Source organism: Kitasatospora sp. NPDC093806, assembly GCF_040683335.1.
In the GTDB taxonomy this organism is placed as follows: domain Bacteria; phylum Actinomycetota; class Actinomycetes; order Streptomycetales; family Streptomycetaceae; genus Kitasatospora.
Genome location: NZ_JBFBDO010000033.1, coordinates 1 through 55856, shown reverse-complemented (window position 1 = coordinate 55856; position 55856 = coordinate 1). Strand labels below are relative to the sequence as shown.

At 74.9% G+C, this 55856-nt stretch carries 50 protein-coding genes (1 of these 50 running past the window's edge); 27 read left to right on the top strand and 23 right to left on the bottom strand.

The window, feature by feature from the left end:
• Together AB0N76_RS18255 and AB0N76_RS18250 are read right to left on the bottom strand one after the other, a co-directional pair.
• Window positions 1–983 carry the 5' portion of an iron ABC transporter permease gene (locus tag AB0N76_RS18255; RefSeq protein WP_363558266.1) on the bottom strand. 88 nt of this gene lie to the left of the window's left edge, so the window shows 983 of its 1071 coding nt (coding positions 1–983); its start codon is at window positions 981–983; its stop codon lies beyond the left edge, outside the window.
• Window positions 980–1951: an iron ABC transporter permease gene (locus tag AB0N76_RS18250; RefSeq protein ID WP_363558294.1), complete on the bottom strand. Its 972-nt coding sequence runs from the start codon at window positions 1949–1951 to the stop codon at window positions 980–982. The genes AB0N76_RS18255 and AB0N76_RS18250 overlap by 4 nt, the downstream gene beginning before the upstream one ends.
• Before the next feature lie 230 nt (window positions 1952–2181).
• On the opposite strand from AB0N76_RS18250, the gene AB0N76_RS18245 reads away from it, so the two are divergent.
• Together AB0N76_RS18245 and AB0N76_RS18240 are read left to right on the top strand one after the other, a co-directional pair.
• Window positions 2182–3210: a (2Fe-2S)-binding protein gene (locus AB0N76_RS18245; RefSeq protein WP_363558264.1), complete on the top strand. Its 1029-nt coding sequence runs from the start codon at window positions 2182–2184 to the stop codon at window positions 3208–3210.
• A 91-nt stretch (window positions 3211–3301) separates the two neighbouring features.
• A complete protein-coding gene (locus AB0N76_RS18240) occupies window positions 3302–3703 on the top strand; it encodes a VOC family protein (RefSeq protein ID WP_363558262.1) in 402 nt (133 codons plus the stop codon).
• 63 nt (window positions 3704–3766) lie between these two features.
• Here the strand turns inward: AB0N76_RS18240 and AB0N76_RS18235 are convergent, their stop codons facing one another.
• Entirely contained in the window at window positions 3767–4486 is a 720-nt protein-coding gene (locus AB0N76_RS18235) for a VOC family protein (RefSeq protein ID WP_363558260.1), read from the bottom strand.
• Window positions 4487–4532: 46 nt separating this feature from the next.
• Entirely contained in the window at window positions 4533–5153 is a 621-nt protein-coding gene (locus AB0N76_RS18230) for a maleylpyruvate isomerase family mycothiol-dependent enzyme (RefSeq protein WP_363558258.1), read from the bottom strand.
• Between the two features lie 72 nt (window positions 5154–5225).
• On the opposite strand from AB0N76_RS18230, the gene AB0N76_RS18225 reads away from it, so the two are divergent.
• Complete coding sequence (locus tag AB0N76_RS18225) at window positions 5226–6155, top strand: LysR substrate-binding domain-containing protein (protein WP_363558256.1); 930 nt, start codon at window positions 5226–5228, stop codon at window positions 6153–6155.
• A gap of 52 nt (window positions 6156–6207) precedes the next feature.
• Here AB0N76_RS18225 and AB0N76_RS18220 read toward each other — a convergent pair whose 3' ends face one another.
• The 5 genes from AB0N76_RS18220 to AB0N76_RS18200 form a co-directional block, all read right to left on the bottom strand.
• On the bottom strand, window positions 6208–6798 hold the full coding sequence (locus AB0N76_RS18220; protein WP_363558254.1) for a GNAT family N-acetyltransferase: 591 nt from the start codon (window positions 6796–6798) through the stop codon (window positions 6208–6210).
• A gap of 532 nt (window positions 6799–7330) precedes the next feature.
• Window positions 7331–9586, bottom strand: a complete 2256-nt coding sequence (locus AB0N76_RS18215) for a serine/threonine-protein kinase (protein ID WP_363558292.1) — start codon at window positions 9584–9586, stop codon at window positions 7331–7333.
• A 150-nt stretch (window positions 9587–9736) separates the two neighbouring features.
• Entirely contained in the window at window positions 9737–10318 is a 582-nt protein-coding gene (locus AB0N76_RS18210) for a GNAT family protein (RefSeq protein ID WP_363558252.1), read from the bottom strand.
• Window positions 10319–10368: 50 nt separating this feature from the next.
• On the bottom strand, window positions 10369–11376 hold the full coding sequence (locus AB0N76_RS18205) for an iron-siderophore ABC transporter substrate-binding protein (protein WP_363558250.1): 1008 nt from the start codon (window positions 11374–11376) through the stop codon (window positions 10369–10371).
• Between the two features lie 143 nt (window positions 11377–11519).
• Window positions 11520–12302, bottom strand: a complete 783-nt coding sequence (locus AB0N76_RS18200; protein WP_363558248.1) for a MerR family transcriptional regulator — start codon at window positions 12300–12302, stop codon at window positions 11520–11522.
• 181 nt (window positions 12303–12483) lie between these two features.
• Here AB0N76_RS18200 and AB0N76_RS18195 point away from each other — a divergent pair, with 181 nt between their 5' ends.
• From AB0N76_RS18195 to AB0N76_RS18185, 3 genes are read left to right on the top strand one after another with little or no spacing between them, the layout of a single operon-like run.
• Window positions 12484–14142 carry an NAD(P)/FAD-dependent oxidoreductase gene (locus tag AB0N76_RS18195; RefSeq protein WP_363558246.1) on the top strand — a complete coding sequence of 553 codons (1659 nt, stop codon included), beginning with the start codon at window positions 12484–12486 and terminating at the stop codon, window positions 14140–14142.
• Entirely contained in the window at window positions 14139–15128 is a 990-nt protein-coding gene (locus tag AB0N76_RS18190; protein ID WP_363558244.1) for an alpha/beta hydrolase, read from the top strand. The genes AB0N76_RS18195 and AB0N76_RS18190 overlap by 4 nt, the downstream gene beginning before the upstream one ends.
• Window positions 15125–16033 (top strand): SDR family oxidoreductase, encoded by a 909-nt coding sequence (locus AB0N76_RS18185; protein WP_363558242.1) that lies wholly within the window; start codon window positions 15125–15127, stop codon window positions 16031–16033. Before AB0N76_RS18190 ends, AB0N76_RS18185 begins: the two co-directional genes overlap by 4 nt.
• Window positions 16034–16153: 120 nt before the next feature.
• On the opposite strand, the gene AB0N76_RS18180 is transcribed toward AB0N76_RS18185, so the two are convergent.
• The 4 genes from AB0N76_RS18180 to AB0N76_RS18165 all read right to left on the bottom strand — a co-directional run bounded on the left by AB0N76_RS18180 (window position 16154) and on the right by AB0N76_RS18165 (window position 19369).
• The gene (locus AB0N76_RS18180; RefSeq protein ID WP_363558240.1) at window positions 16154–17278 is read right to left on the bottom strand and encodes a serine hydrolase domain-containing protein; all 1125 of its coding nucleotides are present in this window, start codon (window positions 17276–17278) and stop codon (window positions 16154–16156) included.
• A 4-nt stretch (window positions 17279–17282) separates the two neighbouring features.
• The gene (locus tag AB0N76_RS18175) at window positions 17283–18221 is read right to left on the bottom strand and encodes a hypothetical protein (protein WP_363558238.1); all 939 of its coding nucleotides are present in this window, start codon (window positions 18219–18221) and stop codon (window positions 17283–17285) included.
• A complete protein-coding gene (locus tag AB0N76_RS18170; protein ID WP_363558236.1) occupies window positions 18218–19027 on the bottom strand; it encodes a hypothetical protein in 810 nt (269 codons plus the stop codon). The genes AB0N76_RS18175 and AB0N76_RS18170 overlap by 4 nt, the downstream gene beginning before the upstream one ends.
• A 144-nt stretch (window positions 19028–19171) precedes the next feature.
• Window positions 19172–19369, bottom strand: coding sequence for a hypothetical protein (locus AB0N76_RS18165; protein ID WP_363558234.1), 198 nt, complete (start codon window positions 19367–19369; stop codon window positions 19172–19174).
• A gap of 177 nt (window positions 19370–19546) precedes the next feature.
• Here AB0N76_RS18165 and AB0N76_RS18160 point away from each other — a divergent pair, with 177 nt between their 5' ends.
• Window positions 19547–20320 carry an SDR family oxidoreductase gene (locus AB0N76_RS18160; RefSeq protein ID WP_363558232.1) on the top strand — a complete coding sequence of 258 codons (774 nt, stop codon included), beginning with the start codon at window positions 19547–19549 and terminating at the stop codon, window positions 20318–20320.
• 175 nt (window positions 20321–20495) lie between these two features.
• Entirely contained in the window at window positions 20496–22319 is a 1824-nt protein-coding gene (locus AB0N76_RS18155; protein ID WP_363558290.1) for an ABC transporter ATP-binding protein, read from the top strand.
• A 78-nt stretch (window positions 22320–22397) separates the two neighbouring features.
• Here AB0N76_RS18155 and AB0N76_RS18150 read toward each other — a convergent pair whose 3' ends face one another.
• Window positions 22398–23066 carry a lysophospholipid acyltransferase family protein gene (locus tag AB0N76_RS18150; RefSeq protein ID WP_363558230.1) on the bottom strand — a complete coding sequence of 223 codons (669 nt, stop codon included), beginning with the start codon at window positions 23064–23066 and terminating at the stop codon, window positions 22398–22400.
• Between the two features lie 215 nt (window positions 23067–23281).
• Between AB0N76_RS18150 and AB0N76_RS18145 the strand changes: the two genes are divergently transcribed.
• On the top strand, window positions 23282–23494 hold the full coding sequence (locus AB0N76_RS18145) for an EF-hand domain-containing protein (RefSeq protein ID WP_363558228.1): 213 nt from the start codon (window positions 23282–23284) through the stop codon (window positions 23492–23494).
• Between the two features lie 143 nt (window positions 23495–23637).
• Here the strand turns inward: AB0N76_RS18145 and AB0N76_RS18140 are convergent, their stop codons facing one another.
• Complete coding sequence (locus AB0N76_RS18140) at window positions 23638–25893, bottom strand: CDP-glycerol glycerophosphotransferase family protein (protein WP_363558226.1); 2256 nt, start codon at window positions 25891–25893, stop codon at window positions 23638–23640.
• A 668-nt stretch (window positions 25894–26561) separates the two neighbouring features.
• Here AB0N76_RS18140 and AB0N76_RS18135 point away from each other — a divergent pair.
• A complete protein-coding gene (locus AB0N76_RS18135; RefSeq protein ID WP_363558224.1) occupies window positions 26562–26831 on the top strand; it encodes a hypothetical protein in 270 nt (89 codons plus the stop codon).
• 251 nt (window positions 26832–27082) lie between these two features.
• A complete protein-coding gene (locus tag AB0N76_RS18130; protein ID WP_363558222.1) occupies window positions 27083–27547 on the top strand; it encodes a secondary thiamine-phosphate synthase enzyme YjbQ in 465 nt (154 codons plus the stop codon).
• A gap of 87 nt (window positions 27548–27634) precedes the next feature.
• Here the strand turns inward: AB0N76_RS18130 and AB0N76_RS18125 are convergent, their stop codons facing one another.
• Entirely contained in the window at window positions 27635–28324 is a 690-nt protein-coding gene (locus tag AB0N76_RS18125; protein ID WP_363558220.1) for a DUF1990 domain-containing protein, read from the bottom strand.
• 85 nt (window positions 28325–28409) lie between these two features.
• Here AB0N76_RS18125 and AB0N76_RS18120 point away from each other — a divergent pair, with 85 nt between their 5' ends.
• Complete coding sequence (locus AB0N76_RS18120) at window positions 28410–28628, top strand: hypothetical protein (protein ID WP_363558218.1); 219 nt, start codon at window positions 28410–28412, stop codon at window positions 28626–28628.
• A 36-nt stretch (window positions 28629–28664) separates the two neighbouring features.
• Here the strand turns inward: AB0N76_RS18120 and AB0N76_RS18115 are convergent, their stop codons facing one another.
• A complete protein-coding gene (locus AB0N76_RS18115; RefSeq protein WP_363558216.1) occupies window positions 28665–31838 on the bottom strand; it encodes an SMC family ATPase in 3174 nt (1057 codons plus the stop codon).
• Window positions 31835–33004, bottom strand: coding sequence for an exonuclease SbcCD subunit D (locus AB0N76_RS18110; RefSeq protein ID WP_363558214.1), 1170 nt, complete (start codon window positions 33002–33004; stop codon window positions 31835–31837). Before AB0N76_RS18110 ends, AB0N76_RS18115 begins: the two co-directional genes overlap by 4 nt.
• Before the next feature lie 183 nt (window positions 33005–33187).
• On the opposite strand from AB0N76_RS18110, the gene AB0N76_RS18105 reads away from it, so the two are divergent.
• The 4 genes from AB0N76_RS18105 (at window position 33188) to AB0N76_RS18090 (ending at window position 36719) form a co-directional block, all read left to right on the top strand.
• Window positions 33188–34390 (top strand): hypothetical protein, encoded by a 1203-nt coding sequence (locus AB0N76_RS18105; protein WP_363558212.1) that lies wholly within the window; start codon window positions 33188–33190, stop codon window positions 34388–34390.
• Between the two features lie 206 nt (window positions 34391–34596).
• The gene (locus AB0N76_RS18100) at window positions 34597–35325 is read left to right on the top strand and encodes a hypothetical protein (protein WP_363558210.1); all 729 of its coding nucleotides are present in this window, start codon (window positions 34597–34599) and stop codon (window positions 35323–35325) included.
• Window positions 35322–35708: a glyoxalase gene (locus AB0N76_RS18095; RefSeq protein WP_363558208.1), complete on the top strand. Its 387-nt coding sequence runs from the start codon at window positions 35322–35324 to the stop codon at window positions 35706–35708. Before AB0N76_RS18100 ends, AB0N76_RS18095 begins: the two co-directional genes overlap by 4 nt.
• Window positions 35709–35960: 252 nt before the next feature.
• The gene (locus tag AB0N76_RS18090; protein WP_363558288.1) at window positions 35961–36719 is read left to right on the top strand and encodes an SGNH/GDSL hydrolase family protein; all 759 of its coding nucleotides are present in this window, start codon (window positions 35961–35963) and stop codon (window positions 36717–36719) included.
• 98 nt (window positions 36720–36817) lie between these two features.
• Here AB0N76_RS18090 and AB0N76_RS18085 read toward each other — a convergent pair whose 3' ends face one another.
• The 3 genes from AB0N76_RS18085 to AB0N76_RS18075 form a co-directional block, all read right to left on the bottom strand.
• Window positions 36818–37717: a nitroreductase/quinone reductase family protein gene (locus AB0N76_RS18085; RefSeq protein WP_363558206.1), complete on the bottom strand. Its 900-nt coding sequence runs from the start codon at window positions 37715–37717 to the stop codon at window positions 36818–36820.
• A gap of 285 nt (window positions 37718–38002) precedes the next feature.
• Window positions 38003–39184 carry a polysaccharide deacetylase family protein gene (locus AB0N76_RS18080; RefSeq protein ID WP_363558204.1) on the bottom strand — a complete coding sequence of 394 codons (1182 nt, stop codon included), beginning with the start codon at window positions 39182–39184 and terminating at the stop codon, window positions 38003–38005.
• A gap of 287 nt (window positions 39185–39471) precedes the next feature.
• Complete coding sequence (locus AB0N76_RS18075) at window positions 39472–41427, bottom strand: AMP-binding protein (protein ID WP_363558202.1); 1956 nt, start codon at window positions 41425–41427, stop codon at window positions 39472–39474.
• 454 nt (window positions 41428–41881) lie between these two features.
• Here AB0N76_RS18075 and AB0N76_RS18070 point away from each other — a divergent pair, with 454 nt between their 5' ends.
• The 5 genes from AB0N76_RS18070 to AB0N76_RS18050 all read left to right on the top strand — a co-directional run bounded on the left by AB0N76_RS18070 (window position 41882) and on the right by AB0N76_RS18050 (window position 48309).
• A complete protein-coding gene (locus AB0N76_RS18070; protein ID WP_363558200.1) occupies window positions 41882–44887 on the top strand; it encodes a nitrate- and nitrite sensing domain-containing protein in 3006 nt (1001 codons plus the stop codon).
• Window positions 44884–45303, top strand: coding sequence for a roadblock/LC7 domain-containing protein (locus AB0N76_RS18065; protein ID WP_030302362.1), 420 nt, complete (start codon window positions 44884–44886; stop codon window positions 45301–45303). Before AB0N76_RS18070 ends, AB0N76_RS18065 begins: the two co-directional genes overlap by 4 nt.
• 191 nt (window positions 45304–45494) lie before the next feature.
• Window positions 45495–45899: a DUF742 domain-containing protein gene (locus AB0N76_RS18060; protein ID WP_363558286.1), complete on the top strand. Its 405-nt coding sequence runs from the start codon at window positions 45495–45497 to the stop codon at window positions 45897–45899.
• A gap of 94 nt (window positions 45900–45993) precedes the next feature.
• On the top strand, window positions 45994–46542 hold the full coding sequence (locus AB0N76_RS18055; RefSeq protein WP_363558284.1) for an ATP/GTP-binding protein: 549 nt from the start codon (window positions 45994–45996) through the stop codon (window positions 46540–46542).
• 939 nt (window positions 46543–47481) lie between these two features.
• Window positions 47482–48309, top strand: coding sequence for a winged helix-turn-helix domain-containing protein (locus AB0N76_RS18050; RefSeq protein WP_363558198.1), 828 nt, complete (start codon window positions 47482–47484; stop codon window positions 48307–48309).
• Between the two features lie 102 nt (window positions 48310–48411).
• Here AB0N76_RS18050 and AB0N76_RS18045 read toward each other — a convergent pair whose 3' ends face one another.
• Entirely contained in the window at window positions 48412–49194 is a 783-nt protein-coding gene (locus AB0N76_RS18045) for an IclR family transcriptional regulator (RefSeq protein WP_363558196.1), read from the bottom strand.
• 405 nt (window positions 49195–49599) lie between these two features.
• Here AB0N76_RS18045 and AB0N76_RS18040 point away from each other — a divergent pair, with 405 nt between their 5' ends.
• The 6 genes from AB0N76_RS18040 (at window position 49600) to AB0N76_RS18015 (ending at window position 55602) form a co-directional block, all read left to right on the top strand.
• Window positions 49600–50670, top strand: coding sequence for an ABC transporter substrate-binding protein (locus AB0N76_RS18040; protein WP_363558194.1), 1071 nt, complete (start codon window positions 49600–49602; stop codon window positions 50668–50670).
• Window positions 50671–50812: 142 nt separating this feature from the next.
• The gene (locus tag AB0N76_RS18035) at window positions 50813–51835 is read left to right on the top strand and encodes an NrtA/SsuA/CpmA family ABC transporter substrate-binding protein (RefSeq protein ID WP_363558192.1); all 1023 of its coding nucleotides are present in this window, start codon (window positions 50813–50815) and stop codon (window positions 51833–51835) included.
• A 119-nt stretch (window positions 51836–51954) separates the two neighbouring features.
• A complete protein-coding gene (locus AB0N76_RS18030; RefSeq protein ID WP_363558282.1) occupies window positions 51955–52764 on the top strand; it encodes an ABC transporter permease in 810 nt (269 codons plus the stop codon).
• Window positions 52761–53516 (top strand): ABC transporter ATP-binding protein, encoded by a 756-nt coding sequence (locus AB0N76_RS18025; RefSeq protein ID WP_363558190.1) that lies wholly within the window; start codon window positions 52761–52763, stop codon window positions 53514–53516. Before AB0N76_RS18030 ends, AB0N76_RS18025 begins: the two co-directional genes overlap by 4 nt.
• 76 nt (window positions 53517–53592) lie before the next feature.
• A complete protein-coding gene (locus tag AB0N76_RS18020) occupies window positions 53593–54522 on the top strand; it encodes an ABC transporter substrate-binding protein (RefSeq protein WP_363558188.1) in 930 nt (309 codons plus the stop codon).
• A 3-nt stretch (window positions 54523–54525) separates the two neighbouring features.
• Window positions 54526–55602: an LLM class flavin-dependent oxidoreductase gene (locus AB0N76_RS18015; RefSeq protein ID WP_363558186.1), complete on the top strand. Its 1077-nt coding sequence runs from the start codon at window positions 54526–54528 to the stop codon at window positions 55600–55602.
• Here AB0N76_RS18015 and AB0N76_RS18010 read toward each other — a convergent pair.
• Window positions 55573–55856, bottom strand: a 284-nt coding sequence (locus tag AB0N76_RS18010; RefSeq protein ID WP_363558184.1) for a hypothetical protein, incomplete at its 5' end; no start/stop codon positions are given. The two genes, AB0N76_RS18015 and AB0N76_RS18010, sit on opposite strands and share 30 nt — an antisense overlap.

The following is a 55856-nucleotide window of genomic DNA, read 5'->3' as shown; positions in this document are numbered from 1 at the left end:
GGCAGGCCGTGGACGGGGATCACGTGGAGCACGAGGAGGTCGGAGGCGAGCAGCAGCAGCGAGCCGGTGAGCGCGGTGAGCCCGAGCGTGCCGAGGGTGGGCGGCCCGGCGAGCAGCCGGACCAGGTGCGGCACGGCGAGGGCGACGAACGCGACCGGTCCGGTGAGGGCGGCGGCGAGCGAGGCCAGCGCGATGGTGAGCAGGAGCAGCAGGACGCGGTCGCGCCCGGGGTTGAGGCCGAGGCCGCCGGCCGAGTCGTCGCCGAGGTCCAGAACGGCGACCCGGCGCTGAGCGAGCACCACGACGGCGGCGGTGACCGCGATGGCCGTGCCGCCGATCCACACCTCGGTCCAGTTGCGGCCGTAGAGCGAGCCGGTGGTCCACTGCATCGCGGAGGCGGCCAGCTCGGCCGGGAACCGTACGATCATCAGGTTGACGGCGGCGGCCAGGCCCTGCTGGACCGCCAGCCCGACCAGCACCAGCCGGGTGACGGCCATCCGCGAGCGCCAGGCGAAGCCGCCCAGCAGCAGCGCGGCCAGCAGGCCGCCGGCCAGCGCCGCCAGCGGGATGTACTCCTGCGAGGCGCCGGTGGCGAGCAGCAGCACCGCGCCGAAGGACGCGCCGCCGGTGACGCCGATGGTGTCGGGGGAGGCCAGCGGGTTGCGGAAGAGCCGCTGCAGCATCGAGCCGGCCACCGCCAGTCCGGCCCCGGCGATCAGCGCCGAGACCACCCGCGGGGCCCGGAACTCCCGGACCACCAGGACGTGACCGGAGTCGCCGAGGCCGACCAGGGCGCGCAGCGCCTCCCAGACCGTCATCTCGACCTGTCCGGTGCCGAGCGCGACGCCGGTGAGCAGCACCAGCAGCGCGGCGGCCAGTACCGACCAGGCGGCGGTCCGGGCGGCGCGCCGGCGGGCCGTCGAGGCGCCCGGGACGGCGGCGGCCGGGGCCGCGGTGACGGGGACGGTGGGGGCGGAGGTCATCGGCTCACCTTCCGGGCCAGCACGGCGAGCAGCGGCGCGCCCAGGAAGGCCGTCACGATGCCGACCTCCAGTTCGGACGGCCGGGCGACCAGCCGGCCGAGCACGTCGGCGGCGAGCAGCAGCACCGGACCGGCGATCAGGCAGCCCGGCAGCAGCGCCCGGTGGTCGTTGCCGAGCAGCGGGCGGACCAGGTGCGGGGCGGCCAGGCCGATGAAGGCGATCGGTCCGGCGACGGCGACCGCGCCGCCCGCGAGCAGCACGACGGCCAGCCCGCCGAGCACCCGGATCCGGGCCACCGGCACGCCGAGCGACTGCGCGGCCTCGTCGCCGAGCGCGAGCGCGTTGAGCGAGGGCGCGACGGCGAACGCGGCGAGCAGGCCGAGCGCCAGGGCCGGCAGGACGGGGGTGAGCACGTCCAGGTGCCGTCCGGCGACCGAGCCGGCCAGCCAGAACCGGGCCTCGTCCAGGGTGCGGTGACTGGCCAGCATGAGGGCCGAGGTCCAGGAGGTGAGCACCACGGTCAGCACGGTGCCGCCGAGGGCCAGCCGGACCGGGTCGAGGTCCCCGCCCTGCCGCGACATGGCGTACGCGGTGACGGCGGCGAGGGCGGCTCCGGCGAAGGCGAACCAGAGGTACTCGGCCGGCCGGGTCAGCCCGAAGGTGTAGATCGCGGCGACGACGGCGAAGCTCGCGCCGGCGTTGATGCCGAGGGTGATCGGCGAGGCGAGCGGGTTGCGGGTGACGCCCTGGGCGACCGCGCCCGCGACGCCGAGCGCGGCCCCGACGGCGAGGCCGATGAGCGTCCGGGGGACCCGAAGGCCCGTCACCACGTCCGCGTCGCCGCCGTGCTCGCTCCCGGTCAGGGCGCCGATCACGGTGTCCAGGGGGATGGTGCGGGAACCGAGCGCCAGGCTCAGCGCGACGCACAGGGCGAGGAGGCCGAGCCCGGCGGCGAGCACCAGCGGCAGCCGGGTCGGCGAGGGGCGGGGCGACGCCGGGGCCGCGGGGGCCGGTGGATCGGTGGTCAGCACGGGGGGAGATATTAGGTTAGGCATGCCTAATTGCGTCAAGTTCCGGGTGGATCGGCCCGTACCGGGTGCGTGGGCCGGGTGTGGCGCGAAGTGGCCGGTGAATGCCGCTAAGGTGAGCCTCACCTAACACGATCTCGGGAGTGCCGATGATCTTCTCGGGTCCATCCATGCCCACCGGCCTGTCTGTCGGTCTGCCCACCGGCCTGTCCACTGGTCTGCCCACCGGTTTGTCCGTCGGTTTGTCCGTCGCGGCGCCCGTCGGAGCGCCGACCGGCGTGCTCGCCGATGCGCCCGCCGGAGTGTGCGTCACCACGCACGCCGCGCAGGCCGTGTGCGCTGCGGGTGCCGCGGGTGCTGCGGTTGCCGCGCGTCCGGAGAATCCGCTGGACGCCGACTACCGGCTGCTGCTGGACCTCTGTCCCGCGCTCCGGGTCCGGCTGCTCGCGGAGCACGAGCCCGCCCCGGCGCGCGCCCAGGGCTGGTACTCCGCGGCCGAGCTGGCGGTCGACCGGGCCGCGCTGGCCGAGGCCCTGGCCGGCGAGGCGGCCCGGATCGCCCCCGTCGCCGCCGGACACGGCACCGCCCCGCGCCCGCACGTCGCAGCCTCCCGACTGCTGCACCACTACCTCTGGTCGGTCTGCCTGCTGATCGCCGGACCCTGGCGGCTGGCCCGGCGCGTCCCCTCGATCGAGGGCGCGGACCTCTGGCTGCACGCACCCACCGGTAACCTCGCGCTCCGCCCGCGCGCCCACATCACCCTCCCGGGCGAGGACGAACTCCGCGCCGAACTGCGGGCCGCCGTCGTCACCCACGTCGAACCGCTGCTCGCCGCCTTCACCGGCCCCACCCGGCGCGGCACCCGGGCCCTGTGGGGCATGGTCGCCGACGACCTGGCCTCGGCGATCTGGCACCTCGGCAAGCGCCTCGACGCGCACCCGGCCGCGAGCGGGACCGGTTCACCCGAGGACCTGTCTCCAGCGGAGGACGCCGCCGTCGCCGCCGCGACGGCCCTCCTTCCCGGCCGCACCGAACCCCTCCCCGGCGCCGCCGACTTCCGCCTCCTGCACGCCGCGGACGGCCGCGCCCACCACACCCGCACCCGTCTCGGTTGCTGCCTCTACTACGCGATCGAGCCCGGCAACGCCTGCGTCACCTGCCCCCGCACCTGCGACGAGGAGCGCCTGCGCCGGCTCTGAGTCGTCCCCGGTCGGTGCGGACCGGCCTTGCCTGCGCCGGCCGGCTCCTCGCCCGCACCGTTTCACCGGGCCGACGGTAGGCTCGGCGCCCATGATCGACTCCACCACCCACGTCCGCGTCGCCCGGCCCTCCCGGGACCTCGCCGCCGCCGAACGCTTCTACGTCGACGGGCTCGGCCTCACCGTCCTGTGGCGCAGCACCGAACGCGTCCCCGGCGAGCACGACCTCCTCATGGTCGGCCCGTCCGGCGGCGGCTGGCACTTCGAGCTCACCCACGACCCCGAGCGCCCGATCGAACCGACGCCCACCGTCGACGACCTCTTCGTCGTGTACCTCGGCGCCCCCGTCGACGACGCGCAGCTGCGCCGTCTGGAGGGCGCCGGCGGCACCCGCGTCCCCGCTCACAACCCGTACTGGGACGAGTACGGCGTCACCGTCGCCGACCCGGACGGCTACCGCCTCGTCCTCTGCACCCGTACCTGGACGTCCTGACGACGCCGCCGCGCCTCCTCGCCTCCGGGCCCCGCCCCCGGGTCACGTCTCGTCGACCGACCGTCAGAGTCCGCTGTCCGCCAGGCGTTTGAGATCGTCGCGGACCGACTCGCGCTCCTCCTCGGTGAGTTCGGCGGCGACCGCGTCGGCGCGTGCGGTGAAGGACGCCGCGCTGGCGCCGTCCGCCAGGCGGTGCGCCAGGTCGGCCCGCAGTGCCAGGACGCGGAACAGCAGCACCGGGGCGGGCGGCCCCTCCGACGCGTCCGGGGTGCGCTCCAGCGCGCGGTCCAGGACCCGGACGGCCGCGGCCGGATCCTCCTTCGAGTCCGCGAACAGCGCCGCGTGGTGCAGGGCCTTCGCGAACGGCTCCTCGGGGGCGGGCCGGTGCCGCTGGTCGGCCCGGATCGGCTGGCCGATCCGCAGGCAGTTGCCACCCGGGTCGGTCACCAGGAACTGCCGTACGCCGTGGGAGGTGTCGCCGACCGGCCCGATCCGGGGCAGGCCCCGGCTCGGCACCCGCCCGTAGGCGGCCCGCAGGCCCTCCTGGAACGCGGCGTGCAGCGCGTCCACGTCGTCGGTGCGGACCAGGCAGGTGCTGTGGGAGGCGGTCGGGTCGTACTGCTTCATGCCGAAGAAGTGCAGCTGGATGCCGCCGCGTTGGACGACGGCGTAGGGGTTGGGGCTCTTCTGATGGAGGGTCACCTCGAAGCCGAGCGCGGTGTAGAACTCGAGCACCGGCGGGAGGGCCTGACAGGGCAGGATCGGAACCGTCGATTCGACCATGGTCGGTGACTTTACCCCTGGTTGACCGTGAATCGGCCACTTCCGCTCAGATGTCGACTTCCGGAATCCGCCGCCCGTAGGCGAGGAGCAGCAGTTCCTGGGCCGGTCGGTCGACCGTTCGGCTACCGCTTCCGTACGACCAGCCGAGGTCGGTGGCGCGCAGTCGTACGTCGTCCAGCCGGGCCCCGAAGAACCGCAGGCTGCGCGGGGCGACGGCGTCCAGCAGCGGGCGCAGCCGGTCGGCGGGCACCCGGCGGTCGAGGCCGAGGGCGACGGTGATGTCCAGGCCGTGCACGACGTCGTGGCCGAGCGCGGCCGCGAGGCCGCCGACCGGCGGCGTCCACGGGTGATGGGCGTTGTCCCGCAGGGTGGCGGCGAGTTGGGGGCTGGCGAGCCGGTCGGCGTCGTGCCGGGCGAGGTGGTCGGTCATCCGGTGGAGGCTGCCGCGGGCGCGGAGCAGCTCCACGGTGATCCGCGGCAGCCGGTGGCGGAACCCCATGCCCATGTGTGCGGCCACCTCGCGGACCCGCCAACCGGCGCACAGTGAGGGGGAGTTCCACTGCTCGAAGGTCAAGGAGTCGAGGAGGTCGGCGAGTTCGGTGCGTTCGGCGGCGATCGCCGCGCGGAGCTCGGTGGCCGTGGCGGTCTTGCTGCTGCGACTCTGCATGATCACCAGCCTGCGCGAGGAGGTGCCCAGAAGTCCAAGACCTGGTTGTGCTGGTACCTAGAATTCCTGGTTATGGAGCTTCGGCAGTTGCAGTACCTGGTGGCGGTGGTGGAGGAGGGCGGATTCACCCGGGCGGCCGAACGGCTGCACCTCGCCCAGCCCGGGGTGAGCGCCCAGATCCGGCAGCTGGAGCGCGAGTTGGGGCAGCAGCTGCTCGACCGTTCGGGGCGGTCGGTCACGCCGACGGAGGTGGGGGCGGCCGTCCTGCCGTACGCGCGGGCGGCCCTCGCCGCCGTCGAGGGCGTCCGGCAGACCGCCGAGGGGTACGCCGGACTGCTCCGCGGACAGGTGGCGGTCGGCATGGTGGCGGGCGCGGCGGGGACCGGTCCCGGGAGCGGTTCCGCGGCCGGGGAGTTCGACCTCGCCGGGGTGCTCGCCGACTTCCACGCCGAGCACCCCGGGGTGGACATCTCGCTCACCGAGTCGACCTCCGAACGGATGATCGCCGCACTGCGGCGCGGCGAACTGGACCTCGCCGTCGTCGGCCTGGCCGGTACGGACCCGCCGGCCGGGGTCGAGATCCACCTGGTGGTCGACGTCCCGCTGGTCGCCGCCCTGGCGCCCGCCGACCCGCTCGCCGCCGACCCCGGCCCGCTCCCGGTGGCCGCGCTCGCCGACCGCCCGCTGATCGGCCTCCCGCCCGGCACCGGCCTGCGCGGCGCCCTCGAACGGGCCTGCGCCGAGGCCGGCGTCCGCCCCCGCGTCGCGTTCGAGGCCTCCGCCCCGCCGCTGCTCGCCCGCCTCGCCGCGCGCGGCCTCGGGGTGGCCGTCCTGCCGGAACTCACCCCGGACGCCGCCACCGTCCTCGGCGTGCGCACCCGCCGCCTGGTCGCCCCCGAACCGCGCGGCCGGGTCGCCCTCGCCTGGCCCACCATGGGCCCGGCCCGCCCGGCCGCCCGCGCCCTGCTGGCCCGCCTGCGGACGGCTTTCGGGTTGCGCTGACGGCAGTTGCTGACGGCGGGGCCGTCTCGGTCTGCTGCCCGGCAGGCGGCCCTCAGGGGCCGGCGACGCCGTCCACGCCCGTGAGCTGTTTGACCATCACGTGCTCCCGGGTCATGCCGCCGGCCAACGGTTCGCCGGGCTTGCCGGGCTCGCCGGGCTCGTCGGCGTCGGCGAACCCGTTGCGCCGGTACAGCGCGACGGCCGCCGCGTTGCCCGGCAGCACGGCGAGTCGCAGCGCCCCGCTGCCCGACCGCCGCGCCCACGCCTCGACGGCCGCGATCAGCCGGTCGCCGACCCCGCGCCCCCGGGCCTCCGGACCGACCCAGACCGACCGCAGTTCGCTGACCGTTCCGCCGGCCGGGCCGCCTGCCGCGCCGCCTTCCGCGCCGTCGGCGGGTCGGCCGTCCGGTACGGGGACCCCACTCGCCAGGCCGACCGGACGCCCGTCCGGCAGGACGGCCACCACATGCAGGGCGTCCGACTGCGCGAACCGGGCCCGCCACAGCGCCTCGCCGCCCGACTGCCAGTCCGCCAAGCCCCGCTTGAACGCGTACGGCGCCTCGGCGAGCGCGGCCAGCCGGGCGTCCCGCCACAGCGGCCAGTCGGCCGGGTCAGCGGGGGTGAGGACGCGGAGACTGATCATGACGGCAGTCTGGCCCAGCGGGGCGTCGCCGTCCACGGCGCCCGGGCGCGGGCACCGGCCTGACGGCGTGGATCGGGCGTGGGGCACGAGTGCCGCCCGGCGGCCCGGACGGCGATGGCGGGCGGTGGCATTCGGACATGGCGAACCAGGACGGCTCCGAGACCGACCAAGGCAACGGCGGCCGGGGCAACCGGCTGCGGAGGGTCGGCGAGGAACCGGCCGTCCGCCAGCCGCGCACCGCACGGACGCCCGAGCCGGCCACCCGGGCTCGCGCCGTACCCGCCGCTTCCGGTGCCGACGCCGGTGTGCTCGGGGGAACCGTCCCCCCGCCTCCCGAGGCGGTGGAGCTCTGCGCCCGGGCGCCCGACGCCGGACGCGGCTTCGACGGACTCGCTGGACCGGCTGCATGCCGACCGGTTCCCCGCGAACGTCGTCGCGGCGGCCGGCGGCCGGCGGGCGGCGGAGGGCGGGCTCGCGGGTGTCCTCGGCTTCGGCGAACCCTGCGTCGGCGACCCGGGCCTGCCCCGTCCCCTCAGGCCAGGTCGCGCAGCGTGGTCCGGACCCGTTCGGCGAGCGCCGGCGGCAGGCCCCCGTACTTCGCGCCCGACGCGGTCCGCTGCCCGTCGGCACCCGTCGCGTACGCGAGGAAGGACCGGAGCGCGGGCAGGCCGTCCGGCTTGTTGCCCCGGTCGCACACCACCGCGGACCCGAGCTGGACGATTGGGTAGGCGCCTGCGGCCGGTGGTGCCGAGACCACGTCCAGGGTGAGGTCGGCTCCCGTGCCCGTGATCCGGGCGCCCTCCAGGGTCTTGGAAGCGGACTCGGGTCCTGGCGCCACCGGGGCGCCGTCCGGGCCGGCCGTCAGCCGGGCGACGGACAGGCCCGGCGTGGCGGACGTGGCCGGGAGGAATGAGACCGACCCGTTCGCCGAGTTCACGGCCGAGGGGAGGTCCTTGACCGACACGGCCTGGCCCGCGCCGGTGGACGGCCAGGTCCGGTCCGGCTGGTGCGGCCACACCGAGCTGCCGGCGGCGGCGAGGTACTGGGTGAGGGCGAGCGTGGTGGCCGAGTCCCCGGACGGCACGAACAGCGAGACGGGCGCGGCGGGCAACACCGCGCGGGGGTTGAGCGCGGCGATCCGCGGGTCGTTCCAGACGGTGATCCGGCCGTGCAGGAGGCCGGCCACCGTCGCCGCGTCCAGGACCAGCGAGTCCAGGCCCGCGACCTTGTAGACGATGGTGACGGGCAGCGCGCTCAGCGGCAGTTGGACGGCCTTGCCGCCCGCGCAGCGGCCGGCCGACGCGGCGACCTGCTCGGGCGTGAGTCCGGTGTCGGTCACGGCGAAGTCGATCTCGCCGGCCAGGAACTTCTGGAACCCGGCGCCGACGCTGACGGCCTCGTAGCCGACGCTCGCGCCCGGGCAGGACTTGGCGTAGTCGGTGGCCCAGGCGTTCATGACGGCGGCCTGCGAGGTGCCCCCGGCGGAGCGCAGCCCGACGGCGGGGGAGGCGCAGCCGAAGGCGGCCCCGGCTGGGGTGGCCGCGGGCGTGGCTGCCGGGCCGGTGGCCGGAGCGCCGGTCGGGCCGGCGGTGGTGGCAGCGGGACCGGCGGTGGAGGCCGTGGCGGCGGGCGGGACGGCCACGCCCGTGCCGTCGGCCCCGTGCCGGTCGCCCTTGCCGAACCCGTCGAGCGCCAGCACCACGCCGACCGCCGTCGCGGTGGCGAGCGCCACCGCTCCCAGGACCAGGCCGGTCCGACGACGGGGGCGCGGCTGTCCGGCGGCGGCTTCGGCTCCGGTGCCGGGCGGCGGGGTGGGCGGTTGCAGCGGGGGACGGGTGGGCGCGGGCGGGGGGAACGTGGTCGCCGTCGCCTGTTCGGCGACACCGGTGTGCGCCCGGGGAACCGCCCCGCGAACCGCCTCCGGGGCCGCCGTCGGGACCACGGCAGGGCCCTGGGCTCCGGCCGCGACGTCCACCACCGTTCCCGGCGGCACCGCCGACCCGGCAGTCCCGGCAGCCCCGGCGACCCCGGCCACCCCACCCGGCCCGGTGCCCGCGAACCCGGCCAGCAACTGCTCCACGGAGGGCCGCTGTCCGGGCTCCTTGGCCAGGCAGGCCGTGACGAGCGGCAGCAGTTCGGCGGGCAGCCCGGTCAGGTCGGGCGCCTCGTACACCACCCGGAAGCCGATCAGGTGCACGCCGCCGCTGCCGCTGTCGGCGCCGCCGTCGAACGGGCCGTGTCCGGTGGCTGCGTGGACGAGCACCGAGCCGAGCGCGAAGACGTCGGTGGCCGGGCCGACGGCGCCGCGCGTGAACTGCTCCGGCGCCATGAACGGCGGGGTGCCGACGACCGCGCCCGTGCTGGTGAGCGGGGCCGCGTCGAGGGCGCGGGCGATCCCGAAGTCGATCACCCGCGGGCCGTCGGCGGCGAGCAGGACGTTGCCCGGCTTGAGGTCCCGGTGGACCAGTCCGGCGCGGTGGATGTCGCGCAGCGCCTCGACCAGGCCCGCCGCCAGCAGCCACACCTGCGGGGCCGGGAGGGGACCGTGTCGGCCGATCCGCTCGGCGAGGGACGGACCGGGGATGAACAGGGTGGCCAGCCAGGGCGTCGCGGCCTCGGGGTCGGCGTCGAGGACGGGCGCGGTGAACGCGCCGCTGACCCGGCGGGCGGCGGCGAGCTCCTGCCGGAACCGGTCGCGGAACTCGGCGTCCACCGCCAGCTCCGGGCGGATGACCTTGACCGCGACCTGCCGCCCGGAGACCGACCGGGCCCGGTAGACGACCCCCATCCCGCCCGCGCCGAGCCTGCCCTCCAAGCGGTACCCGCCGATCGAACGCGGATCGTCGTCCAGCAGTGTCACGTGTCCGTGCCCCCTCGTTCCCCCTCGGTCGCGCGCCGCCGGGCGTCTGACGAACCGGCGGCGCGGACGGAATGAGGGTCAGCCTAGGGCCTCCGGCGCGGCGTCGTGGAGCCGCCGCCGGGCCTCCCACTCCTCCCGGAGCATGCCGAACAGCAGCCGGTCGTACCGGACGCCGGCCAGCAGGACGGCGGCCCGGCGCCGTCCCTCCTCCCGGAAGCCGAGCTTGGTGAACGCCCGGGCGGCGCGCTCGTTGCCGCTCCAGGTGTCCAGCTCCAGGCGGTGCAGCGGGAAGGTGCCGAACAGGTGGTCCACCAGCAGCCCGAGCGCCTCCGAGCCGTGGCCGCGGCCCCAGAAGTCCCGCTCCCCGATGAAGATCCCGACCTCGGCGACGCCCTCGTACGGGTCGAGGTCCCGGTAGTCGACCATGCCGATCGGGCGGCCGCCGCCCGTCTCCTCGACCGTCAGCACGCCGCCGTCACGCGGATTGAGCCGCAGGATCCGCTCGAACCGGTCCGCCAGCGCCTCGGCGGTGGTCGGCCCGAACAACGGGTCACCGGCGGCCGCCAGCCGCACCACCTCGGGGTCGTTCCGCCACCGGAGCTGGTGCTCCGCATCCTCGGCGCGCACCGCGCGCAGCCTCACTGCCCTACCTTCGATCATGATCGGATAGTAGGCCCGCCCGACGTCGTGGACATCCGGGTACCGCGCCGTCAGCCGACGAGGTCGTGGCGGATTCGGTCGAGGATCAGGCCGGCGCCGGTGTAGCCGATGCCGAGCATCCAGAGGTTGTCGTCGACCTGGTAGACCCGGCCGTTGCGGACGGCGTCCAGGGTGTTCCAGAGCGAGCCGCCGATGATCTTCGCGCGGTCGGACTTGGCCGCGTCGCCGTAGACCGAGTAGAAGATGACGTCGGCCGCGGCCTGGTCGACCTGCTCGGGGCTGATCTCGATCGAGAAGCCGGGCTTGTCCTGGTTGGCGGGGCGGCCGACGCCGAGGTCCTTGAAGAGCGAGCCGACGAAGGTGTCGTTGAGGTAGAGGCGGGTGGGGGCGCCGGCCAGGAAGCGGGCCATCGCGACCTTGAGGGCGGCCGCGCGCTCCGGGCCGCCGAGCGCGGCGACCAGGTCCCGGAGTTTGGCGCGGTACGCGTCCTCGGCGGCCGCCGCCTCCGTCTGGCGGCCGAGCGCCTCGGCGTGCAGGCGGACGTTGTCCTTCCAGGCGGGGCCGGTGGTCTTGCTCAGGACGGTCGGCGCGATCTTGGACAGCTCGTCGTAGCGCTTGTCGTCGCGGACCTGGTTGCTGAGGATGACGTCCGGGCGCAGCGCGGCGATCGCCTCCAGGTCGGGTGCGCCGATGGTGCCGACGACCTTGGTCCCGGCGAGGCGTTCGGCGGGCAGGTAGCCGGAGAGCGGCGTGCCGGCGGCGACGGTGGTGGCGCCGACGGGGGTGAGGCCGAGGGTGACGGCGGAGTCGAGGGCGTCGGTGTCCAGGACGACGGCCCGGACGGCCTGGGCCGGGACGGTGCTCTCGCCGCGCGCGTGCCGGACGACCCGGGGGGATCCCGTGGACCCGGCCGTCGTGCCCGGTCCGGTTGTCGTGCCCGGTTCGCCCGACGCGGTCGGGCCGCCGGATCCGCAGGCGGTGAGGGCGAGCCCGGAGGCGAGGGCGAACAGGCCGCGACGGGTGAGGGTCCCCGGGTGGGGCATTCCTGGGTGGGGCATCGGGCGACTCCGCTCTGGCAGACGGATGACGACTGACGACTGACAGCTGACGATTGACAGAAAACAGATAACAGCTGACGGATGACAGATATCAATAGCTGTCAGCTGTTATCGGTCAACCGTCAGTCATCATCCGTCAGTCGTCAGTCCTTCCCCTCCTCCTGCTGTTCCAGCCGCTGGCGGATCAGTTCCTCGTACTCGGTGTGCACGCGCCGGTCCATCGCCAGGGTGAACTGGGCATCGGTGACCGTCCGGGCGAGGGGGCGGATCCGGAGGATCTGCTCGGTCAGCCGGGCCGCCTCGCCGGGCGGCAGGGGGGCGTCGGCGGCGAGGGCGCCGAGGAGGTGCCGGCGGGCGAGCGAGGTGAAGATCTCGGCGATCGCGGTCACGTGCTCCTGGGTCCGCCGGCTGGCCTCCAGGACCACGGAGAGCGGCACACCCTCCGCGACGAGCGCCGTCGTGGCGTCCATCAGACGCCGGCTGACGTGCGTGATCCCGTCGTCCGCGACCGTGATGAAGCCCTGGTCGATCGACTCGGCGGTGTTCTCCTCGGTCAGCTGGTCGCCGAAGGCCGCCTTCAGCTCGTCCCAGTCCAGGTGGACCGGCGTCTCGTCCGACCAGGGCGCGACGATCGCCGCCTCCAGCCCGATCAGCTCGGCGACGTCCCGGCCGCTCTCCCCGGCGCCGATCAGTTCGGCGATGCCGCCCAGGGTGTGGCCGCGTTCCAGCAGTTCGGCGATCATCCGCAGCCGGGACAGGTGGGCCTCGCCGTACCAGGCGATCCGCCCCTCCCGGCGCGGGGGCTGGAGGAGCTTGCGCTCGCGGTAGAAACGCAGCGTGCGGGTGGTGATCCCGGCCGCTTGAGCCAGTTCCTCCACCCGGAACTCGCGTTGTCCGTCCTCGACCGCAGCTCTGACCTTGTCCACGGCGCTCAGCATAGGACCGGTGCTTGGCGAATCGAGCCGGTCGGCCTTCTTCCATCGACTGTCAACAAGGGCTACCCTGCCAACCGTGCCAGTGATTGCTGGCACGGTTGGCGTGATCCGCGCCGCGCCGAGCAGTGACGGCGCCCGCACCCCACGGCCCCCACCCTCAGGAGGACGCCGCATGGCATCCAGCAGCAAGCGCCCCCGCCCCCGCGCGTCCGACGAGACCGCCCCGGACGCGACTGCGCCTGACGTGAGCCACCTCGACGCGAACCCCCTCGCGGACCCCCGCGATGCCGCCGCCGTCCCGGACGGGGAGCCGCCCGTCCCCCACGTCCGGGTCGCCGTCATCGGCTCCGGCTTCGGCGGCCTGGGCGCCGCGGTCCGGCTGCGCCGCGCCGGCATCACCGACTTCGTCGTCCTGGAGCGCGCCGACTCGGTCGGCGGCACCTGGCGCGACAACAGCTACCCCGGCTGCGCCTGCGACGTCCCCTCGCACCTCTACTCCTTCTCCTTCGCCCCCAACCCGGACTGGCCGCGCAGCTTCTCCGGCCAGCCGGACATCCGCGCCTACCTGGAGAAGGTCGCCGACGTCTTCGGCATCCGCCCGCACCTGCGGTTCAACACCGAGGTCACCGAGGCCCGTTGGGACGAGGAACGGACCTGCTGGCGGATCGCCACCACGGCCGGCCGGTGGACCGCCGACGCCGTCGTCTCGGCCGCCGGACCGCTCGCCGACCCGCAGATCCCCGACCTGCCCGGCCTGGACACCTTCCCCGGCAAGGTCTTCCACTCCTCCCGCTGGGACCACGACTTCCGGCTCGACGGCAAGCGCGTCGCGATGGTCGGCACCGGAGCCTCCGCGGCCCAGATCATCCCGGCGATCCAGCCGAAGGTCGGCGCCCTGACGGTCTTCCAGCGGACCCCCGCCTGGGTGCTGCCGCGCCGCGACCGGGCGATCACCGAGCTGGAGAAGTGGGTGCACGGCCGGCTCCCGGTCACCGCGAAGGCCCGCCGCGGCGCGCTGTTCGCGTTGCGCGAGCTGCAGGTGGACGCCTTCGTCCGGCGGCCCGGACTGCTCAAGGTGGTCCAGCGGATCGCCGAACGACACCTCGCGGCCGGCGTCGCCGACCCGGCCCTGCGCGCCCGGCTGACCCCCGACTACCGGATCGGCTGCAAGCGCATCCTGCTCAGCAACACCTACTACCCGGCGCTCGCCGCCGCCAACACCGAGGTGGTCCCGGCCGGCCTGCGCGAGGTCCGCGGCTCGACCCTGGTCGCCGCCGACGGCAGCGAGCGCGAGGTGGACGCGATCGTCTTCGGCACCGGCTTCCACGTCACCGACATGCCGCTGGGCGCGCGGGTGTTCGGGGTCGGCGGGGTCCGCCTCGCCGACGAGTGGAAGGAGGGCATGGAGGCGCTGCGCGGCTCCACCGTGCACGGCTTCCCGAACCTGTTCTTCGTCATCGGCCCCAACACCGGCCTCGGCAACAGCTCGATGATCCTGATGATCGAGTCCCAACTCAACTACCTGATAGACGCGTTGACCAGGCTGGACGAGATCGGCGCGACCGCGATGCAGCCCACCGTCCGGGCGCAGCGACAGTGGAACCTCGAACTCCAGCACCGGATGGACCGCACCGTCTGGAGCACCGGCGGCTGCCGGAGCTGGTACCAGGACAAGAGCGGCAAGAACACCGTGCTCTGGCCCGGTTCCACCACCTCGTTCCGCCGAGCCACCCGCCGGGTCGACCTCGCCGAGTACGAACTGATCCTCCGTCAGGACCACTCTCCCGCCGGTCCGTCCGCCACCGCCGAGGCCGAAGGGGTCCTGCTTTGAGCCGCCCGAAGATCCCCGCCGACTGCCTCGCGCCGGTGCCCGCCGAGGAGTTGGACGTCCGCTCGGCCGACGGCACCCGGCTGCACGTCGAGGTGCACGGTCAGCCGGGCGCCCCGACGATCGTGCTCGCGCACGGCTGGACCTGCTCGACGGTGTTCTGGGCGCCGGTGATCCACCGGCTCGCGGACCGGTACCGGGTGGTCGCCTACGACCAGCGCGGCCACGGGCGCAGCGAGGTCCCGCCGAGCCGGGTCCGCTACTCCACCCGCGCGCTGGCCGAGGACCTCTCCGCCGTGCTCGCCCGGGTCGTCCCGGCCGGCGAACGGGCCGTGCTGGCCGGCCACAGCATGGGCGGGATGACGATCATGGCCGCCGCCGCCCGCCCCGAGGTCCTGGAACGCGTGGCGGCGGCCGTCCTGGTCTCCACCGGGCCGGCCGACCTGGTCGCCGAACTGCGCGTGCTGCCGGAGCTGGTGCGCTCCCCGGGGCTGCGGCGCTTCGTGCACCGGCGGATCCTGCGCTCCCGGCTGCCGCTCGGGCCGGTCACGGCGCTCGGCCGGGCCGCCCTCGGCTACGGGATCATGGGGCCGGGCACTCCGGTGGAGCGGACCGAGGCAGCCGTCCGGCTCGTGCACGCCTGCCCGGCCGCCGTCCGGGCCAACTGGGCCCGGGTACTGGAGCGGCTGGACGTGCGCGCCGGGCTGGCCCGGCTCACCGTGCCGACGGCCGTCGTGGTCGGCGCCGAGGACCGGCTCACCCCGCCGGTGCTCGCGCACCGGATGGTCGCGGCGCTGGCCGACCCGCAGGGACTGCTCCTGCTGCCGGGCGTCGGTCACATGGCGCCGATCGAACAGCCGGCCGCCGTCGCCGCCGAGATCGACCGGCTCGCGGCCGCCCACCTGCCGGGGGTCCGGCCGCCGGCCGTTCACGCGGACGCTCCCACCGTCACCGCAACCGTCGACCCCGAGAGGACCGCCGCCGTATGAACGCCACCCCGCCGCTCTCCGCCCAGGTCGTCGTCGTCACCGGAGCCGCGCGCGGCGTCGGTGCCGCGCTCGCCCGCTCGCTCGCCGCGCGCGGTGCCAAGGTCGCCCTGCTCGGGCTGGAACCCGCCGAGCTCAAGGCCGTCGCCGCGCAGTGCGGGCCGGACGCCACCGCCTGGGAGGCCGATGTCACCGACATCGAGGCGCTCACCGCGATCGCCGGCCGGATCAAGGAGCACTACGGGCGGATCGACACCGTCATAGCCAACGCCGGCATCGCCATCGGCGGCCCGCTGCTGGACAGCGACCACCGGGCGTTCAGCCGGGTGATCGAGGTCAACCTGCTCGGCAGCGTCGCCACCGCCCGGGCCTTCCTCCCGGCCCTCACCGAGAGCCACGGCTACCTGTTGCAGATCGCCTCGCTGGCCGCGCTCACCCCGGCGCCGCTGATGAGCGCGTACTGCGCGAGCAAGGCCGGGGTGGAGGGGTTCGCCCACTCGCTCCGCGCCGAGGTCGCCTACCAGGGGGTCAAGGTGGGCGTCGGGTACCTGAGTTGGACCGACACCGACATGGTGCGCGGGGCCGACGAGGACGCCGTCCTGAAGCAGATGCGGGCCCGGCTGCCGTGGCCGGCCAGCAAGACGTATCCGCTCGCGCCGGCCGTGGACCGCTTGGTCGCCGGGATCGCCCGGCGCTCCGCCCACGTCTACGCACAGGCGTGGCTGCGGGGCATGCAGCCGGTTCGCTGGGTCCTGCCCGCGCTGATCGCCGCCGCCGGTTCGCGCGACGTGGCCCGGCTCGCGCCGCAGCTCGCCGCCACCGCCGCCAGCCGCCTGCGCCCGGTCGGCGCCGGCGGAGCCGCCGACACCGCGGCCCGCTCCGGGGAGCGGCTGACGAGCGACGGCTGACGACGACGGCTGACGGCTGACGGAAAACAGCTGACAGAACTCAGCTGACAGATAACGGATGACAGATGACAGCTGACGGATATTGAAATCCGTCAGCTGTCATCTGTCAGTTGTCAATTGTCAGCCGTCGCCCGCCCCCGCGAGCCGCTTGAAGGTGTCGTACGCCGCCTGGACGAAGCTCCCCGCCATGGTCGGGCCCGCGTTGCTCAGGGCGGCGACCGCGGTGGCGGTCTGCGGGCAGAAGCCGACGACCGTGGTGAAGCCCCGGGTGGCCCCGGTGTGGAAGAGCAGATCGCGGCCGTCGGCGGTGCGGCGGTGGTTCCAGATCAGGCAGAGCCGGTCGGTCGAACGCGGCAGCCGCAGCCGCGGGCGCTGCACGTCCCGCAACGCGTCCGCCAACGCGCCCCGGCTCCCGCCCCCGCCGCCCCCGCCCCCGCCGCTCCCGCCCCCGTCCGGTTCGAGATGCGCGCGCAGGTAGCGCAACAGGTCGGCGCCGCTCGCGCGGACCGCCCCGGCGCCCGGCAGGCCGGGGATGAGCCAGGGCGGCACCGGGTGCCCGCGCCGGTGCCCGGTGGCCCGGTGCCCGGCGTCGGGGGAGCAGGTGGTGGCCCGCAGTCCGAGCGGCCGGCAGACCCGGTCGGCGAGCAGTTCCCCGTACCCGGCGCCGTCGCTCTCGGCGAGCAGCCGCCCGAGCAGCCCGACCCCGTAGTTGGAGTACCCGAACCGTTCACCGGGCGGGTGCCGCACGGTGGTCCGGGCGAGCCCGGCGCGCAGCCGCCCCTCGTCGTAGTCCGCGTACGGGTTGCTCCGCCAGGCCGGGACGGCGCTGCGCAGCAGGCCCGGCGGCAGCTGCGGCAGCCCGGAGGTGTGGGTGGCCAGGTGCAGCAGCCGGATCGGTCCGCCGCGCCGGACGGTGGCGCCCCGCCAGCCGGCCGGGAGGTGCCGCTCGACCGGGTCGGTCAGGGCGAGTTCACCGCGCGCGACCAGGTCGGCCAGCAGCAGGGCGGTGAACGTCTTGCTGACGGAGCCGAGTTCGAAGACGGTGTCGGGCGTGCAGGGCTCGCCGTCACGGGCGGTCCGGCCGTGGCAGTGGACGGCGCTCCGGTCGCCGCGCGCCACCGCGAGGACGACGGCGGTGGCGTGCGGCGCGGCGGCCCGGACGAGTCCGGCCAGCTGCGCGGCGCCGGGACCGCCCGGCTCGCCCCGCCCCGGCCCGGCGAGCACGCGCTCGGGGTCGGTGAGCACGCGGTCAGGCCGCGACGGCCGCGCCGCCGAGCGCGCGCGAGAGCGTGACGGTGCCGGCCACCACCGCGACGACGGCGGTGTGCTCGTGGTCGCGGAAGGCCTGTTCGGGGTCGTCGTCGACGGGTTCGGAGTTGTCGCGCGGGATCAGCCCGTCCTCGCGCTGGACGGCGGCGAGCGCCTCCCAGCCCTGCGCGCCGGTGGTCGGTTCGCCGATGCAGGAGTCGACCACCAGCAGTTCGCCGACGAGGTCCCACTGGCCGACCTCCAGCCAGATGTCGACCCAGACCGGCAGCCAGGCGAGCAGGTAGTCGCGGAGCCGTTCGGGCAGGTTCTCCGGTCGGGCGCCCCAGTCGGTGAGGTGGAAGGCGGTGTGGGTGATGTCGTAGCCGGTCATCCAGTCGACCGCCCAGGGCTCGGGCGTGGCGCCGAGCCAGGTCCCGGCGGTGAGCGCGGCCCAGTCGTCGGGCTGGTTGCGCAGGCCCACCACCCGGCGGGCGTTGGCGATGGCGAGCCGGCGGTTGGGCAGCACCTCGGCGGCCTGGACGGCGCGCAACTCGGCGAGCGACTCCAGCAGTTCGTCGAGCCGAGGGTGCCGGTAGCCGGACCGGGCGAAGTGGATGTAGGTCTCCAGCGGGTCGGTCATCAGGAGGTGGCGCAGCTGCCGTTCGTACAGCAGGTTCCCCTCCCGCAGCTGGGTCCAGCCGAAGTCCAGCATCTCCTGGGCGAGCCGGGCGTCGTGCGGGCCGGTGACGCCGTCGCGCAGGACGAGCGAGGCGGCCAGCGCGCATTCGCCGAGCGGCTTGTAGGCGCTGTTGGGGTCGGCGAGGTCGATGGTGATGTTGTCGGAGAGGGTGCCGAAGCCCTGCTGGTGCGAGGCGTGCAGCCAGGCCATGGCGCGTGAGCCGAGTTGCTGGGCGGTGGCCAGGATCCGGTGGTCGGTCATCGTGCCGCTCCTGTTCCCGCCGCGCTCAGCATGGCGTCCGCGATGGCGAGTTCGAGTGCGGTGCGGGCGCTGCCGTCCCCGACGATCCGGATCCGGCTCAGGACGGGGGCCACCTCCAGCGGTACCGGCCGGCCGTCTGCACTGGTCCAGGCGAGCCAGCGGGCGAGGCGGGCGGCGGTCCGGTGGTCGCGCCGCAGCATCGAGCGGACGGTGCCCCGGGCCAGGTCGAGGGTGTGCGCGCGGGCGGCGTCGTGGACGGGGCCGTCGAGGCCGGGGAGGGCGAGCACGGACAGCTGGGCCATCCGCACGGACCAGGCCTGCCAGGCGTACGGTCGCGGTTGCGGGGCGTGGCCGGGCCGGGGCGCGGTGCGGTCGGCCCCGTCAGGGCCGAGGGTTGCGGCGCCCGGCTCGGCCAGCCGGGCGAGCAGGACGCCGACCGCCCAGTCCCGCCAGGCGGCGACGAGCGCGGCCTCGTCCTCGGTGGCCGCGTCGTCGACGGGGGAGGCCCCGCCGTCGGAGGGCCCGGGCGGCGCCTGGAGCGCGGCGGGCGGAAACGCGTGCTGCGCCTCGGCCAGCAGCAGCACGGCCTGCTCGTCGGGACCGGCGGTGCCCAGCAGCCGCGGGGCGAGCAGGTCCGGCCCGAGCACCCGGGCGGCGGCGAGGACCGGGCGCGGCACGGTGCCGGTGCCGGGATCGGCGAGCGCGACCGTACCCTCGACACCCCGGAGGGCGTCGAGGGTACGACCCGCCAGCCGCTCGACCGCTGCGGCGTACTCGTCGCGGAGCGAGAGATCGGCGGTTGGCATGGTTGTGTGATTCTCCTTGACGGGGGTTCACGGTGGTTCGGGGAGGCGGCGCGTCCGCGGCTCGGCGGGCGCGCCGCCCGGTCCCGGGGGGTCGTGCTACCGGTCGGTATCGGTTACCTCTCGGTACCGGTTACCTCGTACCGGTTACCTCTTCTCCTTCGGCTGCTTCGGCGACAGCAGTAGCGCCAGGCCGATCAGCAGGATCGCGGCGGCTTCGGGGCGGTACGTGGGCGCGTCGCTCAGGACGGCCTCGTCCTCCACCATCAGCGTGCCGAGGGCATCGAGTTCGGCCCGGGTCGCGAGCGGAGCCGGGGCCCTTCCGGTGAGGTGCTGAGCAAGCATCGATGTGCCTCCTCATAGGTTCGTCGTCGCCTGGTCGGCGATGCCCCCCTCGTTCGACGATACGGACACGAACGGCCCGGCGCCACCGCAGTACGCTCCGTGACCGTCGTCACGAAGAGACACCGCCTTGCCGCGTAGCGGTACCGCCGGTACCCGCGAGTAGGTACGGTCGGCTGCATGACCACTGCCTTGATCACCGGCGCGACCGCCGGCATCGGAGCCGCGTTCGCGCGCCGGCTCGCCCGGAGCGGCTACCGACTCGTCCTGGTGGCCCGGGACACCGAGCGGCTGGAGCGTTCCGCCGCCGATCTGCGGGGGAGGTTCGACGTCGAGACGGAGGTGCTCACCGCCGACCTCGCCACCGAGGAGGGCATCGCGGCCGTCGAGGCCCGGCTCTCCGACGCCGACCGCCCGGTGGACCTGCTGGTGAACAACGCCGGCTTCGGCAACAAGGGCGCGTTCGCGACCGTGCCGCTGCAGGACGAGCTGGACATGCTGAAGGTGCACATCGAGGCGGTGCTGCGGCTGACCACGGCCGCCCTGCCCGGGATGCGCGAGCGCGGCCGCGGCGCGGTCGTCAACGTCGCCTCGGTGGCGGCGTTCCTGCCGCGCGGCACCTACGGGGCGAGCAAGGCCTGGGTGGTGAGCTTCACCCAGGGCGTGATGCGGGACCTCGGCGGCACCGGCGTGCGGCTGATGGCGCTCTGCCCGGGGTTCACCCGCACCGAGTTCCACGAGCGGGCCGGCATGGGCACCGGCAACATCCCGGCCTGGGGCTGGCTCTCCGCCGAGCGGGTGGTCGACGAGGCCATGCGCGACCTGGCCCGGGGGCGTTCGGTCTCGGTGCCGAGCCGGCGGTACAAGGCGGCGGTGGCGATCGCGCGGGTGCTGCCCTCCGGGCGGCTCGGCGGACTCTCCTCCAAGGCGGCGCGCACGTACCGCACCGACTGACCGGGGCCGGGCGGCCTGGGCGCTCGGGCGGCAGACAGCGGAGGGCCCCTCACTATTAGCTTTGCTAACTATGAGCCTCTCTCGTTATGCTGGCGGCCGCCCGACCGCCCACCCGCCGTCGGCGCGCGCCACCGAGCGCCGCGCCGGCGCGGCCGTCCGAGGGAGGCTGCCCGCCGTGCGCCCCGAAGGCATCCAGTGGACCCCGCCCGCCCGCGCCGAGGGCGACCCGCGCCCGCCGACCGAGTGGCGCCGGATCCTCGCGCTGTTCCGCCCCTACTCCGGCCGCCTCGCCGTCGTCGGCCTGCTGGTCGCCGCCTCCGCCGTGGTCTCGGTCGCCACACCGTTCCTGCTCCGCGCTGTGCTGGACACCGCCATCCCGCAGGGCCGCACCGGGCTGCTGACCGCCCTGGTGCTCGGCATGGTCGCGGCCGCCGTCGTCAACAGCATCTTCAACGTGCTGCAGACGCTGATCTCCACCACCGTCGGCCAGCGCGTCATGCACGACCTGCGCACCGGCGTCTACCGCCACCTCCAGCGGATGTCGCTGGCCTTCTTCACCCGCACCCGCACCGGCGAGGTGCAGTCCCGGATCGCCAACGACATCGGCGGCATGCAGTCCACGGTGACCTCCACCGCCACCTCCCTGGTCTCCAACCTCACCGCCGTGGTCGCCTCGGTGGTCGCCATGGTGGCGCTGGACTGGCGGCTCACCGTGATCTCCCTGCTGCTCCTGCCGCTGTTCGTCTGGATCAGCCGCCGGGTCGGCAACGAACGCAAGAAGATCACCGGGGAGCGGCAGAAGCAGCTCGCCGCGATGAGCTCGGCGGTCCAGGAGTCGCTCTCGGTCAGCGGCATCCTGCTCGGCCGCACCATGGGCCGATCCGATTCGCTCACCAGGGAGTTCGCCGACCAGTCCGACCGGCTGGCCGACCTGGAGGTGCGCGCCTCGATGGCCGGCCGGTGGCGGATGAATACCATCCAGATCGTGATGGCCGCCATGCCCGCGGTGATCTACTGGGCGGCCGGCATGACCGCGGCCGGCGGCGCGCCGATCGTCTCGGTCGGCACCCTGGTCGCCTTCGTCTCGCTCCAGCAGGGCCTCTTCCGCCCGACCGTCAGCCTGCTCTCCACCGGCGTCCAGGTGCAGACCTCGCTCGCGCTGTTCCAGCGGATCTTCGAGTACCTCGACCTGCCGGTGGAGATCGACGAGCCCGAGCACCCCGTCACCCTGGAGACGATCCGCGGCGAGGTCCGCTTCGAGGGCGTCGACTTCCGCTACGACCCGGAGCAGGAACGGCCCACCCTGGCCGGCGTCGACCTGCGCGTCCCGGCCGGCGGCTCGCTCGCGGTGGTCGGCGAGACCGGCTCCGGCAAGACCACGCTCAGCTACCTCGTCCCCCGGCTCTACGACGTCACCGGCGGCCGGGTCAGCATCGACGGGGTCGACGTCCGCGAGCTGTCCTTCGACACGCTCTCGCGCGCGGTGGGCGTGGTCTCCCAGGAGACCTACCTCTTCCACGCCTCGGTCGCCGACAACCTGCGCTTCGCCCGCCCGGACGCCACCGACGCCGAGCTCGTCGCCGCCGCCCGGGCCGCGCGGATCCACGACACGGTCGCCGCCCTGCCGGACGGCTACGACACCCTGGTCGGCGAGCGCGGCTACCGCTTCTCGGGCGGGGAGAAGCAGCGCCTCGCGCTGGCCCGCACCATCCTGCGCAACCCGCCGGTGCTGATCCTGGACGAGGCCACCAGCGCGCTCGACAACAGCACCGAACGCGCCGTCCAGGAGGCCATCGACACCCTCGCGGCCGGTCGCACCACCATCACCATCGCGCACCGGCTCTCCACCGTGCGGGCCGCCGACCAGATCGTCGTCCTGGACCGGGGCGAGGTCGCCGAGTTGGGCACCCACGAGGAACTGCTGGCGGCGGACGGCCGCTACGCCGCCCTGCTGCGCCGCGAGTCCCCGCTGCCGGCGGCGGCCGAGCTCACCGGGTGACCGCAGCCGCCGGCCGTCAGTGGCCGGCGGCGGACGGGGGCGGCGGCGACAGTGTCAGTGGCAGCCGAGCGCGGCGGCTCAGGCCGCCTTGGGGATCTCGTTGTACGTCTCCACGACCTCCTGGCCGGAGAGCCGCTGGATCGCCGCCATCACCTCGTCGGTGACCTGGCGGCGGGCCTTGAGCGAACGGGCCTGGCCGTGCAGCTCGTCGAAGTGCAGCGGCTCGCCGAAACGGACCGTCACCTTCTTCACCCGCGGCACCCGCTTGCCGATCGGCAGGATCTGCTCCGGCCCCTCCAGCGCCACCGGCACCACCGGGACACCGGCGGTCAGCGCCAGCCAGGCCACGCCGGTCTTGCCGCGGTAGAGGCGGCCGTCCAGCGAGCGGGTGCCCTCCGGGTAGATGCCGAACGCCTTGCCGTCCTCCAGGATCTCCAGCGCCGACTCCAGCGAGGCCTGCGCGGACCGGTAGGTGCCGCGCTCGACCGGCACCGCGCCGATCGCCTCGAAGAAGCCCTTGGACAGCGCGCCCTTGGCCCCGGTGCCGGTGAAGTACTCGGCCTTGGCCAGGAAGTGCACCCGGCGCGGCGCGGTGAGCGGGATCACCACGCTGTCGATGAACGAGAGGTGATTGCTGGCCAGGATCACGCCGCCCTTGCGCGGCACGTTGTCCAGACCCTCGATGGTGGGCCGCCAGATCCCCCGGGCGAGCGGTTTCAGCACCAGCCTGGTGGCGAGATCGAGCATGGTCCCTCCCTGGACGAGCACGCCCGAGAGGTGCCCGGGCCTGGGGTACGACGAGCGGCGTTCGGTTCCCCGGCCGGGCCGGGATCAGACCCGCAGACTACGACACCGACCCCGGAGCCCGTCCACTCCCGGCCGCCGTGGCGCTCGCCACGGGCGGGTAGGGTACCGCCGTCGGAAACACACATCACCAGCTCATCAGTCCTCAGGAGGGACCCATGGCCGACCACGACGCCATCCGCGCCGCGTTCGACAAGTACGACGTGAACGGCAACGGCCGGATCACCGCCCTCGAGTACGCCAAGGTCGCGCGCGAGCTCGGCGACCTGACCACCTCGATCGCCGTGGCCGAGGCCATCATCAAGAAGATGGACACCAACCACGACGGCGAGCTGACCTTCGACGAGTTCCTGGCCGCGCGCCAGGGCTGAGGCCGCCCTGGGCGGGGCTCCGGATCCTCCGGGGCCCCGCCGTCGCGTTTCCACGGCCTCCCGGTCTCCCCGCCGCCCTGGGCGGCGCTGTCGCGTCGTACGCCCCCGGGGCCGCGCGGGTCGCTCAGCCGGCCGCCGGTCGCTCAGCCGGTGGTCGGGAACACCCGGCGGACCACCCGCTCCGCCGCCCCGCCGTCGTCCCACGGACAGAACCGCTCCCGGAACGCCGCCCGCGCCGCCGGCTCCGGGTCCCCGGCCAGCAGCGCCTTCGCCAGCCCCTCCGGCTCCGTCGTCAGCGCGCCCGGCGGCTGCTCGAACAGGTCGAAGTAGACGCCCCGGTCCCGCTTGTACTCCTCCCAGTCCGGCGCGAAGACCACGATCGGCCGGTCCAGCACGGCGTAGTCGAACATCATCGACGAGTAGTCCGTGACCAGCACGTCCGCCGCCAGGTAGAGGTCCTCCACGGTCGGGTGCGCCGACACGTCCAGGATCTCCGCCGCGCCCTCCTCCGCCGCCAGGTCGCCCGGGCCGCCGGTGTGGAAGTAGTGGGTGCGGACCAGCAGCGTGAACCCGGGGCCCAGCCGCCGCGCCAGCTCCCGCACGTCCAGCAGCGGCACGTACCCGCCGCGGGCCTCCCGGTGGGTGGGCGCGTACAGCACGGCGGTGCGCCCGGGCGCCAGCCCGAGCCGCTCGCGCATCGCCGCCACCTCGGCCGGCGTGGTGTTCGCCAGCCGGTCGTTGCGCGGGTAGCCGGTGTCCAGCATCTCGTACCGGCCGGGGAAGGCCCGGGCGAAGTGCTCGCTGGTGTGCGGGTTGGAGGAGACCAGGAAGTCCCAGCGGTCGACGGCCTCCTGGAGCCGGTCGAAGTCCATCCCGTCGGCGGCCACCGGGTGGTCCCGCAGGTCCATGCCCATGGCCTTCAGCGGCGTGCCGTGCTGGGTCTGGACGTGCACCGTGCCCGGCCGCTTCGCCATCGTGCGCGGGAAGTTGACGTTGTTCACGAAGTAGGTGGCCGTTGCCATGGTCTTCAGGTACGCGGGGGTGTTGACGATGACGTACGGCACCCCGGCCGGCAACGTCGCCGCCTGGGTGCGGTTCTCCACCACCCAGACCCCGCGGATCCCGGGTGCCAGCTCCTTCGCCTTCTCGTAGATCGCGGCCGGGCTGCACGCGTAACCGCGGTGCCAGTACGCGGCGTAGACCGCCAGGTTCCGGTCCAGCGGCATCCGGCGGAAGGCGTTGTACGCGGTGAACCGGGCGCCGCTGCGGACCCCCTTCTTCAGGGCCGGTGCCACGGCCCGCGCCCCGCGCTTGAGTTCACGGGGCAGCCGCCCGGTGCGGCGCAGTTCCGCGTACGCGCGCCGGGCGCCCCGGGCCGCGAGCCGGTACTGCACTCCGCGCACGCCCCCGGGGAAGCGGTAGCCGGCCGGGCGGTGGCGGGTGAAGTGCTCGGCGATCCGGCGGAAGAACTCCGGCCGCAGCCCGACCGGGACCAGCCCGGGGGTGTCGTAGACGGTGAGCGCCTGCTGGACGGTCCGCTCGAAGACCAGGGTGCGCAGCGCCTCGGGCACGGGCCGGGCGCTGCGGTCGGCCTGGTCGGTCCGGTCGGCCTGGTCGGTCCGGCCCGTCCGGTCCGTCCGGTCCAGGAAGGCGAAGATCGCGTCGTACTGGGCGAAGGCGTCGGCGTGCTTCGCGGAGGCGGTGCTGGTGATCGCCCCGGCCCGGCCGCGCCGGTAGAAGTAGCAGGGGCGGTCGAGGTAGCGCAGCCGCTCGGCGGCGAGCAGCGCGGGATAGGTGACGGAGATGTCCTCGTAGTAGCCGCGGCCGAAGGAGACGCCGAGCCCGAGCAGGAACTCGCGGCGGAACACCTTGTTCCACACCGACATCACGGTCTTGAACAGCGCCGGGTGCTCGGCCAGGGTGCAGCCGGCCACCAGTGGGGAGCCGGTCAGGACGTGCCGCCAGGGGTTGGGCTCGGTCCCGCCGTCGGGGTAGACGTGGGTGAAGTCGGTCAGCAGCACGTCGGCGGGGGTCTCGCCGCGGTCCGCGCGCCCGGTCTCGTCGGCGAGTTCGTCGAGGAGGGCGGTGACGGTGCCCTCGGGCACCCAGTCGTCGCTGTCGACGAACCAGACGTAGCTGCCGCGCAGCTCGGGCAGGGCGGCGGTGCGGGCGCCGCCGAGGCCCTGGTTCTCGGCGAGGTGGAGGACGCGCAGGCGGGGGTCGCGGGCCGCGTACTCGTCCAGGATCGCGCCGCAACGGTCGGGGGAGCGGTCGTCGACCGCGATCACCTCGAAGCGGGACTCGGAGGAGGGGGTCTCCGCCAGGAGGGAGTCGAGGCAGCGCGGCAGGAAGCGCTCCACCCCGTGGACCGGGAGCACGATGCTGAGGAGGACTGGCACGCTGGCCGAGTCTACCGAGCTGGGCGGGGGCGACCGGCGGACGGGTGCGGTCGTGGAGGGTGCGGTGGTGACGGCGGCGGTGGGGCCGGGCCGCGGCTGCTCCGGAACCGCCGGTGCCGGACCCCGCGAGGGGTGGCACCGGCAGCCGGGTGGCGGCCCGGCCGACCCTCTACGGCCGGCCGCCGGTCCGGGCAACCGCCCGAGCCGGGCCGCCGCAGCGTCGAGGCGGCCTGGCAGTTGGCTCGGGGGAGCCGGAGCTTCATGATCTTCATCAGTCGAACACGACGGGCGATGCTGATCGCGCTCGCGCGGTCAGTAGAGATATTGCTTAGAGCTATCGCCCAAGTCAATCCCTCGTCCGTGTTCACTTCTTAAACAGATAGTCGCACCACCCGGCGGGCACGGGGAGTGAGATTCCGGTGACTCCGCGCGCCGGGCGCGCGGCTGCGGAACGGGCGCCGGGCCAATGCCCCGAAGGCCCTGCTGACGCGCGGCTGGTCGTGCACCATCATTGATGCCTAGTCGTGATCGGCCGGGTGGCCCCTGGTGCGGCGTCAGTTGACGTCGCACGGTACGGTGGCAGAACACCAGGACGGTTGCGCGAAGGCCGTCTGTCACGGATAGTCTTCGCCTCACGGCCCTGGCGCCTCGTAGGGGTGGGAAAACTGATGGAACACATGCAAGTGCGGACTCGGCCCCGCGTGCCGGCGATCCAGTGCGGCGTCGGCGCGACCGGCCGTCGGATCGACCGTCACCTGGCTGTGCTCGGCGCACCCGCACTCCCGGCGGTGGACACCGCCGAGGCGCTCGGGTTGATAAGGGAACTGACGCCGCGCGGCGTCGGCGCCCCGACCGCGCCCACGCGCCGCCACACGGGGGTCAGGCTGCTGGCGCCACTGCGCCGGCTGCGGCGGGGTCTCTTCGGCGGGCGCGGCTGAGAGGCCGATCCGGCCTCCGGGGGCACCACGCCTCCCCGCACCCACCACCGGCCCGACGGATCACCAAGACCGTCGGGTCTTCGGCATGCCCGGAACCGGGACGCCCCCGGATGCTCCCCGGGCCGCCTTCCGCCGCGCGGCCGCGACCCGTCACTGGTCTGAACCTCTCAGCCTACGTCGACCTGCCACCCCGGCACCGGGAGTCGGCGAGGCTGGCCGGTCCACCCCCGGACCTGGGACAGGATGGCGCCATGGCGGACCACACCCACTCCACTTCCACGCCCCTGTCCACGTCGTCCACGTCCTTCCGGACCGCGACCTTCGAGATCACCACCGGCAACCGCGAGGTCGCACTCGACATCACCGACCGCTGCGCCCGGTTCCTCGACGAGCACGCCGTCGGACGGGACGGCCTGCTCAACGTCTTCGTGCCGCACGCGACGGCCGGGATCGCCGTCCTGGAGACCGGTTCCGGCAGCGACGAGGACTTCCTCGCCACCCTGCGCGAACTGCTGCCGGCCGACGACCGCTGGCGGCACCGGCACGGCAGCCCCGGGCACGGGCGCGACCACGTCGTCCCCGCCCTGGTCGCCCCGCACGCCACCCTGCCGGTGATCGGCGGCCGGCTCGCCCTGGGCGTCTGGCAGTCGGTGGTCCTGGTCGACACCAACGGCGACAACCCACGGCGGACGCTCCGACTGTCCTTCCTCGGCTGACGGCCGGCCGTCGCCGTCGCGGCGGGCGCCTGGTGACGGGTGCCCGCGACGGGTGCCGTCCGGGCCGTCGCCGTCGCGGCGGGCGCCTCAGACCGGGCGGTCCCCGACGGCACCGGCCGCAGTGGCACCGGCCACGGCGGCACGGGCCACGGCGGTGAGGTAGCGCTCGATCGCCAGGTACTGGCAGAGCAGCGCGACCGGGCGGCCGAGCCGCGCGTACCAGGCGGCGAGCCGGGAGAAGGCGCTCACCTCGAACCACACCTCGCCCGCCGCGTCCATCGAGACCAGGAAGGCCTCCTCACCGCACTCCGGGTGCCCCGGCAGGGTGCCGTAGGCGAAACCGATCCGGTCGGGCTCGTCCACCGTCCACACCACGCGGCACGGGATCACCAGCCGGGGCCACCGGGTGCCGGGCAGGCCGAGGCGCAGCAGGACGGTCGCCCCCGGTTCGGCGGGCGCGTGCGGGTACACGGCGAAGCCGGTGCCCAGCTGGCTGCCCCAGCCCAGCACGTACCGCCCGGCGCGCTCCAGCACCTCCGGGCCGTGCCCGAGGTGGACCCGTCGGCGCAGGTGCGCGTAGCCGTCCGGCAGCCGGGCGTCCCGGGTGGCGCCCACCTCGGGGTAGCTGGGCGCGGCGGCCCGCGCGGCCAGCAGCCGCCGGTGGAGGGCGGACGGGCCGGACGGAGCCGGCGGACCGGACGGTGCCGACGGGCCCGCCGGAACGGACGTGCCTATCGGAGCCGGCGGGACGGGTTCGGCGGCGGGGGAGTCGAGCATGCGGCCCACCGTACCGACCGTCGTCGGAGCGGCCGGTTCCGGGACCGCCTTGCACTGAGCCCGGTCGCGGAGTAGAGAGGACGGCATGAGCGAAACGGCCACGAACGACAGGGACGTCCAGGTCTGCGACCTCGCCCCGGACGACGCGCCGGCCGGTCTGCTGCCCGACCCGGCCCTGACCGGCCCGCGCGCGGACTGCGTGCTGTGCGGCGAACCGACCGAGCTGCCCGCCGACCACCCCGGCAGCACGCTCTGCCCCGTCTGCACCTGGCAGCAGGCACAGCGGATCGCCTGCTCCGGCTGACTCTTCCTCCTCCGGGCGTACCCCCGTCACGGTTCCTCAGGCGTCCTCCCGCCCCGCCAAGGCCAGCGTGGAGCCGTGCCGGCCCTTGCGGACCAGCAGCTGGGCCGGGATCCGGCTCCGCAGATCGGCGACGTGGCTGACGATGCCGACCGCGCGGTCCCGCTCGCGCAGGCCGTCGAGGACGTCCATCACCTCCTCCAGGGTGTGCTCGTCCAGGCTGCCGAAGCCCTCGTCGATAAACAGGGTGTCCAGCGGCATGCCCCCGGCCTCGTCGGTGACCACGTCGGCGAGGCCGAGCGCCAGGGCGAGCGAGGCGAAGAAGCTCTCCCCGCCGGAGAGCGTCGCGGTGTCGCGCTCGGTGCCCGTCCAGGCGTCCACCACCCGCAGCGCCAGGCCCGAGCGCTTGTTGCCGGTGCCCCGGTCGTCGCTGTGGACGAGGGTGTAGCGGCCGCCGGACATCCGGACCAGGCGGTCGCTCGCCGCCGCCGCGACCTGCTCCAGCCGCGCTGCCAGGACGTACGACTCCAGGCGCATCCGCAGCCGGTTGTCGGTGGAGGTGCCAGCCGCGAGCGCGGCCAGCCGGCTGATCCGGCCGTAGCGAGCCAGCTCCGGGGCGAGCGAGCGGGCCAGCTCCGTCAGCTGCCGCCCGATCGCGGCCAGTGCCGCGCACCGCTCGCGCGCCGCGTCGCGGTGGGCGTGCGCCGCCCGCAGGCGGTCGGTCGCGGCGCCGAGCCGGGCCCGGGTGCCCGGCAGGTCGGCCGGCGGGAGGGCCGCCGCCGCGGCCAGCTCCGGTTCGGCCAGCCGCCGCTCGGCCGCGGTCAGCTCCGCCCGGTGCCGGTCCAGCCGCTGCTCCAGCCGCTCGCGCTCGGCCGGGGGCAGCAGGACGGCGGTCGCGGCCTCGGCGCTCGGGAACCCGGCCGCCACCGCGGCGGCGGCCAGTTCGTCGTCGGCCCGTTCGAGCCGGTCCGCCGCCTCGGCGCAGGCCCGGGCCGCGCCCGCCAGCGCGGCCACGGCCGAGGCGAGCCGCTCCAGGGCCGTCGCCCGCGCGGCCACCGACGGCGCGTCGCCCCGGGCCGCCGCCACCTTGGCGCCCAGCTCCTCCTGCTCGGCGTGCAGCGCGCGCGCCTGGGCGGCCAGCGCCGCGCTCTGCTCCCGGGCGTCGCCGAGCGCGGCGCGGCGGGCGGCCTGCTCTCCGGTGAGCCGCTCGATCGCCTGGCCGACCGCTTGGAGCCCCTCGGCGACCCGGACCGCCGCGCGGTGCTCCCGCTCCAGCTCGGCGAGCGCACCGGCCAGGGCGTCCGTCGGCTCCTCCCCGGCCGCGCCCGCGGCGGCCGCCCGGCGCACCTGGAGGCCGGCCAGCTCCCGCTCCGCCGTGTCGGCGGCCTGCTCGGCGACGGTCTGGGCCCGCCGGGCGCGCTCCTCGTCCTCCGCCCGGACCGGTTCGCCGCTCGGACGGGCCGGTGCCGGGTGCTCGGCCGAGCCGCAGACCCGGCAGGGCGCGCCGGTGCGCAGCTGCGCGGCGAGCTCGGCGGCCATCCCGGCGAGCCGGCGCTCGCGGAGGTCCTGGCCGTACTGCCGGGCGTCCAGGGCCTCGGCGCGCAGGGTGAGGGTGCGCGGCCGGGCCCGGTCGATCTCCCGGTCCAGCTCGTCCCGGCCGCGGGCGGCGGACAGCCGGACGCTCAGTTCCGCGCGCCGGGTGTCCAGCCGCTCGACCCGGGTGGCGGCGTCCCGGGCGGCGGACTGCTCCTCCTGGAGGGCGGCGAACCGGGCGTCGAAGTCGGCCAGCCAGTCGGCCGCCTCCTCGGCGAGGTCCTCGGCGCGCCGCCGGTCGGCGCTCAGCGCGGCCTGCGCGCCCTCCAGCTCGGCGCACCGCCGCTCGTCCGCCTGGGCGGCCTCCAGCCGGACCACCTCGGCGCGCAGCCGCTGCTCGGCCTCGGCCAGCTCCTTCGCACCGGCCTGCGCCAGCCCCCGGCCGCCCTCGCCCGTCGGGCCGTCGTGGTACCGGCCCTCGCCCGTCGGGCCGGCGGCCTCGGCCAGCGCCGTGCGGTACCGGTGCTCGTCCGCCCGGGCCGCCCGGTACGCCGTCGCGGCGCGCTCGCGCAGGTGCAGCACGGACTCGACGCCGACGGCCGCCTGGGCCGCCGTGAGCCGCCGCCGGTCCGCCGCGCGGGCGGGCTCGTCCTCGGCCAGCCGGGCCGCCTCGGCGACCGCCTGCCGGTGCCGCTGCTGCCGGTCGGCCAGCTGCTCGGCGGCCTCCCGCGCCTGCTGCGCCGCCCGGTGGTGCTCCTCCGCGCCGGTCAGCCCGGCCTCGGCGACGGCGAGCCGCTCGGCCGCGCCGCCGCGCAGCACGGCGGCCCAGCCGAGCACGGCCGTGGTCAGCTCGGCGCGGGGGGACGGCGCTCCCGAGGGCGTGCCCGGCTGTCCGGCCTGCGCCTTGCCCGTAGCCCGGCTGCCCGGCGCGCCCGGCTCGTCCTCGCCGGGCAGCCAGTCCGCGGCGGGTTCGGCGCCGGGGCCGGCCGCCTGCTCGGCCTTGCTGGCCAAGTCCCGCAGCCGGCGGCGCCCGGCCTGGACCGCGGCCTCGTGCACCCGGCGCTGCTCGGCCAGCCAGGCCTCGACGGACTGGAACCGCTCGGTGTCGAACAGCCGGCGCAGCAGCTTGCCGCGCTCCTCCGAGTCCGCCCGCAGGAACCGCGCGAAGTCCCCCTGGGGCAGCAGCACCACCTGGCAGAACTGGTCCCGGCTCATCCCGATCAGCCGGTGGATCTCCTCCCCGGCCTCCTGGTGGGACTTGCTGACCGCCCGCCAGCCGGGAGCACCGTCGCCGGCTCCCGCGCTGTCGCCGCCGTCCGCCGACCACTCCCGGAGCAGCGTCTGGGCGCGCTCGACGGTCATGCCCTTGCCGACCTTCTTCGGCCGCGGCTGCTCGGGCAGCCGGGTGATCTCCAGCCGCCGCCCGCCGAGCGTCAGCTCCAGCCGGACCTCGGTCAGCCGCTGGGGAGCGGCGTGGTCGCTGCGCAGCCGGTTGGCCCGGCGGGTGCCCGGCACCTCGCCGTAGAGGGCGTAGCAGACCGCGTCCAGCACGCTGCTCTTGCCCGCGCCGGTGGCCCCGCGCAGCAGGAACAGACCGCCGGCGGCCAGCGCGTCGAAGTCGACCGTCTCGGTGCCCGCGAACGGGCCGAAGGCGGTCACCGTCAACCGGTGCAGTCTCATCGGGGCAGCTCCGCCTTCCGGTCGGTGGTCTCCCGGACGCGCTCGAAGCCCTCGCGCAGCCAGTCCAGCTCGTCCGGGTCCGGCTCGGCGCCGGGGCGGACGTGCCGCAGGAAGCCCTCGGCGATCTCCAGGTCCGTCCGCCCGCTGACCCGGGCCGCGTAGGAGGGGGAGGCCTCGGCCGTCGTCTCCTCCGGCTCGAAGAGCAACTGCAGCGTGTGCGGGAAGCGGCGGCGCAGCCGCTCCATGGGCTCACCGGGCCGGGTCGGGTCGGTGAGGGTGGCCTGCACCCAGGACTGCTCGTGGGGCGCGAACCGCTCGGCGGTGAGCAGGTCGTCGAGCCGCCCGCGCAGCCGGGTCAGCGGCCGGGGCTGCGGGCAGTCGACCCGCTCGGCGGCGACCGAGCCGTCCGCCGCGAGGTCGACCAGCCACATCGTCTTGCGGTGGTCGGCCTCGGAGAAGGAGTAGGCGAGCGGGGAGCCGCTGTAGCGCAGGTGCGGGGCGAGCGTCTGGCAGCCGTGCAGGTGGCCCAGGGCGGCGTAGTGCACCCCGTCGAACACGGAGGCGGGGACGGCCGCGACCCCGCCCACCGCGATGTCGCGCTCGCTGTCGCTGGGTTCGCCGCCGGTGACGAAGGCGTGCGCCAGCACCACGGCGCGGGTGCCGGCGGGGCGGGTCGCGAGGTCGGCCCGGACCTGCTCCATCGCCGCGCCGAGCACCGCCGCGTGGCCGCCGCGGGCGAGCCCGAACCGCTCCCGGACCAGGGTCGGCTCCAGGTACGGCAGCCCGTAGACGGCGACCGGCCCGTGCTCGTCCGCCAGCAGCACCGGCTCGGAGCACTCGCCCGGATCGGTCCGCAGGTGGACGCCGGCCCGGCCGATGAGGCCCGCGCCGACGCCGAGCCGGCGGGCGGAGTCGTGGTTGCCGCTGATGAACACCGTCGGCACGCCCAGCCCGGCCAGCCGGTGCAGCACGTCGTCGAACAGCGCCACCGCCTCCAGGCCCGGCAGCGCGCGGTCGTACACGTCGCCCGCGACCAGCACGGCGTCCACGCGTTCGGCCCGGACCACCGCCACCAGGTGGTCCAGGAAGACGCGCTGGGCGTCGTGCAGGCTCTCCCGGTGGAACGAGCGCCCCAGGTGCCAGTCGGAGGTATGCAGCAGTCGCATGGTCCCCGACCATAACGGGCGGCACTGACAACGCGGTCCGGAACGGGAGTGGCCAGGGGTCCGTCCCGCCCCGCGACGCTCGCTCTGGGTCGATTGTCAGTGACGGTGTGTATGTTCGCGGTCGTCGGGAGCCGAGGGCTCGTGGGGCCGACCTGGAGTACCACCGAACGGAAGGACACGACCATGTCCGTGCAGATCGACTTCGAGTTCCCCCGCAGCGGGCGGGTGCGCCGGGTGCACCGGTTGTACCGCCCGGGTGGCGAGGGCGCGGTGCCGTGCCCGCAGGCGGCGCGGTTGCGGCTCCCCACCTCGGCGCGGCAGCGGCCCGGCCCCGGTCGGCCGGTGGCCGGGGGCCCGGGCGGGCGGCCCCCGGGTGGCGGGGCGAGCGGCCCCGGTCCCGGGGCCAGGGACCGGCGCCGGGGGCGTCCGCGCGGGGCGCCGCCGCCGCAGCCGGTGGCGCTCGCGCTGGTCGTGCGCGCCGCCGACTTCGCCGACCTCGCCCGGTACGGCCTGTTCGGCGGGCTGTCCTACCGGGCCTACCTGCGGCGGGCGGCGGTCCAGCTGCGGGCGCTGCGCCGGCAGGGCCTGGAGGTGCACCTGCGGGTGCTCGACCCGGTCGACTACGAGGACTACTGCGAGGCGCTCGGCTTCGACCCGGGGGAGGCGGCGGCCCGGGTCGGCTACGCCGCCGACCCCGAGCTGGCCGGGGAGCCGTTCCGCTACGCCGGGCAGCGGCTGGCCGCGCTGCTCCCGGTGCTGGCCGACGACCACCGGGCCCGGGTGCGGCTGTCCATCGCGATGGCCGTGCTGGTGACGGCGGTCGGCGAGGGGCCGCCGGGGGAGCGGCGGCTGGCGGCGGTGCTGCGGTACGCGGTCGGGGTGCAGCCGGCGGTGGCCGCGGGTGCCGGTGAGGGCGTGCACCTGCTGACGCTGCGCTGGTCCGGCCCGGAGGGCGGCGAGGAGCTGACCTCGGCGACGGACGTCCGGGTGGAGCGGGGCCGGCTGGTGATCGGCGGGCGGGACGTCGAGGCGTTCTGCGTGACGCTGGCGGCCGGCCTGGCCGTCGGCGGGCACGGGGCGATGGTGCTGCACGGGGACCCGGCGGCGCCCGGCGGGCAGACGGTGCGCGGCTGGGCGCTGCGGGGCGGGCGGCTGCGGCCGATGACCGTCCGGGAGGTGCTGGACGAGCTGGCCGACGACGTCGGCCGGGGCCTGCCCTTCCCGCCGGCCGCTGTGCCGCTCCCGGGCTTCCCGCTCCCGGAGGCGCCCCCGCCCGAGCCGCCGTCCGGGCGGTCGGCCGATCCCTTCCCGCCGGGGTCGCCGCCCGAGCCGTCGGACGAGCCGCCGTTCGGGCCGATCGGGGACGGGGGTGAGCCCCTGGGCTGACCAGGCCGTTCGGTCTCCGGCGTCCACCAAGCGGCGCTGGGGACTGTTCATCGACCGCCTGTTCGGGGAAGATTTCGGGGAAGATCAACAGTGGGAACGGCCGGTGCCCCACGCCGCCGTCCCCGCCGCTCAGCCCCGAACCGCGTACCGCGTACCGCCCCCGCGCACCGTCGGTCCGGCGAGCCCGACACCGAAAGGGGGGACGCATGAGCCGGATCGAGTACAGCGCGGAGATCGCCGAGCTGCTCGGCCGGGTGCGCCGGCGTCCCACCGCGGGCTGGCCGTGGCGGCCCGGCGAGCGGGTGCCCGCCGGCCTTCCGGTCAAGCAGTCGTGGGGGTGGCTGTTCGCCCCCGACGGCCGGGTGCTGACCCTGGTCAACCCCAAGGACGGCATCGTCTCGCTCCCCGGCGGCTCGCTGGAGCCGGAGGACGCCGGGGACCCGGGCTCGGCACTGGCCCGGGAGGCGGACGAGGAGGCGCAGGCGCTGATCGGCACGCCGTACTACCTCGGCTACCTCTACGACCGGGTCGGTTCGGCGAACGGCGGGCACGAGTGCGCGCGGGTGCGGATGGCCGCCGCGCTGCGGTCGGTCGGCCCCAGCGTGCCCGATCCGGCCTCGGGGCGGCACTACCGGCGGCTGCTGGTCGCGCCGGGCCTCGCGGTCGAGCTGCTCGGCTGGGGCTCGCCCGGCCTGCGCCAGGCCCGGGCGGCGGTGGCGACCGCCGCCCGGCGGCTGGGCGTGCCCGAGTCCGCGAACGAGACGATCGAGGAGCTTCCACTGGCGGGCTGCGAGATCTTCCCCGGTCCTGGGTCCGGGCCCGGCGCCGCCCCCGGCCGCGCCGCCGGTCCCGGCCACGCCTCCGCCCCCGCTCCCGCCCCCGGCTTCGGTGCGCGCCCCGCGGGCCCCGGGCCAGAGCGGGGAACCGGCCGGTGACCGCGCCGCACCGGCGCGGGCTGTTCCACCACGTGGAGCTCTGGACGGACGACCTGGCGGTCTCGGAGGAACAGTGGGCGCCGGTACTGCTCGCCCTGGGGTGCGAGCCGTTCCAGCACTGGCCGAGCGGCCGCAGCTGGCGCCTCGGTGACGCCTACCTGGTGATCGAGCAGTCGCCGGCGCTGCTGCCGGGCGGTCACGAGCGGCTGCGGGCCGGTCTCAACCACCTCGCCGTGCACGGGACCGCCGCGGCGGTGGCCGCCGCGCTCGCCGCCGGCTGGACGGTCCGGGTGGACACCGGCGAGGCGGTTCACCTGATCGACCGTCAGGGCTTCGAGCTGGAGATCGTCCTCGTCGACGACGGGTCGGCCGGAGCGGAGTAGCCCTCAGTCGGGGTGCGGGGGTGGGACGACGCCGGGCCGCCTGATCGGGTGATCCGTCGCACCGGCGCGCGCGGAGCATTTCCGGTTGTGGGCAAGGCGGTTCACCTCAGTGTTGTCAGACAGACCGTCAATTGCCTTGGCATGACCACTTCCCCGGTTATCTACCGCCTGGTATCAATTCTTGTGACGTATGTCATATCAGGAGGTGTCATGCTACGACCTGCCCGTGCCATGTCCGTCGCCGTCACCGCGATGCTCCTCACGCTGACCACCCTCGCGACGGCCGGCTCCGCCCACGCCGCCGGCGTCAACTACGTCGCACTCGGCGACTCGTACGCCTCCGGCCTCGGGGCCGGCAGCTACACCAGCGAGAGCGGCAGCTGCAAGCGCAGCACCAACGCGTACGCGTACCTCTGGAAGAACGCGCACGCGCCGTCCTCCTTCGCGTTCGTCGCCTGTGCGGGCGCCAGAACCGGAGACGTGCTCAACAACCAGCTGTCGGCCCTCAACTCGGGCACCACGCTGGTCAGCATCAGCGTCGGCGGCAACGACGCCGGCTTCGCCAGCACGATGCAGACCTGCGTCCTCGACTCCGAGAGCGCCTGCCTCAACGCCGTCGCCACCGCGAAGAACTACGCCACCAGCACGCTGCCCGGCCAGCTCGACCAGGTCTACGCGGCCATCCACGCCAAGGCGCCCAACGCCCGGGTGGTCGTGCTCGGCTACCCGCACCTCTACAAGGTCGGCGGCAGCTGCATCTTCGGCATCGGCGACACCAAGCGGGCCGCCATCAACGGCGCCGCCGACGTGCTCGACGACGTCGTCGCCAAGCGCGCCGCCAACGCGGGCTTCGCCTTCGGTGACGTCCGCTCGATCTTCAAGGAGCACGAGATCTGCGGCTCCAGCACCACCTGGCTGCACAGCACCACCCTGCCGGTCGAGGAGAGCTACCACCCCAAGGCCGCCGGCCAGTCGGGCGGCTACCTGCCGGTGTTCACCGCCCAGGCCTGATCCGCCCCTGAACCGGTACCGGCACCGGTGCCGGTTCGGACGGATCGGACGGTTCCGAGCGCCCACCGACCCCTCCCCGGGGCCGGTGGGCGCTCGCGTCACCGCACCGGCGGGAAGGGGATGTCGGCCAGCGCGGGCAGCAGCTCGCGCTCCTCGTGGTCGAGGTGCGCCTCCAGCTCGGCCGACAGCCGGGCCAGCTCGGCCCGGAACCGCTCAGGCTCGGCCGAACCGAGCTCGGCCAGCAGCGCCACCAGCCCGTCCTTCAGTCGTGCCACCGTCCGGTGCTCCTCGGCCAGCCGGTCCAGCGTGTCCCGCAGGTGCGGGTGACTGTGGGCCAGGGCGGGGAACACCCCCTGGTCCTCGCCGGTGTGATGAATGGTCAGGCCCTGGCAGAACGCCAGGCAGTGCTGGCGGATCTGCAGTCCGAGGGGCGGTGGCGCCTCGGCGCCGGTCCCGTGGTCGGCGAAGTGCGCCTCGGTCTCCGCCCGGACGTGCCGCAGCTGGCCGCGCAGCCAGTCGTGCACCTCCAGCAGCTTGTCCGCGAGGCTGGCCACCTCGCGGGGCGTGGTGTCCCCGGGCTGCTCCAGGACCACCACCGGCAGCAGCCGCTCGGTGTGTCGTTGGTAGTCCCCGTAGCCGGGCGCCGCCCGGACGACGGCCGCGAACAGCCGGTCCCGGCGCGACCCCTCGGCGGGGACCGCGACCGCGTCGAACACCTCCGTACCCAGCTCCACCCCGACCACCGGGCGGGCGAGCAGGTTGCGGTACCACTGCGGGTCCTCGGCCGCCCCCGCCGCCGAGGCGACGATCAGCAGCAGCCCCTCGGCCCGCACGTACCCGAGCGGCACCGTGTGCTCCCGCCCGGACCGCGCGCCGACCGTGGTCAGCAGGAGCAGGTCCCCGCCCTCGAAGGGCCCGCCGACCTTCCCGCCATTGGCACGGAACTCATCGATGACCGACTGATTGAACGACGAAGAAGACAAAGAAGACATGGGCATACGCCTGTGGGTATCTCCGAACATGGGAATGAAGCGGCCGCAGCTGCGGTGATCGTCAGGAAAGGGGAGCGGAGTAAGTACTCATCGCGCATCGTCCCTCTGCGTCAAGGTGCTCGCTCGGTCGCCGGCCGGCCCATTTCTCTTGGCCGGCGCCACGCTGCACGCGCTCATCAGAACACACCCCACCCGTCGTCTGTCAACGACGGGTCAGCGGGCCGCCGGTCCGGAGACGGCGCGTGCCGCCACTCCCGGGGGAGCGGCGGCACGCGGCCTGGTGGAGTGGTGTCAGCGCAGGTAGGAGGCCAGTCCGGCGGGCTTGAGGCCGGCGGCCTCGGCGGCGGCCAGGGCGCGCGGGAGGTCGGTGGCGAGGGTGTCGGTCCAGTGCAGCAGGACGACGTCGCCGGGCGACAGGGTGCCCTCGTGCCAGATGTTGGAGGCGCCCCAGCTGAAGTCCGCGTCGGCGGTCAGCACGTTGCGCAGACCGCAGTTGGCGGCGGCCTGCAGGGTGTCGGCGTTCCAGGCGAAGTACGGCGGGCGGAAGACGGCGGGGGCGGTGCCGAAGATGCGGGTCAGGGAGTCCCGGGCGTCGCAGATCTCCACCTGCTGCTCGGCGAGCGGGAGCTTGCTGAGGTCGGCGTGGGAGACGCTGTGGTTCTGGATCGAGGAGCCGGGCGCGGCGGTGACCCGCTGGAAGAAGCCGGGGTCGGCGGCGGCCGGCATCGGCAGCGGGAACGCGGTGATCGGCAGCTTGTGGTCGGTGATGAAACGTTCCGCCTCCGGGGTGCGCTGCCAGCCGTCGTCGACGGTGAAGAACACCACCTTGTCGCTGGTCGGCACCGAGCCGGCGGCGGTCGCGGGGGCGGGCGCGGGGCCGTCCACCCGCACGTCGTCGACCGCGAACGGACCCTGCTGGTACCAGCCGTGGACGGAGAGGCGGACGGTCCCGGCGGTCGGGCCGCTGGTGAAGCGGGTGGTCAGCTTCTGCCAGCCGCCGTTGGTGTTCTCGGTCCAGGCCGGCGGGGTGGGCCGGGCGGTGCCGGTGGCACCGAGGAAGACGAACTTCCCGCGCACCCAGGCGGAGGCGGTGTAGGTGGTGTTGGGCTGGACGGCGACGGTCTGCACGCACTCGCCGGTGGACTCGTCGCTCGCGGGGGTGACGGCGAGCGCGGAGCCGCCGGAGTGCGGGGCGGTGGTGGTGACGGCGGCCTCGGCGGGCCCGCCGGAGCAGCGCCAGCCGGGCACGCTGCCCCAGTCGGCGAGCGAGGAGGCGGGGATCTCGAACCCGGGGTTGGTGGCCAGGTTGACGGTGGGCGCGGGGGCGTTCGCGGGTTCCGCGGCGGCGGGGGAGACGGCGCCGGAGAGCAGCAGCGCCGCCGAGGCGGCCAGCGCGGACAGCCGGGGGAGGGCGCGCGAGGCCGACCGTGAGGACAGCCGCGAGGCCGACCGTGAGGACAGGCGCGAAGGCATGCACGAGGACAGGCGCGAGGACATGGACACGTGGGAACTCCTGCGTGGGGGACGCGTCCGTGGGGAGGACGCGCGGAGAACGGGATGGGGCGCTCCCCGAGGGGCGGGAGCCGTTGGCGTGCCGCACTCAAGACCGAGGCAAAACAATGGACTGGACCACTCGGATCGTCAAGGGAACGGCCGGTGAAACACCCGCCATCCGCCGAGTGGCAAAAGGGACAAGACGATCCGTCAGCGGACGGACCGGGACGCCGTGACACCGGTTTGCCGGAACACCGGGAGGCCCGTCAGGGCGCGTACAGCTCCTCGATGTCCTCCGCGTAGTACGCGACGATCGCCGCCCGGCGCAGCTTGAGCGAGGGCGTGAGCAGTCCCTGGTCCACGCCGAACTCCCGGGGCAGCAGCCGGAACGCCCGGATCGACTCGGCCCGCGAGACGGCCGTGTTGGCCGCCGCGACCGCCCGCTGCACCTCGGCGTGCAGGTCCTCGTCCGCGAGCACCGCCCACGGGTCCGCCACCCCGCGCCCGCGCCGCTTCAGCCAGTGCGCCAGCGCCGCCGGGTCGAGCGTGATCAGCGCCCCCACGTACGGGCGGTCGTCGCCGACCACCAGGCACTGGGAGACCAGCGGATGCGCCTCGACCCGGCGTTCCAGGGCGGCCGGGGCGAGGTTCTTGCCGCTGCTGGTGACGATCACGTCCTTCTTCCGGCCGGTGATGCTCAGGTAGCCGTCCTCGTCCAGGCTGCCGAGGTCCCCGGTGCCGAACCAGCCGTCGTACAGCGACTCGGCAGTGCAGCGCGGGTGGTTGAGGTAGCCGCCGAAGACGCCGGGGCCGCGCACCCAGACCTCGCCGTCGTCGGCGATGGCCACGGTGGCGCCGGGGACCGGCTGTCCGACCGTGCCGATCTTCTGCCGACCGGGTGGGTTGGCGGTGATCGCGGCGGAGGTCTCGGTCAGCCCGTAGCCCTCGAACAGCTGGAAGCCGATCCCGGTGTAGAAGAGGCCGAGTTCGCGGTCGAGGGTCGAGCCGCCGCACATCAGCGCGCGCACCCGGCCGCCGAACACGGCGCGCAGCCGCTGGTAGACCGTCCGCTCGTAGGCCAGGTGGCGCAGCCGCAGCTTGGCGCCCGGGCCGGGGCCGCGGCCGAACGCGCGCTGCTCGCGGGCGTCGGCCCAGTCGACGGCCACCTCCCGGGCCTGCTCGAAGAGTTCGCCGCGCCCGGCGTCCTCGGCGGCGCGCCGGGCCTGCTGGAACACCTTGTCGAGCACGTACGGGACGACGAGCAGGAAGGTCGGCCGGAACGAGTCGAGCGCGGGCAGCACGACGTCGGTGGACACCTCCGGCAGGTGGCCGAGCCGGAAGCCGCCGCGCACCGCCGCGATCTGCACCATCCGCCCGTAGACGTGCGCCAGGGGTAAGAAGAGCAGTGTGGACGGCTGGTGGCCGACGGTGTCGGTGAGCGCCTCGTGCCAGCCGTCGAGCACGGTGTCGGCGGCGGCCGCCAGCGCGCCGTGGGTGATCAGGCAGCCCTTGGGGCGGCCGGTGGTGCCGGAGGTGTAGACCACGGTGGCGATGTTGTCGGCGCCGACGCCGAGCCGCTGGCGGTGCACCAGCGAGTCGGGCACGCCGCGTCCGTCCTCGACGATCGCCGCGACGCAGTCCCGGTCCAGCTGCCAGATGCCGGTCAGGTCGGGCAGCGCGTCGCAGACCGCGCCGACGGTCATCGCGTGGTCCTCGTCCTCGACCAGGCAGGCGACCGCCTGGGTCTCGGCGAGGATCCAGCGGACCTGCTCGGGCGCGGCGGTGGGGTAGACCGGGACGGGGATCGCGCCGATCGACCAGAGCGCGTAGTCGAACAGCGTCCACTCGTAGCGGGTGCGGGACATCAGCGCGACCCGGTCGCCGTAGCGCACGCCGCGGGTGAGCAGGCCCTTGGCGAGGGCCAGCACCGCGTCCCGGAAGTCGGCCGCGGTCACGTCCTGCCAGACCTCGTCCTCGCCGGTGCGGTCGGGTCGGCCGGCCCCGTCGGGTCGACCGGCGCGGTCGGACTGGCCGGCGCGGTCGGATTGACCGGTCCGGCCGGTGCGGTCGGGCGACCCCGGCCGGCCGCCCCACCCGGTCCGGTCGGCGCGGCGCGACAACTGGACCAGTCCGGGGTGGCGTTCGGCGGTGTCGTAGAGCGAGTCGGCCAGTCCACCGGTGGCCGGTGCTCCGGCCGGCGCGGGGGTGGTGAACTCGCGCACGATCCCCCCGATCCGTCCTGCAGGTGGAGCGAAACTATCGGATAGCTCCCCGACTGCCCAGGGTTGTGACCGTGACGCGACGAGATCGGCACCGGCCCGTGTGGAAAGTGTCGTAGCGCCGGGGAGACGGCCCCGCCGGGCCGGGTGGATGTGAGGAATCGGTGATCTTGGTGGCGATCCGGACACGATCCGGGCCCGCGTCGAGAGAGGACGGGTTCGACCCTCGAACGAGTGGTCAGGGCGTAGTAGAGTCGCGCAGACCTGCGGCCGGGGCTCCCGGTCGAGCCCTGGATCCGTACCCGATCGGTACTTGGTCCGTACCTGTCCCACCGCCCCCACCCGTCACCCGCCGCCGCCCCGACCCCCACCGCCACCCCCGCCTCCCCAGTCCGCACCGCCCACTCGGCCCGCACCCCCTCCCGTCCGCGCCTGGCACTTCCCGACCGAGGACTCCATGCGTCTGCGCAGCAGCTCGATCCGCGCGAAGATCATCGCGCTGCTCCTGGTGCCCATCGTCGCCCTCACCGCCCTCTGGGCGTACGCGACGCTCGCCACCACCGGAGACGTCTGGAGCCGGCTGGACCTCAGCAGGACGTACAAGGACTTCGGCGCCCCGGTCGACCAGTACGCGTCCGACCTGCAGACCGAGCGCCGGGCCGCCGTCCAGCGGCTCGCCGACCCCGGCTCGCGCGCCGCCCGGGACGCCTTCGAACGCGCCCAGGCCCGCACCGACCGGGACCTCACCGTGCTGCGGCAGATGAAGGACACCGACGGCGGCCGGCTCGACGAGGCCCAGCGCGGCCGCTACCTGCAGATCCTCGCCGCCGCCGACCAACTCGCCCCGCTCCGCGCGCAGATCGGCCGCACCGCGCTCAACTGGGAGTTCGCGCTCGGCCAGTACAGCGACCTGGTCAAGCCGACCTTCGGCTTCCGGTCCGCCTTCGTCGCCCGGCAGAGCGGCCAACTCCCGCGCCAGGGCACGATCCTGATCGAACTGGTGCGGGCCCGCGAGTACCTCTCCCAGGAGGACGCGGCGATGGAGGGGCTGCGCACCGCGCCCGGCCGGCCCACCGCCGAGCAGTACCAGGTCGCCCTCGACGCCCTGCACAACCAGCAGGCCCTGTTCACCGTCTACATCGCCGAGCTCGAACCGGTCGACCAGGCCGACTACATCGCCCTGCGCGGCGGCGAGGCCTGGGCCGCGCTGGCCCGGGCCGAGGCGGACTTCGTCGGCGCGGGCGGCCCGGAACGGGTGGTCCAGGCGATCAACGGCGACGCCTGGCGGGAGACCGCCGACCGCGCGCTGGACGACCTCGCCGCGATCAACAACCGGCTGGGCGGCACCATCGACGACCGCGAGCACGCCTACTCCGTCGGACTGCTCTGGCGCGGCGGCATCGCCGGTCTGATCGGCCTGGTCGCGGTGGTGCTGTCGGTCCTCATCTCCTACCGGATCGGCCGCGGCCTGGCCCGCGACCTGATCGGCCTGCGCAACGCCGCCAACGAGCTGGCCGGCACCCGGCTGCCCTCGGTGATGCTGCGGCTGCGCAAGGGCGAGGCGGTGGACGTCGCCACCGAGGCCCCCGAGCTGCAGTTCGGCCCGGCCGAGATCGGCCAGGTCGGGCGGGCGATCAACGCCGTCCAGCGGGCCGCCGTCGAGGCCGCCGTCGAACAGGCCGAACTGCGCCGCGGGGTCTCCGCCGTCTTCGTCAACCTGGCCCGGCGCAGCCAGGTGCTGCTGCACCGCCAGCTGACCCTGCTCGACACCATGGAACGGCGCACCGAGGACCCGGCGGAGCTGGCCGACCTGTTCAAGGTCGACCACCTCACCACCCGGATGCGGCGGCACGCCGAGGGCCTGATCATCCTGGCCGGCGGCTCGCCGGGCCGGGCCTGGCGCAAGCCGGTGCGGATGGTGGACGTGGTCCGCGCGGCGGTCGGCGAGGTCGAGGACTACGCCCGGGTGACCGTCCGGCCGTTCCCCGGCACCGGGCTGCTCGGCAGCGCGGTCGCCGACGTCACCCACCTGATCGCCGAACTGGTCGAGAACGCGGCGGTGTTCTCCCCGCCGAACACCCAGGTCACCGTCCAGGGCGAGGTGGTCGCGCACGGCTTCGCGCTGGAGATCGACGACCGCGGGCTCGGGCTGAGCGAGCCGGCGCTCGCCGAGATCAACGAACGCCTGGCGGTTGAGCAGGAGTTCGACCTCGCCGACACCGACCGGCTGGGCCTGTTCGTGGTCAGCCGGCTGGCCCGGCGGCACGGCATCCGGGTGCACCTGCGGCCCTCGCCGTACGGGGGGACCACGGCGGTGGTGCTGATCCCGCGCGAGTTGCTGGCGGAGGCGCCGGACGGGCTGCCGGAGCCGCCCGCGGCGGGTACGGGTGCGGGTACGGGCGCGGCGGCCGGGGTGGCCGCGGTGGCGGGCGTCCCGGGTTCGGGTTCGGGCTCGGGTTCAGGCTCGGGCTCGGGCCGGCGTCCGGTGGTGGGGCGGCGCGGGCAGCGCGACCTCGTCGCGGTGCCGCCGCTCGACACGGAGGGCGCCGGGTCCGGCGCCGCCGGCTCCGGTGGCGCGAAGGCTTCGAACGGGCAGGGCGGGCGGCACCGGATCACCGGCGGGCCGCGCCCCTCGGCGCCCGAACCCGCCCGCACGCCGGGCGGCCTGCCGCGCCGGTCGCGCGGCAACGGCGGGCCGGTGCTGGTGTCGGCGCCCGCCGGCGATGGCACCGGGCCGGGGACCGGGCGGCACCGGCGCGAGGAGCTGCCGGAGTCGGCGGTCGAGCCGGTGCCGGTCGCCGAACCGGTGGTGCCCGCGGTCGCCGAGGCGCCCGCTGCCGAGCCGTCCGTCGCGGAGGCGCCCGTCGCCGGGGTGCGCTCGGTCGGGGCGCCGGGTGCCCTGCCGCGCCGGGTCCGGCAGGCGAGCCTCGCCCCGCAGTTGCGCGAGCGCGCCGCCGCCCGGAGCGAGCGGTCCTCCGACGGTCCGGCGGGTTCGACCGGTGACGCGCCCGAACCGGCGCGCGAACGCTCGCCGGAGGAGGCCCGGGCCACCTTCACCTCGTTCCAGCGCGGCTTCACCCGGGGCCGGGGCGCCGCCACCCCGCAGGCCCCCCGTCCGACCGTCGTGCCCGCGTGGCAGCCACCGGACCCGGACCGCCGCGCGATCACCTCGGCGCCCACCCCGGCGGCGCTGCCCGGCCCGGCCGCGGGCGGACCGGCCGCCCCGCTGGCCCGGCGCACCCCCGCCCTGCTGCCCGCCAGACTCGCCCCGGCTCCGTTCCCGATCGCGGAACCGATCGCGGAACCGATCGTGGAACCGGAGGCACCCGTCGGTCCGTTGTCCCACGGGCCGTCCGAAAGCACCGCGGCACCGGCACTATCCGCAGGACCAGGACGACCGGTATCACCCGTACGACCCGCTTCACCCGCACCACCCGCTCCAGCGGAAGGAACAGATTCATGACCACTTCGACGCAGTCGGCCGGAGACCTCAATTGGCTCCTGGACGACCTGGTGGGACGCGTCGCGGCGCTGCGGCACGCGGTCATCCTCTCCAGCGACGGGCTGGCCACCGGTGCCTCCCGCGACCTGGACCGGGAGGACGCCGAGCACCTGGCCGCCGTCGCGGCCGGCTTCCACAGCCTGGCGAAGGGCGCCGGCGGGCACTTCAAGGTCGGCGGCGTGCGCCAGACCATGGTGGAGCTGGACGAGGCCTTCCTGTTCATCACCGCGGCCGGTGACGGTAGCTGCCTGGCGGTGCTGAGCGAGGCCGAGGCCGACATCGGCCAGATCGCCTACGAGATGGCCCTGCTGGTCAAGCGGGTCGGCGAGCACCTGGCCGCCGAGCCGCGCGCCGACGTGGCCCCGCCGGGGAGATGAGCGGGCCGATGGCGGACGAGGAGCCGACACCGGTGCCGCGGGAGCAGGAACCGGCCGGCGGCGCGCCGGACGGTCCGGTGACGGGCGACCGGGCGGCGGACGGGCAGGTACCGGCCGACCGGGTGTCCGACGGGCAGGTACCGGCCGACCAGGTGCCGGACGGGCAGGAGCCCGAGGAGCCCGAGGTCGACCTGTTCCGGCCGCGCACCCCGGTCGACGACCGCTGGTTCGACGACGAGGCCGGACCGGTGGTGCGGCTGTACTCGATGACCCGCGGCCGGACCAGACCGGTCGAGGACGGCCTGTTCGACCTGATCTCGCTGATCACCGCCAAGGAGCCCGCGCCGGCCGCGGGGGCCGTGCCCGCGCACGTCCTCGACCCGGAGCACCAGACCATCCTGGCCTGGTGCCGCCGGGAACCGCTCTCCGTGGCCGAGCTCGGCTCCTTCACCGACCTGCCGGTCAGCGTGGTGCGCGTGCTGCTCGGCGACCTCTACGACGCCGAGCTGATCAGCGTCACCCGACCCGTTCCGCTCGCCGAGCTGCCGGACGAGCGCCTGTTGCGAGACGTGATCAATGGACTCCGTGCGCTCTGACCTCCCCGCGAACGCCGCCGACGCCGCCACCACCGCCACCGTCGCCGACGACCGGTCGAACGACCCGCGCTGGCGGGGCGGTCCGGCGGTCGCGGTGAAGATCCTGGTCGCGGGCGGCTTCGGCGCGGGCAAGACCACGCTGGTCGGCTCGGTCAGCGAGATCCGCCCGCTGCGCACCGAGGAGGAACTGAGCGAGCTGGGACGGCCGGTGGACGACACCGCCGGCGTGGAGGCCAAGCGCACCACCACCGTGGCGATGGACTTCGGCCGGATCGACCTGCGGCCCGGGCTCGCGCTCTACCTGTTCGGCACGCCCGGCCAGGACCGGTTCTGGTTCGTCTGGGACGAGCTGGCCCGGGGTGCGCTCGGCGCGGTGGTGCTGGCCGACACGCGCCGACTGGCGGACTGCTTCCCGTCGGTGGACTTCTTCGAGCAGCGCGGCATCCCCTTCCTGGTCGCGGTGAACTGCTTCGAGGGCAGCGAGGTCTTCGGGCCCGAGGAGGTCCGGGACGCGCTCGACCTGGACCCGGACATCCCGGTGGTGCTCTGCGACGCCCGCCGCCGCGAGGACGGCAAGGAGCTGCTGGTGGCGCTGGTCGAGCACGCCGCCGCGCGGCGCAGGGGCGCTCCGACCCGGGTCTGAGCGGGGTTCCGGGCGGGTTCCGAGCAGCCTCCGAACGGGTCCGGGGCGGGTCCGGGGCGGGTCCAGGACGGGTCCTGGGTGCGGTCCGCACATGAGCGTCTCATCAGGGTGTCCACATGTCGGACGATCTGGGCGCGGCGGGTTGCCTTGACCGGCCCGGCGTGGAAGGCTCTGGGTTCGAAGGGCGCCCGGCCCGTTGCCGGGTTGCCTCGAAGTGCCGTGCACGAAGCGTGCGTCCGGCACGTGCCGCCATGCAGCACAGAGCCGTGCGGGCGCACCGTGACCAGAGGGGGGAGGGCCGTACCGTGAACGCCGAACAGCGGGACACCGCGGCCGTATCCATCCTCGCCCCGGTCACTCCGGCGCTCACCATCCGGCGGTACATCGACCACGCGCTGATCTGTAGCGCCTGCTGTCGGTGACTCTGTCACCCGTCGCCAGTCACATCGCCGTCGCCCGCCGCCCGGAAGAAGTTCCGTCCGGTACGGCCCGCCCGACCCGGTCCACCGGGGCCGGCGGAAGCTGACGGTCCATCAATTCGTCGACCCGGCAGCATCGGACAGTAATCCGGTGGGCCGCCGTCGCCCCTGCCCGCTTCGCGGAGAGCACCAGTGAACCTCGTCAGACCCTCCCTCCCCCCGGCCGTCGCCACCACCACCGCCCGTGCGGCCGGTGCGGCCGGGATGGTGCGGAGCCAGGCCGCGTTCACCTGGTCGGACCGGCGCACGCGGCACGTCGTGGACAGCAGCAGAGGTCGTCGCCCCGACCTCGAGCCGTTCTGGCCGTCCCGGCAGCCGCACCTGTTCGACCAGACGTGTCCGGGTTCGCCCAGCGCGTCCCGGCACTCCCTCCGCTGACCTCGGGTCAGTCCTCGGCAGCACGCCCGGTCGACGCGCAGACGACTCCACCCCGTCCGTCACGCGCGAAATGAGCGGCATCATGTCCTCCACCTCCACGGCCACCCTTCCTCTGCCCGCCGCGACCCCGCACCTGCGGGCGGTCCGGTCGGTCAACTCCGTCTCCACCCTCTCCTCGACCGCCGAACGATGGCACGGCGGGCCGGTCCCGCAGCGTCCGGCGGCCGCCCAGACCGTGCCCGGGCCCGGCGCCTCGCCGGTCGGCCCGTCCGCCGCTCCGGCCCAGGGCCCCGCCCAGGTCGTCCCGGCGCTGCCGCCGCAGGCGCTGCTCGCCGCGCTGCCGGAGGGGGCGACGGTCGTCGCCGCGCTGCCGCAGGGCTCGCTGCCGCAGGCCCTGCTCGCCCAGTACGGGGCGCAGTTCGGCGCCGCGGCCGGGCGGCCGATGGTCGGCTACCTGGTCCTGGTCCCGGCCGAGGGCGCCCCGGCGGCCGGCCCGGTCGGCGCCGCGGGTCCGGTCGCGGCCGTGCCCGCCCAGGCACCCCTCGCCGCGCAGGTGCCGGTGTCCGCCCCGGCTCCGGCGGTCGGCGGCGCGTCCGCCGCCGTACGGCCGGTGCGACCCGCCGGCCGCGGCATCGCGGTCGACGTGGAGCGCCGCAACGCCTACGTGGACGGCCGGCTGCTCGACCTCACCTACCTGGAGTTCGAGCTGCTCGCCCACCTGACCGAGCACCCGCAGCGGGTGCACACCCGCGACCACCTGGTCTCCGCCGTCTGGGGCTACGGCCACGTCGGCGACGGCCGGACGGTGGACGTGCACGTCGCCCGGCTGCGCCGGAAGCTCGGCGCGGCCTACCGGGACAGCATCGTGACGGTCCGCCGGGTCGGCTACAAGTACACCCCGGTGGCGTGAGCCGGGTCTCGTCCTGGTTGCCCGAGGGCCGGGCGTTCCTCGTGAACGCCCGGCCCTCGCGCGCGTTCTGACGGTCATTCGGATCCGGTCCCCGGGCGAGTCTCAGACCCGCTGGTCGGGCGGGAGCAGCAGGACGGCGAGCGCGCTCGCGCAGGACCGGGCGTGGCCGAGGAACCAGTCCAGCCGGTCGTCGGTGAGGTGTGCGGGCGTCGAGCGGACGGCCAGCGCGAACCGGGCCTGCCCGGCGCCGTCCAGGACCGGCACGGCCACCGTGCGCACCCCGGCCGCGGACTCGCCGTCGTTGAGCGCGTAGCCGGCGGCCCGCACCCGGGCCAACTCGTCGGCCAGCCGGTCCGGTTCGGTGATGGTCCGGTCGGTGAACGGTGACAGCGGGCCGAGCGTGGCCACCCCCGCCTCGCCGGGGCGCGGCCAGGCCAGCAGCACCTTGCCGAGCGCGGTCGAGTGCAGCGGTCGGCGCAGCCCCAGCCCGGTCTCCGGCCGGACGGACGCGCCGACCAGGATCACCGCGTGCGGGCCGCTGCGGATCGCCAGGTCGGCGGTGGCGCCGGTGCGGCGGGAGAGCAGCTCCAGCTCGGGTGCGGCCAGGTGCAAGCCGCGCTGGTGGAAGCTGAGTTGGCCGAGTTCGGCGACGGCCGGGCCGAGCCGGTACCGGGCGGTCTGCTCGTCCTGCTCCAGGAATCCGGCGCTGACCAGGGTGCGGGCCAGCCGGTGCGCGGTGGAGACCGAGAGTCCCATCCGGCGGGCCAGGTCCGAGGCGCTCAGGTCGGGGCCGTTGTCGTGGAAGCAGTGCAGCAGCCCGAGAGCCCGCTGGACGGCCTGGGCGCCGGCCGGCGGGCTCTGGACGGCGGTGGCGGCCTCGGCCATGGCACCTCTCGTTCTGTCCGTGGCTCCGGCCGGTTCACCGGAGACTCTCCCAGACTATGGCAGCGTCTGCTTCGGGAATGTGTCAACGGCATTGCAATGGGATGCCGTTCATGAACAAGTGCTCCCATCATGTGGCAAACACTTGCCTGGTGCTCGCCTGCCGTGGAACGCTCGGTCCAACGCACCGGACGAGCCCCGTCCACCGCGTCCGAACCGCAGGAAGGAGCCGCGCCGTGACGATCCACCGGTGCCCCGCCCCCTGCGCCTGTTGTCGCTGACGCACCGTCCGCGTCCGACCGTACCGCCCTTCCCCCATTCCGCCCCACCGCGCCCGGTGACCCGTGCCGTGCCGCGCCCGCGCTCCGCCGCGTCCGCGCCGCACCCCGTCGCAGAGGACCAGCCACTGTGCCCAGGCCCAGCCACGCCAGCAGTACCGCCGACGAACACCGCCCGGCCGCCGTCGCCGGAACGCCGGAGACCCTCTGGTTCACCCGCTGCCCGGTTCCCACCGCGACCGGCATCGCGGCCGACCGGGGGTGGCTCGCCCGGGAGTTCGCGGGCGACGGCCTCGCCGTCCGGTCGCTCCAGGACGCGCCGCCCGAGGTGGCCGCGGACCACCACTACACCCACGCGCTGACCGGGCTGTTCCGCGAGGGCGGCAACGTGCCGGCGCTCTGGGCCCGTTCGCGCGGCGAGCGGACCAGGCTGATCGGGCTGACCTGGATCGAGGAGCGCCAGGTCGTCCTGGTCCGGGCCGGCAGCGGGATCACGGCTCCCGGGCAGCTGCGCGGGCTGCGGCTCGCCGTCCCACGTCATGGGATCGCGATCGACTTTTGGCGGGCGATGGCACTGGCCGGCCTGCGGGGTGCCTTCTCGCTCGCCGGTCTCACCCTGGACGATGCCGAGCTGGTGGACGTTCCGGCCACCGAGAGCGGTGGGCAGTGGAGCTCGGAGCTGGCCGCCCTGCGGGACGGGCTGGTGGACGCGGTCTACGTGAAGGGCGCGCTGGCGGTCGAGGCGGCCCGCCGGGTCGGGGCCGAGGTCGCGGTCGAGCTGGACGCGGAGCCGGACCGCCGGACCAGGGTGAACAACGGCACGCCCCGCCCGATCACCGTGCACCAGCAGCTGCTCGACGAGCAGCCGGAGCTGGTGGCCCGCTTCCTCGCCGTCCTGCTGGAGGCCGCCGACTGGGCCGCCGGGCACCCGGACGAGGTGGCCCGGATCCTGCGGGCCGAGACCGGCGCGGGGGAGGAGGGCGTCGCCGGGGCGTACGCGCGGGGCGGCCACCACACCCTGCACCTCGACCTGTCCGAGGAGCGTCTCGGTCTGCTGGCGCAGCAGGAACGTTTCCTCGATCGGCACGGCTTTCTGGCCGCCCCGGTCGACGTCCACGCCTGGGCCGACCCGGAGCCGCTCCGCGCGGCCCGCGCCCTGCTCGCCGAACGCCGCGCGGCGGGGCGGACACATGGCGGCTGACGATCGACGGCTGACGGATTTCAGTGTGTGTCAGCTGATATCTGTCATCTGAAATCTGTCAGTCGTCAGCTGTCAGCTGTCATCCGTTCCATCCGCCCCCACCGCTCCCGCTCATCGCCCCATCCTCAGGAGTTGACCCCCCGTGAAGCGCCCCCGCCTCGCCCTCGCCGCCACCGCACTGCTCGCCACCACCGGCCTGGCCGCCTGCGGCTCGTCCACCGACGGGGCGAAGGCCTCCGTCGACGGCGGAGGCAAGGCCGAGGTGGTGCTCCGGGTGCCCGACCCGGGCAACAACGGCTTCCTCGCCCTCGGCAAGAAGGACGGCTCGCTGGACCGGGCCCTGGCCGCCGTCCACGCCAAGGTCGCCTGGACCGGCAGCGCCGGCCCGTTCGCCCCCGCCGCCCAGGCGCTCTCCGCCGACCAACTCGACGTCGCCCAGGGCTCGATCACCTCCGCCGTCGCCGCGCTCGCCCAGAAGCCGGGCTTCAAGCTGTTCGCGCAGACCGCCCCGGACGGCGTCGGCGAGGGCATCCTGGTCAAGAACGACTCGCCGATCAAGAGCGTCTCCGACCTGGTCGGCCGCAAGGTCGCGGTCAGCCAGGGCGGCACCAGCGAGTACCTGCTGCTCAAGGCCCTGGAGAAGAACAACGTCCCGGCCGACAAGGTCGAACGGGTCTACCTGCGGGCCGACCAGACCGCGGGCGTCTTCAACTCCGGCCAGGTGGACGCCTGGGCGACCTGGAACACCTTCTCCACCCCGTCGATCGCCAACTCCGGCGCGCACTTCCTGGTCAACGGCAAGGAGGTCGGTTCGGACAACTACGCCGTCTGGGCGGTCCGCAACGGCTTCGCCGAGAAGCACCCCGAGGTGGTCAAGGCCTTCTACACCTACCTGCGCGAGAACGGCCTCAAGGAGAAGGGCGACCCGGCGGCCTACCTCAACGTCTTCACCGACTCCGGCCCGACCGCCGTCACCCCCGCCGAGAAGGAGGTCGCGGTCGCCGTCAGCCGGCAGGGCGCCGCCGCGGACGTCATCGCCGACGCGGACATCACCCGGTTCGGCACCGTCGCGCAGTTCTTCGCCGACCAGAAGGTCACCAAGCAGCTGGTCGACGTCAAGCCCTACCTGATCGACATCAGCAAGATCGGGGACGGCGCCAAGTGACCGCCACCACCGACCCGTTGAACGCGTTGAGTACCCCGCCGATCACGGACCGCACCGCCGGCGATGCCACCAGCGACGCCACCGGCGCGGACGCGACCGCCGCCGCCCGCGCGGCCGGCCTGGTCGAGCCGCGCACCCGGCTCCAGACCCCGCGCCCCCGCGCCCTCGCCCTGATCCTGCGCACCCTCGGCCCGCTCGCCCTGCTCGGCGGCTGGGCCCTCGCCTCCGCCACCGGCGCGCTCACCCAGGACGTGCTCGCCTCACCCGCCCAGGTCGCCGAAGCGGTCGGCGAACTCTGGGGCAACGGCCAACTCGCCGACGCCCTCACCGTCTCGCTCACCCGGGCCGGCCTCGGCCTGCTGCTCGGCGCCAGCACCGGCCTGGTGCTCGGCGTCGTCACCGGCTTCTTCCGCCTCGGCGAGGAACTGCTCGACTCGGCCGTCCAAGTCCTGCGCACCGTCCCCTTCCTGGCCCTGGTGCCGCTGTTCATGGTCTGGTTCGGCATCACCGAGACCGCCAAGATCGCCCTGATCGGCGTCGCCACCAGCTTCCCGATGTACGTGTCGACCTCGGGCGGCGTCCGCAACACCGACCGGAAGCTGATCGAGGCGATGCGCAGCTTCGGCCTCGGCCGCTGGGCGATCGTGCGCACCGTCGTCCTGCCCGGCGCCCTGCCGGCGCTGCTGTCCGGGCTGCGGCTGTCCATGACGCTCAGCGTGATCGCGCTGATCGCCGCCGAGGAGATCAACTCCACCGAGGGGATCGGCTACTTGATGGCCCAGGCGCAGAACTACTCCCGGACGGACGTGCTCGCCGTCTGCATCCTGATCTACGGGTTGCTGGGCCTCACCGCCGACGGCGTCGTCCGCCTCCTGGAACGCTTCCTGATGCCCTGGCGCAAGGCCACCCAAGGAGGAGCCGGCAGATGACCACCAGCACCGCCCCCGAGACCCCCACCACCGCCCCCGAGGCGCCGGCCGCCCCGGCCGCGCCCGCCGTCCACCTGCGCGGACTGCGCCGCGTCTTCGGCACCCGGGCCGTCCTCGACGGCGTCGACCTGGACATCGACCGGGGCGAGTTCGTCGCCCTGCTCGGCGCCAGCGGCACCGGCAAGACCACCCTGCTGCGCATCCTCGGCGCCCTGGACCGGGCCGACGCCGGAACGGTCCTGGTGCCGTCGGCGCGGACCGTGGTCTTCCAGGAACCGCGCCTGGTCCCGTCCAAGCGGGTGCTCGCCAACGTCACCGTCGGCCTGCCGCGCGGCGCCGCCACCCGGGAGACCGGGCTCAGGGCGCTCGCCGAGGTCGGCCTCGACCGGCACGCCGACGCCTGGCCGGCCACCCTGTCCGGCGGCGAGGCGCAGCGCGTGGCGCTCGCCCGGGCGCTCGTCCGCGAGCCCCGACTGCTGTTGCTGGACGAGCCGTTCGCCGCCCTGGACGCGCTCACCCGGCTGCGCATGCAGGACCTGGTGGGCGACCTGGTCCGCCGGCACCGGCCGGCCGTCCTGCTGGTCACCCACGACGTGGACGAGGCCGTCCGGCTGGCCGACCGGGTCGCGGTGCTGCGCGACGGCGCGCTGGTGCGCGACGAACGCGTCACCGTCGAGCGTCCGCGCGAGCCCACCGACCCGGCCTTCGCCGACCTGCGCCGCCGCCTGCTCGCCGACCTCGGCGTCCACTGAGCCGCTACCCCTGGTCGACCCCATCCGCACCAACGAACGACCGTACCAACCCCCGGCACCACAGGAGTTGATCCCCATGGCCATCACCCTCGGCGTCCACGCCAGCAACCCGACCCTCTACTACCTCTCCCGACTCGACTACCTGGACGAGGAGTTGGCCCCGCTCGGCGAGACCGGCGCGTTCCACCACTACACCGACGGCACCCGGACCGGCGCGCTGCTCGCTGACGGCACCATCGACTTCGGCGGCACCGGCTCGACCCCGCCGGTCACCGCCCAGGCCGCCGGCCACGACCTGGTGTACGCGGCGGTGTCCGCGCCCCGCCCCGACCACGGCGCGCTGCTGGTGCGCGCCGACGGCCCGGTGCGGACGGTCGCCGACCTCAAGGGCGGCACCGTCGTGCTCGCCATCGGTTCCTGGCAGACCCACCTGCTCGCCAAGGCCCTGCACACCGAGGGCCTCGTCTACGGCGCCGACGTCACCCCCGTCCGGCCGGCCGCCGGTGAGGACCAGGCGGCCCGGCTGCGCGAGGGCGTGATCGCCGGCTGGATCGCGCAGGGCGCCGAACTCGCCGCCGCCCGGCGCACCGGCGAGTTCCGCGAGCTGGTCCGCACCGGGGACGTCATCACCGACCGCTCGGTGTTCTTCACCCGCCGGGACTTCGCCGCCGACCGCCCCGAGGTGGTCGCCGCGATCGGCGCCGCCCTGCGCCGCGCGGACGCCTGGGTGGTCGCCCACCTGCCCGAGGCCGCCGCGATCGCCGCCGAGGACCTGGGCGGCAGCGCCGAGGACTGGGAGGCGGCGCTGGCCGCACTGCCCTGGCGGTTGGAGCCCGCCACCGCCGCGTTCGTCGCCGAGCAGCAGGAGGCAGCCGACATCTTCCACCGGGTCGGCTTCATCGACCGCGCGGTGACCGTCTCCGACGCCCGGCTGCCCGCCCTGGAGGCCCCGGTGGCCGCCGCGGTCGCCGTCGTCGCCGCAGCGGTTCCCACCACGGGGGTCTGACCGATGGCCTCCGAGTTCCTCTGGTACATCATCCCGCGCGAGGGCCACTACCCGTGGGAGCCGGCCGGCCGCCGCCCGGTCGACCTCCGCTACCTCCAGCAACTCGCCGGAAGCGTCGAGCGGTTGGGCTACACCGGCGCGCTGCTGGCGACCGACCTCCACGACGTCTGGGACCTCGGCAACGCGCTGGCCGCCGCCACCGGCCCGGCGTTCAAGCCGCTGCTGGCCGTGCACCCCGGACTGATCTCGCCCACCCTGCTGGCCAAGATGGCGCTCAGCTTCGACCACCTGCACGGCGGGCGGCTGCGCTTCAACGTGGTCAACGGCTCCACCGAGCAGCTGCGCGAGTACGGCCTGCACGTCGAGCACGACGACCGCTACCGGCTCAGCGCCGAGTACTGGTCGATCGTCAAGCGCCTCACGGCCGGTGAGGTCTTCGACCACAAGGGCGAGTTCTACGACCTGAAGAACGCCGGGGCGAGCCTGCGCGAACTCACCCCGGTGCAGCCGGGCGGCATCCCGCTCTGGTTCGGCGGCAGTTCGGCCGCCGGGATCGAGATGGCCGCCCAGCACGTCGACGTCTACCTCACCTGGGGCGAGCCGCCGCACCTGCTGAAGGAGAAGCTGGACCTGGTCCGCGAACGCGCCGCCGCGCACGGGCGGAGCCTGCGGATCGGGCTGCGGCTGCACCTGATCGTCCGCGACACCGAGGACGAGGCCTGGGCCGCCGCCGACCGGCTGCTCGACGTCACCAGCGAGGCCACCTACGCCCGTCAGCTCGGCGGCGCGCGCGGCGAGGACGGGGTCGGCTGGCAGCGGCAGTTCCGTCAGCACGGCGGCAGGGTCCCGGCGCGCGCCCGGGAGTTGGAGGCGCACCCGAACCTGTGGCCCGGGATGAGTCTGTTCCGGCCCGGCCCGGGCACCGCCGTGGTCGGCTCGACGGCCCAAGTGATCGAGCGGCTCCAGGAGTTCGAGTCGCTCGGGGTGGACACCTTCATCCTCTCCGGCAATCCGCTGCTGGAGGAGGCGCACCGGGTCGCCGAGACGGTGCTACCGGCGCTGGGCGTCCGCCGGGGCTAGCCCGTCCGCCCGGGACGGGAGCGCCGGCGAGGGGAACGCGGGCGGGGGGAACGCCGGTGCCGGGAACGGCGGGAGGAACGGCAGCGGGAACGACAGCGGCGAGGTCAGTGCCAGCTGCCGGGCGAAGCGGGCGGCGGTCCGGAGGAGGTACATCCGCACGGCGGACTCCCGAGGTCTCGAAGGACGCGTACGGACGGTCCCGTACGGGCGGTCCAACGAGCGCGGTGCCCGGCCGGTCCAGGCGTGACCGGCCG

Bases quoted from the DNA above. Each gene is read 5' to 3' on its own strand.
- AB0N76_RS18240 (WP_363558262.1), top strand. From the start codon at position 3,302: ATGATCGACTCCACCACCCACGTCCGCGTCGCCCGGCCCTCCCGGGAC.
- AB0N76_RS18185 (WP_363558242.1), top strand. From the start codon at position 15,125: ATGAACGCCACCCCGCCGCTCTCCGCCCAGGTCGTCGTCGTCACCGGA.
- AB0N76_RS18125 (WP_363558220.1), bottom strand. From the start codon at position 28,324: ATGCTCGACTCCCCCGCCGCCGAACCCGTCCCGCCGGCTCCGATAGGC.
- AB0N76_RS18230 (WP_363558258.1), bottom strand. From the start codon at position 5,153: ATGCAGAGTCGCAGCAGCAAGACCGCCACGGCCACCGAGCTCCGCGCG.
- AB0N76_RS18170 (WP_363558236.1), bottom strand. From the start codon at position 19,027: ATGCCAACCGCCGATCTCTCGCTCCGCGACGAGTACGCCGCAGCGGTC.
- AB0N76_RS18205 (WP_363558250.1), bottom strand. From the start codon at position 11,376: ATGCCCCACCCAGGAATGCCCCACCCGGGGACCCTCACCCGTCGCGGC.
- AB0N76_RS18225 (WP_363558256.1), top strand. From the start codon at position 5,226: ATGGAGCTTCGGCAGTTGCAGTACCTGGTGGCGGTGGTGGAGGAGGGC.
- AB0N76_RS18120 (WP_363558218.1), top strand. From the start codon at position 28,410: ATGAGCGAAACGGCCACGAACGACAGGGACGTCCAGGTCTGCGACCTC.
- AB0N76_RS18165 (WP_363558234.1), bottom strand. From the start codon at position 19,369: ATGCTTGCTCAGCACCTCACCGGAAGGGCCCCGGCTCCGCTCGCGACC.
- AB0N76_RS18025 (WP_363558190.1), top strand. From the start codon at position 52,761: ATGACCACCAGCACCGCCCCCGAGACCCCCACCACCGCCCCCGAGGCG.
- AB0N76_RS18050 (WP_363558198.1), top strand. From the start codon at position 47,482: ATGTCCTCCACCTCCACGGCCACCCTTCCTCTGCCCGCCGCGACCCCG.
- AB0N76_RS18135 (WP_363558224.1), top strand. From the start codon at position 26,562: ATGGAACACATGCAAGTGCGGACTCGGCCCCGCGTGCCGGCGATCCAG.
- AB0N76_RS18065 (WP_030302362.1), top strand. From the start codon at position 44,884: ATGACCACTTCGACGCAGTCGGCCGGAGACCTCAATTGGCTCCTGGAC.
- AB0N76_RS18115 (WP_363558216.1), bottom strand. From the start codon at position 31,838: ATGAGACTGCACCGGTTGACGGTGACCGCCTTCGGCCCGTTCGCGGGC.
- AB0N76_RS18080 (WP_363558204.1), bottom strand. From the start codon at position 39,184: ATGCCTTCGCGCCTGTCCTCACGGTCGGCCTCGCGGCTGTCCTCACGG.
- AB0N76_RS18100 (WP_363558210.1), top strand. From the start codon at position 34,597: ATGAGCCGGATCGAGTACAGCGCGGAGATCGCCGAGCTGCTCGGCCGG.
- AB0N76_RS18015 (WP_363558186.1), top strand. From the start codon at position 54,526: ATGGCCTCCGAGTTCCTCTGGTACATCATCCCGCGCGAGGGCCACTAC.
- AB0N76_RS18090 (WP_363558288.1), top strand. From the start codon at position 35,961: ATGCTCCTCACGCTGACCACCCTCGCGACGGCCGGCTCCGCCCACGCC.
- AB0N76_RS18175 (WP_363558238.1), bottom strand. From the start codon at position 18,221: ATGACCGACCACCGGATCCTGGCCACCGCCCAGCAACTCGGCTCACGC.
- AB0N76_RS18145 (WP_363558228.1), top strand. From the start codon at position 23,282: ATGGCCGACCACGACGCCATCCGCGCCGCGTTCGACAAGTACGACGTG.
- AB0N76_RS18160 (WP_363558232.1), top strand. From the start codon at position 19,547: ATGACCACTGCCTTGATCACCGGCGCGACCGCCGGCATCGGAGCCGCG.
- AB0N76_RS18245 (WP_363558264.1), top strand. From the start codon at position 2,182: ATGCCCACCGGCCTGTCTGTCGGTCTGCCCACCGGCCTGTCCACTGGT.
- AB0N76_RS18130 (WP_363558222.1), top strand. From the start codon at position 27,083: ATGGCGGACCACACCCACTCCACTTCCACGCCCCTGTCCACGTCGTCC.
- AB0N76_RS18105 (WP_363558212.1), top strand. From the start codon at position 33,188: ATGTCCGTGCAGATCGACTTCGAGTTCCCCCGCAGCGGGCGGGTGCGC.
- AB0N76_RS18215 (WP_363558292.1), bottom strand. From the start codon at position 9,586: ATGGGGGTCGTCTACCGGGCCCGGTCGGTCTCCGGGCGGCAGGTCGCG.
- AB0N76_RS18045 (WP_363558196.1), bottom strand. From the start codon at position 49,194: ATGGCCGAGGCCGCCACCGCCGTCCAGAGCCCGCCGGCCGGCGCCCAG.
- AB0N76_RS18070 (WP_363558200.1), top strand. From the start codon at position 41,882: ATGCGTCTGCGCAGCAGCTCGATCCGCGCGAAGATCATCGCGCTGCTC.
- AB0N76_RS18110 (WP_363558214.1), bottom strand. From the start codon at position 33,004: ATGCGACTGCTGCATACCTCCGACTGGCACCTGGGGCGCTCGTTCCAC.
- AB0N76_RS18150 (WP_363558230.1), bottom strand. From the start codon at position 23,066: ATGCTCGATCTCGCCACCAGGCTGGTGCTGAAACCGCTCGCCCGGGGG.
- AB0N76_RS18195 (WP_363558246.1), top strand. From the start codon at position 12,484: ATGGCATCCAGCAGCAAGCGCCCCCGCCCCCGCGCGTCCGACGAGACC.
- AB0N76_RS18220 (WP_363558254.1), bottom strand. From the start codon at position 6,798: ATGATCAGTCTCCGCGTCCTCACCCCCGCTGACCCGGCCGACTGGCCG.
- AB0N76_RS18235 (WP_363558260.1), bottom strand. From the start codon at position 4,486: ATGGTCGAATCGACGGTTCCGATCCTGCCCTGTCAGGCCCTCCCGCCG.
- AB0N76_RS18085 (WP_363558206.1), bottom strand. From the start codon at position 37,717: ATGCCCATGTCTTCTTTGTCTTCTTCGTCGTTCAATCAGTCGGTCATC.
- AB0N76_RS18020 (WP_363558188.1), top strand. From the start codon at position 53,593: ATGGCCATCACCCTCGGCGTCCACGCCAGCAACCCGACCCTCTACTAC.
- AB0N76_RS18210 (WP_363558252.1), bottom strand. From the start codon at position 10,318: ATGATCGAAGGTAGGGCAGTGAGGCTGCGCGCGGTGCGCGCCGAGGAT.